The sequence below is a fragment of the Pseudomonas sp. Pseusp18 genome (assembly GCF_059506005.1).
On record NZ_CP169240.1, the window covers coordinates 62,672 to 119,461 of the forward strand.

The following is a 56,790-nucleotide window of genomic DNA, read 5'->3' on the forward strand; positions in this document are numbered from 1 at the left end:
GATTGTGCTGGCCGATACGACGCTGACTGCCGGCGAAACCTCGCTGGTGACCATTACCTTTAGCGAAGCGGTCAGCGGCTTCACCAACGCGGACCTGAGCATCGCCAACGGTACGCTCACGGCGGTGAGCAGCAGCGACGGCGGTATCACCTGGACCGCGACCTTCACCCCGACCGTCGGCGTGAATGATTCAAGCAACGTCATCACCCTGAACAATACCGGGGTCAGCGATCTGGCGGGCAACACCGGCAGCGGCACCACCAACTCCGGTAACTACACCATCGATACGGTGCTGCCGACGGCGACCATCGTGGTGGCCGACAATGCGCTGAAAATCGGTGAAACCTCACTGGTGACGATCACCTTCAGCGAAGCGGTGAGCGGTTTCACCAACGCTGATCTGACCATCGCCAACGGTACGCTCACGGCGGTGAGCAGCAGCGACGGCGGCATTACCTGGACGGCGACCTTCACCCCGACCGCCAGCATCACCGACACGACCAACCTGATCACCCTGGACAACACCGGCGTGCAGGCTGTCGCCAGCGGTAACGTGGGCACTGGCACCACCGATTCCAACAACTATGCCATCGACACCGTGCGCCCGACGGCCACCATCGTGGTCGCGGACTCGGCGTTGAGAATCGGCGAAACCTCGCTGGTGACCATCACCTTCAGCGAAGCGGTGAGCGGTTTCACCAACGCCGACCTGACCATCGCCAACGGTACGCTCACTGCGGTGAGCAGCAGCGACGGCGGCATCACCTGGACGGCAACCTTCACGCCTTCGGCGAGCATCAACGACACCACTAACCTGATCACCCTGGACAACACCGGGATCAGTGACCTGGCGGGCAATGCTGGCAGCGGCACCACCGATTCCAACAACTACGCCATCGACACTGTTCGTCCGACCGCCACGATTGTGCTGGCCGATACGACGCTGACTGCCGGCGAAACCTCGCTGGTGACCATTACCTTCAGCGAAGCGGTCAGCGGCTTCACCAACGCGGACCTGAGCATCGCCAACGGTACGCTCACGGCGGTGAGCAGCAGCGACGGCGGTATCACCTGGACCGCGACCTTCACCCCGACCGTCGGCGTGAATGACTCGAGCAACGTCATCACCCTGAACAACACCGGGGTCAGCGATCTGGCGGGCAACACCGGCAGCGGCACCACCAACTCCGGTAACTACACCATCGATACGGTGCTGCCGACGGCGACCATCGTGGTGGCCGACAATGCGTTGAAAATCGGTGAAACGTCGCTGGTGACGATCACCTTCAGCGAAGCGGTGAGCGGTTTTACCAACGCCGACCTGACGATTGCCAACGGTACGCTCACTGCGGTGAGCAGCAGCGACGGCGGTATCACCTGGATCGCGACCTTCACCCCGACCAGCGCCATCACCGACACCAGCAACGTCATCACCCTGGATAACAGCGGTGTGCAAAACGCCTCGGGCAACGCCGGCAGCGGCACCACCGACTCCAACAACTACGCCATTGATACCGTGCGCCCGACGGCCACCATCGTGGTCGCGGACTCGGCGCTGGCGGTGGGTCAGACATCAGTGGTGACGATCACCTTCTCCGAGGCGGTGACCGGCTTCAGCATCGCCGACCTGACGGTGAGCAACGGTACCCTGAGCAGTCTGAGCACCAGCGATAACATCACCTGGACCGCCACCCTGACGCCGGCGGCGAGCATCACCGATACGACCAACGTGATCACCCTGGACAACACCGGGGTGGCCGATGTGGCTGGCAATACCGGCAGCGGCACTACCGACTCCAACAACTACGCCATCGACAGCCAGCGTCCGACGGCCACCATCGTGTTAAGTGATTCGACCCTGAAACCGGGGGAAACCGCCCTGGTGACCATCACCTTCAGCGAAGCGGTGACGGGTTTCGACAACAGTGACTTGAGCGTCGCCAACGGTACCTTGAGTGCGGTGAGCAGCAGCGACGGCGGCATCACCTGGACCGCGACCTTCACCCCGACTGCCGGGGTTACCGACGCCAGCAACATCATTACCCTGAACAACAGCGGCGTCTCGGACCTGGCCGGCAACACCGGAGCGGGCACCACCAACTCGGCCAACTATGTGGTGGAAACCCAGGTGCCGACCGCCACCATCGTAGTTGCCGACAGTGCCCTCAAGGCCGGTGAAACATCGCTGGTGACCATTACCTTCAGCGAAGCGGTGAGCGGTTTCACCAACGCTGACCTGACGGTTGCCAACGGCACCCTCAGCAATGTTTCGTCCAGCGATGGCGGTGTGACCTGGACCGCGACCTTTACGCCTGCGGCCAGTGTGACGGACACCACTAACCTGATCAGTCTGGACAACAGCGGAGTGACCAACGGGTCGGGCAACAGCGGTGTCGGCGTGACCGATTCCAACAACTACGCCATCGACACCGTGCGCCCGACCGCGACCATTGTGGTCGCGGACAATAAACTGGGGATCGGCGAGACCACCACGGTGACCTTTACCTTCAGCGAAGCGGTGTCCGGTTTCGACCTGTCCGACCTCAGCGTGGCCAATGGCGTGTTGTCCAACCTGGCCAGCAGCGACGGCGGAGTGACCTGGACCGCCACACTCACACCGACCGCAAGCATCAATGATGCGACCAACCTGATCCTGCTCGACACCGGCAATGTGCTCGACGCCGCGGGCAATGCCGGCGCCAGCATCGCCATCTCCAACAACTATGCGCTGGATGCGACCCGCCCGACCGTCAGCATCGTGGTTGCCAACCCGGTGCTGGGGATTGGTCAGACGACGCTGGTGACCTTCACGTTCAGCGAAGCGGTCAGCAACTTCGATTTGTCGGACTTGAGCGTGACCAACGGTGAACTGACCAATCTGGCCAGCAGCGACGGCGGCAAGACCTGGACCGGCACCTTCACGCCCGCCGCGAACATTACCGACCCGAGTAACTTCATTGCGCTGGACACCAGCAATGTGACGGACCTGGCAGGCAACCTGGGCGCCAGCGTCGCGGTATCCAATAACTACACGATCAACACCGTACCGACGCCCCCGCCCTTGGTGTTGACACCGGTGGTCGTGGCCGATCCACCGAACGTGCCATTGCAACCGATCATCTTCACCCCGCCCACTGGCGATCTCGGCTCGCCACTGACCTTTGCCCCGTTGTTTGAACAACGGGTGATGGGCAATGGCATTCGGCCTCTGGGCGACATTTTCATAAACCACGGGGCGCTGACGCCGAGTTTTATTGCCCAGGTATTCACCAGCAGCGACAACGGTGGCGATGGCTCAGGCCACGGCTTCCTCGGCTTTGGCGGGGGCGATGGCGGGGTCTTCGGCAGCAGCACGCTGTCGAGCCTGTTCAATCAGGCCACCAGTAGCGAGGGGGATTCGCTGAATACCTTTGGTAATCAGTCAATCAGAGCGGGGGATGCTTCCCAAGGGCTGCGCGGCGTGTTTGGCGCACCGACTCTTGGCCAGCAATTACAACAGCTCAAAGACACCGAGCAACGGCAGGTCGACAGCCTGGCCGCGGCTTTGCAACAGGTCGGTATCAGTGAAATGCAGGCCTGAAAAAACCATTAAAGCAGTACGGCACTGGGGGCAATACAAGGATGAAAAGAAGTCATAAATTGTTCGGCGCCAGCCTGCTGGCGCTGGCGATCAGCGGATGTGCAGTCACCAGTCAACCGATCGAACGCAGCGTCAGCCAACAGCGCGCCAAAAGCGATCTGCAAAACATGTACAAGGGGCAGGAGCCCCTCAGCGGCCCGCTGACCCTGCACCAGGCCATGGCCCGAGCGGTGAAATACAACCTCGAAGGCCGGCTGAAGATCATGGAAGAAGCCCTGGCCAAGCGCCAACTCGACCTCGCCAGTTTCGACATGCTGCCGCGCATGGCGCTGGATGCCGGTTACGTGGGGCGCAACAACGTCAACGCCTCCAGCAGCCAGAGCGTGCGCACCGGCACCCAGTCTCTGGAACCGTCGACCTCCCAAGACCGCGACCGTGACGTGGCGGACCTGACCATGGTCTGGAACGTGCTCGACTTCGGCGTCAGCTACATCAGCGCCAAGCAGCAGGGTGATCAGCGGCTGATCGTGCAGGAACGTCGGCGCAAGGTGATCAACACCATTGTCCAGGACGTGCGCTCGGCCTATTGGCGAGCCGTGGCCGCCGAGCGTTTGCTCAAGCAAATCGACAGCCTGATGGCCCGGGTCGATACCGCCCGTGAGAATAGCCAGAGCATGAGCCAACAGCGTATCGGCGATCCGATCCAGTCGTTGGCTTATCAGCGCTCGCTGATCGAAGCCACCCGGCAACTGGAAGAGCAACGCCGCGCGCTGTCGCTGGCAAAAACCGAGTTGGCAACCCTGATCAACCTGCCACTGAATACCGAGCTGACGCTGGCGACCCAGGACGATTACGTCATTCCGGAGCTCAAGGTCGACCTCGCCAGCCTGGAGCAGGAAGCCCTGACCAGTCGGCCGGAGTTGCGCGAGCAGGATTACCAGACCCGCATCAGCGCGGCCGAAACCCGCAAAGCCATGCTGCGCCTGTTACCAGGGCTGGAGTTCTCCGCTGGCGGGCATTACGACAGCAACTCGTTTTTGGTGGAACAGAGCTGGGCGGATTACGGGGTGAAAGTCACCTGGAACCTGTTCAATGTGATTTCCGCACCCGCCGCGATCGACGTCGCCAAGGCCGGCGAAGAAGTCGCCACGGCACGCCGTCAGGCGATGTCCATCGCAGTGTTGGCCCAGCTCTACGTGGCCAACGCCAACTACCGCGAAGCACTGCGGCAGTTCCAGACCAATCAGCAGTTGTCGAACATCGACGGGCAAATCATCGGCCAGCTGCGCAACCGCTATCAGGCGGCCGGGCTGGGTGAACTGGATCTGATCCAGGGCGAGCTGAACACGTTGCAGGCCGATCTGCGTCGCGACCTGTCCTACGCTGACCTGCGCAACGCTTACGGGCAAATTTTCGCCAGCGCCGGTCTCGATCCGCTGCCGGACGAGGTGCAATCTACCGAAGTCCAGTCCATCGCCACCGCACTGGCCAATCGCGAAGCGGCATGGGCGGCGGGCGATATCACGGTACCGGTGGCCCATGCCCCGGTCCGCTAACCTGCTGGCGCCGACGGCGAGCATCAGCCGCGCCCAACGGGAGGCCCGCAACGGCCATCGCGGCACGGCGATTCTGCTGACCGGTTTACCGGCCGCGGGCAAGTCGACATTGGCCCAGGCACTGCACGCCGAGCTGTTCGAACATGGCGTGCAGAGTGTGGTGCTCGATGGCGATGGACTGCGGGTCGGGCTCAATCGCGATCTGGGGTTCACCGACAGTGATCGCCTGGAAAACATCCGCCGCGCCAGCGAAGTGGCGGCGCTGTTGGTCGAGAATGGGCAGATTGTCATCCTCGCGATGATCGCGCCCTTGGTGGAGTTGCGCGAACTGTTTGCCCGACGGCTGGGCGAGGATTACCGCGAAGTCTGGTGCAGCGCCTCTTTGACGGTGTGTGAACAGCGTGATCCCAAAGGTCACTACGCCCGGGCTCGACGGGGTGAGTTGGCGGGGTTCACTGGTGTCTCCGCGCCTTACGAGCCACCGCCGTGTGCGTCGCTGGTGCTCGATACGGGCGCGCAATCGGTCGAGGCCTGTCTTGACCGTTTGCTGACTTGGCTCGGCGAATGCGCGGTGCTGCCGAAACGATGAGCCGGCCGGCATTCTCCCGATTGCCGGTGACGGTGGATTTGCCGTTGCTGTTGCAGGCGCTGGCGGCGATCGGTGAGGACAACTGGCACGGTCACTTCAACAGCGCTTACTACACCGGCGACTGGAGCGGCGTGGCGCTGATTTCTGCGGCCGATGCCTTGACCGAGCTGGCACCCGGAAGCGGTGAACCTCGATTGCGCGAACCCTGGCGACAGGATGGTCGATGGCAGCAAGGGCTGCGGGATCTGCCGCTGCAGATCGTCTGCGCGCGCCTGTTGCGACTTGGCCCGGGCGGGCGTATCCATGAGCATCGTGACTATGACCTGGGCGAGCCGGATGCGGACTTGCGTCTGCACATCCCGCTGCTCAGCCCCCCTCAAGTGGACTTCATGCTGGACGGCCAGCGCATGCCGATGGCCGCCGGCGAGTGCTGGTACCTCGACCTGGCGCGACCTCATCGCGTGGACAATCGCGATACCCAGACACGAATTCATCTGGTGCTCGATTGCCGGCCCGGTGCCTGGCTGGAGCAGGCGATTATCGATGGGGTGGCAACCACGCCGTCGCCGCTGGTCGGTCATCAAGCTTTAGAGCAATTCAACGCACTGCTGGCCAGCGATCCGCAGCTGTGCAAGACCTTGCAGGGATTGCGGGACAACGAAGCCTTTGTCGCCCGCACTCTGGTGCTGGCTGCCGAGCATGGTCTTGTGTTCACCCGCGAAGAATTGCGTGCGGCGATGCGCGATGGTCGCCGCCAGTGGACTGAACAATGGAGCGCCTGAACCTCGAAGGCTGGTTGCCAATTCGCGTGTGGCAAGAGGCTGGGCAATGGCAAGTCGATTGGTGCTGGTTCGGTGACACGCGGCTGCATCAGCCGTTTTTTCGTGACGCCGTGGAGGATGCGCTGCGGTTGCCGTTCAATCAGGCATTTCGCCGAAAAACGGCATTGTCGACCCTCGCGGACTGGCGGGCTTGCAGTCCCGGCCTGACGCCGAGCGCCTTTATTTTTCACGCCTCCCGCTGTGGCTCGACCCTGGTCAGTCAGATGCTGGCGCAACTCGACAACCACATTGTCATCAGCGAACCCCCGCCACTGGACGCGTTGCTACGCAGCGATTTGCCTGCCGTCGAGCGCCGTGCGGCGATCAAAGGGTTACTGTCGGCCTACGGGCAATGTCGACGTGGCGTGGAGCAACGGTTGGTGATCAAACTCGACGCCTGGAACATCGGTGAACTGCCGTTACTGCGCGAGTGCTTCCCTGAAACACCGTGGCTGTTTCTTTATCGCGATCCGCTGGAAATTGCTGTCTCGCATCTGCGTCGTCCGGGCGTGCACATGGTGCCGGGGATGATCGGTACCAGTGTGCTGGATGACGAATTTCCATTCAGCGGCCGTGAGGATTACATCGCTCGGCGGTTGGGGCGGTTGCTGGCGTTGGGGTTGGCGCAATGCCAGGTATTTGGCGGCTGGGCGGTGAATTACAGCGAACTGCCGCAGGCGATGGCGGGGCGGTTGGCGGCGTTCTTTGCGTTGGACATCGAGCAGCGCCGGCAGGTGTTTGCGGCAGTGGGGCAACATGCCAAGCAGCCGTCGCAGGTGTTTGTCGGCGACGGCGATGACAAGCGTCGCGAAGCCTCGGCGTTGCTTCGTGAACGGGTGGAACACTGGGCGCGGGAACCGTATGAGGCGTTGGAACAATTGCGCGAAATATAATCTTTTTGTGGCGAGGGAGCTTGCTCCCGCTCGGCTGCGTAGAAGTCGCAGATGTTGGGGCCGCTTCGCGACCCAGCGGGAGCAAGCTCCCTCGCCACAGGTTATCGGTGTATCAGGATTTTGACGACAAATCCGCCATCCCCTTGAGCAATTCGATCGGCAGCGGGAAGACGATGGTCGAACTCTTGTCACCGGCAATCGAACTCAGCGTCTGCATGTAGCGCAACTGCATGGCCCCCGGCTGACGCCCGAGCATTTCGGCAGCCTGCATGAGTTTTTCCGAGGCCTGCAATTCGCCTTCGGCATGGATCACCTTGGCCCGGCGTTCCCGTTCGGCTTCGGCCTGTTTGGCGATGGCGCGGATCATCGATTCGTTGAGGTCCACGTGCTTGATCTCGACAGTGGCCACCTTGATGCCCCAGGCGTCGGTCTGGGCATCGAGCACTTGCTGGATGTCGACGTTCAGCCGTTCCCGTTCGGCCAGCAATTCATCGAGTTCATGTTTACCGAGCACCGCCCGCAACGTGGTCTGGGCCAGTTGGCTGGTGGCCATGAGAAAGTCCTCGACCTGAATGATCGCCCGTTGCGGGTCGAGCACGCGGAAATACAGCACTGCATTGACCTTGACCGAGACGTTGTCGCGGGTGATCACGTCTTGTGGCGGTATGTCGAGCACCACGGTCCGCAGGTCGACACGGACCATTTGTTGAACCGCCGGAATCAGCAGGATCAGACCCGGGCCCTTGACCTGCCAGAAGCGTCCGAGCTGGAACACCACGCCGCGTTCATATTCGCGCAGAATGCGGAAAGTCGACCCCGCCAGTGCAATCAGCAATAACAGCAGCGCGGCAAAACCCAATTGCAGACCCATGACTATTCTCCACCCGGTGCCGCGTCAGTCGCGGCCACTTGCAGCAGTAGACCCTTGCGTGCCACCACCCGGACCTGTTGTCCCGGTTTCAGCGGTGTGGCACTCATGACTTGCCATTGTTCGCCTTGCAGGTGCACCCAGCCGACATAAGCATTGCCAGCCTGCAACGACGTTATCGGCGTCACGCTGCCCAGTAATTCGGCGTCGCCGCTGAAGTTGCGGCGCGGTCGGGTTTTCAAGGCGCGAATCAGCAGGAAAATCAGCAGCAGTGCGCTGATCAGCCCCAGGACGATGATCAAGGGAACAGGCACTTCGGCATCGGTCAGAATCAGTGCGCCGATCACGAACATCACAATGCCGCCAAAACCGACCACGCCGAAATTGGGCAATGCCGCCTCGGCGATCATAAACGCGATGCCAAAGGTGATCAGCCAGATCCCGATGGGATCGGGAACCAGCACTACAACGGTGTCCGCTGCGAAAACCGGTCCGCTCAGGGCCAGCAGCAGCGCAACTACACAGCAACGAATGTTCACTTGACCCTCCGGGAGAGTCATCCGTCCGCGAGCCGTTCGTGGCTCTGTGTACAAGTCTAGTTGAGCCTGTGGCTGTATGAATTTTGACCAGTTGTTGACCGCCTCCGACGGGCGGATTTCCCGCCGGATCCCACCAGCGGGCCTAGACTTTTAATGGAGAGAAAAAATTCTAACCATCGTCCGCCATTCGTTGTTGCGGACACCGAGGTGCATCATGCGTATGGCAAAAACCGTGCAGACCAGCCTGGACAAGGCGCACTGCGAATATGACATCGTTTCCCATCCGCACTCGGCCAGCAGCCTTGAAACGGCGCGGCTTGCAGGCATTCCTGCCGAACGGGTGGCCAAATCGGTGATCCTCGACGATCGCCACGGGCATTACTTGATGGCCGTACTGCCCGCCAGCCGTCACCTGGACCTGAGCAAAGTCCGTGGCAGCAGCGAATGGCAAGTCACCCGGGAAAGCAACCTGCCGCACCTGTTCGACGATTGCGAACGTGGCGCCGTGCCTGCATTGGGCGAATCCTATGGAATGGACATGGTCATTGACCCGATGCTGACCCGGCAGAAAGACATCTACCTCGAAGCCGGCAACCACAACAACCTGGTACACATGAGCGTACCGGAATATCTGAAAATGGTGCCGCATGCCGAGGTCTGCGAGTTGAGTCTGTCGGCGTAACCGCCGTCATCGCGGGCAAGCCCACCTCCACAGGAATTGCAAAAAACCTGTGGGAGCGGGCGTGCCCGCGAATGGCCGCGTCGCGGTCACCCTCATTCAGCCATCACGAAGGAGCCCGACATGGAATCCCCCACCCACAGCCTCCCGGCCCTGTTCAAACAACTCGGCCTGCCTGACGACGCCGAGAGCATCGATAAATTCATCGCCACCCATTCACCGCTAAAACCCGAACTGCACCTGGCGGACGCGTTCTTCTGGAGCGAGAGCCAGGCAGAGTTGCTGCGTGAGGAAATTCTGGATGACGCGGATTGGGCGGAGGTGGTGGATCAGCTGGACGTAATGCTGAGGAAGGGGCGGGGGGTGTAAAAAAATCTGGAGAAAAATGGCGAAATGTAAAAAAAACTGGTGAGTGGTAAAAAAAACTGGGCAGAAACTGAGTTTGTTAGCTTTTTCCGCGTCTGGCCGTTGCTCGCCAATTTGTTTCAAAACTTGACCAACTTTCCCCTCGAATGCCATATTGATAGTTAGCAAACTAACAGTGTGTGCATTCCCTCGTGCCAAAGAACCTCGCCGCTCTCCAGATGAACATCAGCAGCTCCATGGTGGTGGCCGCCAGGCATTGGCGGAAGATCTGCCAGACCACGCTGGTCAACTATGGGATCTCCGAAGCCTGCGCCGCCCCGCTATTGATGATCGGGCGTTTGGGCGAGGGTGTGCGGCAGGTGACGGTCGCGCAGGCGGCCGGGATGGAGAGTCCGTCGCTGGTGCGGTTGCTGGATCAGCTGTGTCATGCCGGTTACGTCTGCCGTACCGAAGACGCTCATGACCGGCGCGCCAAATGCCTGAGCCTGACCGCGACCGGTCGCGAGTTGGTGCAGGCGGTTGAAGCTGAGTTGGTGCGTTTGCGCCAGGAGGTGCTCGAAGGCATCGACCAGAGTGATCTGGAAGCGGCGCTACGGGTACTCAAAGCCTTCGAAGCGGCCAATCATTCGGTGGCCCAGCCTTGAACGGATTTTTCACCGGCGTGCCCCCGGCGCGGGACTGGTTCTACGGTGTGCGTACGTTCGCGGCCTCGATGATCGCGCTGTACATCGCCATGCTCATGCAAATGCCTCGTCCGTATTGGGCGATGGCCACGGTGTACATCGTTTCCAGCCCGTTCCTCGGCCCTACCAGCTCCAAGGCGTTGTATCGCGCGGCGGGTACCTTGCTCGGTGCGGCGGCGGCGGTGTTTTTTGTGCCGATGTTCGTTCAGAGCCCTTATGTGCTGGTGGTGGTCATCGCGCTGTGGACCGGGATTTTGCTGTTCCTGTCCTTGCACCTGCGCACCGCCAACAACTACGCCTTGATGCTCGCCGGTTACACCTTGCCGCTGATCGCCTTGCCGGTGGTGGCTAACCCTTTGGCGGTGTGGGACGTGGCCGAGGCGCGGACCGAAGAGATCTTTCTCGGCATCGCCTGCGCGGCGGTCGTCGGCGCCATGTTCTGGCCACGGCGGCTGGCGCCGGTGTTCAACGACTCGGTGAACAAATGGTTTGCCGATGCTTCAACCTACAGCCTGCGTTTCCTTAGCCGCAATGTGCAGCCGGAGGAAGTCAGCGCCTTGCGTTCATCGATGGTGGCGAACTTCAACAGCCTGGAATTGATGATCGGTCAGCTGCCGCACGAGGGCGCGCGGGCGCAAACGGTGCGCAACACCAAGGAATTGCGCGGTCGGATGATTCATCTGTTGCCGGTGATCGACGCCCTCGACGATGCGCTTTATGCCCTCGAGCGGCGCACGCCGGAGCTTGTGGATAAGTTCGCGCCACTGCTGACCGCGACCACTGAATGGCTCGATCACAAAGACGCTGACCTCGGCCGCTGGCAGGCCCTGAAAAACCTGCTCGAAGCGCTGCAACCGAGTGCCGAGGCGCTGGACGATCGCAAGCAGTTGTTGTTCTCCAACGCCCTGTATCGCCTCGGCGAGTGGATCGACCTGTGGCAAGACTGTCGCAGCCTGCAATACGCCATTCAGTGCGAGAGCCAGGACAGTTGGCGCGCGGTGTATCGGCACTGGCGCCTGGGTCGGCTGTCACCGTTCCTCGACCGTGGCTTGATGCTCTATTCGGCGGCTTCTACGGTCACCGCGATCATCGTCGCCTCGGTGTTGTGGATTCTGCTCGGCTGGACCGACGGCGGCAGCGCGGTGATTCTGGCGGCGGTGGCGTGCAGTTTCTTTGCGTCGATGGACGACCCGGCGCCGCAGATCTACCGGTTCTTTTTCTGGACCGCGATGTCGGTGCTGTTCGCCGGCCTTTATCTGTTTCTGATCCTGCCGAACCTGCATGACTTCCCGATGCTGGTGCTGGCGTTCGCCATACCGTTCGTTTGCGTCGGCACCCTGACAGTGCAGCCGCGTTTTTATCTGGGGATGTTGCTGACCATCGTCAACACCTCGTCCTTCATCAGCATTCAGGGCGCCTACGACGCGGATTTTCTCAGTTTCACCAACTCCAACCTGGCCGGGCCCATGGGGTTACTGTTCGCGTTCATCTGGACCCTGATAGCCCGGCCATTCGGTGCGGAACTGGCGGCCAAGCGCCTGACCCGTTTCAGCTGGCGCGACATCGTCGGCCTGACCGAGCCGGCCACGCTGGCCGAACACCGGCACATGGGCGTGCAGATGCTCGATCGCCTGATGCAGCATTTGCCGCGACTGGCCATGACCGGCCAGGACACTGGCATCGCCCTGCGCGAAGTGCGCGTGGCCCTGAATCTGCTGGACCTGCTCGCCTATTCGCCGCGAGTGCCCGGTGCGCCGCAAGCGCTGCTGCGCCAGGTGGTGGCTGAAGTCGGCGAGTACTTCAAGGCCTGCCTCAAGGCTGGCGAACGCCTGCCGGCACCGAGTCCGTTGCTGATGACCCTCGATCGCACCCGCCGCGCCCTCGGCGGCCAAGGTGATGACGAAACCCGTCTGCATTTGCTGCACGCCTTGAGCGGCCTGCGTCTGGCGCTGTTACCGGGCGTCGAGTTTGTCGGCACGGGCGAACTCGAAGAACCGCTTCCCCATGGCATCGATGGAGCGCCTTTATGATCGGTGATCTGGATATCAGCGGGGTGTTCCTGCCCACGCTGCTGGTGCTGATGGGCATTACCTATGTGTTGTTCCTGTTGGTGCACGGGGTGCTGACGCGCCTGCACTTTTACCGTCTGGTCTGGCACCGGGCATTGTTCAACGTGGCTCTCTACGCTGTGCTGCTCGGCGCCGTGGACTCACTCAGTCGATACCTGATGACATGAAAAAACCTTTATTGACCCTCGGCCGTGTGGTCCTGACGTTGTTGATCGTGACCTTCGCGATTGTCGTGGTCTGGCGCATGGTCATGTATTACATGTTCGCGCCCTGGACCCGGGACGGGCACATCCGTGCCGACATCGTGCAGATTGCCCCGGATGTATCGGGGCTGATCCAGCAAGTGGAGGTGCGCGACAACCAGTGGGTGAAACGCGGCCAGGTGCTGTTCAGCATCGATCAGGACCGCTTCAAGCTGGCCTTGCGCCAAGCCAAAGCGACCGTCGCCGACCGTCAGGAAACCCTGGCCCAGGCCCAGCGCGAGGCCAAGCGTAACCGTGGCTTGGGCAATCTGGTCCCGGCCGAGCAACTGGAAGAAAGCCAGTCCCGGGTGGCGCGCGCCGAAGTGGCGTTGATGGAGGCGCAAGTGACGGTGGACAGCGCCCAGCTCAACCTCGACCGCTCGGTGATCCGCAGCCCGGTGGATGGCTACGTCAACGACCGGGCGCCACGCTCCCAGGAATTCGTCAGCGCCGGGCGCCCGGTGTTGTCGGTGGTCGACAGTAATTCCTTCCACATCGACGGCTATTTCGAAGAAACCAAACTGGACGGCATTCATGTCGGCCAGAGCGTCGACATTCGGGTGATCGGCGACCGTGCGCGCCTGCGCGGGCATGTCGAAAGCATCGTCGCCGGCATCGAAGACCGTGACCGCAGCAGCGGCAGCAACCTGTTGCCCAACGTCAACCCGGCGTTCAGTTGGGTGCGGCTGGCCCAGCGGATTCCGGTGCGAATCGCTTTCGATGAGGTGCCGGAAGATTTCCGCATGATTGCCGGGCGTACGGCCACCGTGTCGATCATCGACGATCAAACCGGGGGGCCGGCGAAATGAGCAGGGCCTCGGGTTTGGCGGTTGCCGGATTGGGCTTGTTGCTGTCGGCCTGTCAGGTGGTGGGGCCGGATTATCACTTGCCGGACGAGGCCGCCGTGCACCGTGAAGACTTTCAGGGCGATCTGGCGGTGAACGGCAAGCATGTCGTTTCGGCACCGGTGCCCGCCGATTGGTGGCAGTTGTATCAGGATCCGCGTCTGGACCAATTGGTGCAGCAGGCCATGGCCTCCAACACCGATTTGCGGGTGGCGGCGGCGAATCTTTCGCGGGCTCGCGCTCAGGTCGACGAAGCGCAGGCGGCGGGCGGTTGGAGCGGCGGTGTGAAGGTCGGCGCCCAGCGTTTGCAGGAGTCCGGCGAAGCGTTCTTGATACCGGAAAAAGTGCCCGTGGCCAACGTCGGCGATATCGGCATCACGACCTCGTATCAGTTCGACTTGTTCGGCACCTTGCAGCGCGGCATCGAAGCGGCCAAGGCCAATGCCGATGCGACTCAGGCGGCAGCGGACACCGCGCGCATCACCCTGGTGGCCGATGTGGTGCGGGCTTACACCCAGGTTTGTGCGGCCAACGAAGAGCGGGAGATCGCGCAGCATTCCCTCGACCTGCAAGCCCAGAGCACCACCCTGACTCAGCGCTTGCGCGATGCCGGGCGCGGCGATGAAACCCAGGTCACCCGTTCGCAAACCCAATTCAAATCCTTGCGCGCCGAATTGCCGCGTTATGAAGCCGCACGTCAGGCCGGGTTGTTCCGCTTGTCGATGCTGCTGGCCAAACCGGTCGAGCAACTGCCGGCGGGCACCAGCGACTGCGCCGAGCTGCCGAAAGTTACCCAATTATTGCCGGTGGGTGACGGCGCCGCGCTGCTCAAACGCCGGCCAGACGTGCGCCAGGCCGAGCGCAAGTTGGCGGCGGCAACCGCCGGCATCGGCATTGCCACCGGTGAGTTGTACCCGGACATCAGCATCGGTGCGACCGTTGGTACGGTCGGGATTCTGGAAAACCTCGGCAAACCGTCGACCAATCGCTGGGGGTTTGGTCCGTTGCTGACCTGGACCGTACCGTCCAACGGCTCCCGCGCGCGCATCCGTGAGGCCGAGTTCGCAACCCAAGGCGCGCTGGCGCATTTCGATGGCGTGGTGCTCAACGCCATCCGCGAGACTCAGACCGGCCTGGCGCAATATTCCGCGCAACTTCAGCGTCGCGATGCGTTGGCGGACGCCGAACAGTCGGCGCAATTGGCGGCAGACCAGACCCACCGCTTCTTCCAGGCCGGTCGCGCGTCGTTCCTGGCGGACTTGCAAGCCACCCGCACCTACACCGATGCACGGGCGCAACTGGCCTCGGCCAACACCCAGGTCGCCATGAGCCAAATCGATTTGTTCCTCGCCTTGGGCGGCGGCTGGGAAAGCGGACGAACGCAAGGCTCACAACCCGGCAAACCCTGAGGCCGTTGCTATGCTTTGATTTGATGGGGTCGCGCGGCGAACCCGTCGATCAAGGCTTGCGTTGGTCATGGGGATCTAATAATGAAAAACCCTTACGCTCCCGGCTTCTGGTGCGCCATTGCGGCATTGGTTTTGCTGTCGGCCACCTATTTCTATGGCGTCATGCTGGCCCACCAGATCGACAAGGCGCTGATCTTCCTCGACAGCGCGGCGGCACTGATCGCCGTGATGGCCATCGTGGTGGTCGCCTGGGCTTCCCTCCAGAACCAGCGCATCAAGAAACGACAACTCGAACAAGGCAAAACCCTGGTACTGATCTGGGACACCAAGGTGGCGTTGCGTCGGGTAGAAACGGTGTTCGACCGATATTTCTGGGGCAGTTACTGGCAACCGGGGCGCACGTTTCAGGAAGTCATGGGCGAACTTACCGGCACGCCACTGGAAAAAAGCCTCGAAACCTTGAAGAAGCAATGCCAGGCGCTGGACAAGCAAGTGGCCGACGAGGGCTGGCACTGGCTCAACAATGCCCGAGAACTCTCCGATGTCGCCAACGCCATGGCCCGCGAACGTTATCAACTGGATTTCTGTGACCCACGCGCGGAGGTGACTGGCGGGGCGGTGATCAATCGGGATTTTGAAGTGCTGGTGTATACGTGGACCGCGCGGCTAAAAAGTTTTGATCATCAGCTTGATGAGATCGAGGTTCAGTATTCGTAAGGTTGTATTGGCAGGGCTGCTCGCGAAGGCGATTGAACGATCGCCGAAACTCTCCCCTGCCAGTTGTCCACAGGCAGCCGCAGCCCATGGACACTCTTTCACCTTTAATCATTGGGCCGCCCTGCGGCGCAAATGCTAATCTCCTCGCCACTTTCAGCGCAGTCGTGACCGCGACCCGTTATGGGTTCAGGGAAGACGACCAGACTTTCAACAATGGACATTGATCGGGTACTTCATGAATAAATCAGCAGGCGTGCTTCTAGGAATTGTCGTGGCCATTGGTGCAATCAGCGCGGGCGGCGCCTGGTACACCGGCAGCAAACTCGATGGGGTGCTGAACAGCTCGATCGCCGACGCCAACAAAGAACTGCAAGCCGCGCTGGCAGGCTCCAACGGCACGGCGTCGCTGGAGCTGGTGTCGCTGGAGCGTCATGTGTTCAGCAGCACCGCGCACTACCGCCTCAAGGGCGAGGGCGAGATGTTTGGTGAAGCGCCGATGGAGATGCTGTTCGTCGACCGCATCGAACACGGCCCGCTGCCGTTCTCGCGCCTGGTATCGTTCAAGTGGTTGCCAGTCCTGGCCACCAGTCACTACGAACTGGAAAAAACCCCGCTGACCGAAAAGTGGTTCGCCGCTGCCAAGGACAAATCCCCGGTCAAGGGTGTGGTCAACATCGGCTACGACAACTCCACCAAGGGCTCGCTCGAATTCCTGCCGCTGGAAGCTGCACTGGACGACAAGTCCAACCTGACGTTCTCCGGGTTGAAACTCGACGTGGCCGCCAGCGCCCAGGCGCAAAAGGTCAAGGCCGACGGGTACATGGACAGCCTGAAGCTGACCACTGTGGCTGAAGACCAGACCCCGGTGCAGGTCGAGCTCAACGGCTTGACCCTGGCCAGTAATCTGAACAAAAGCACCTACGGCTATTACGTCGGTGACAACACCCTCGAGCTGACAAACAGCAAAACCACCTTTGGCCCCAAGCAATCGGTACTCGGTTTCAAGAACTTTGAAATGAAGAATCAGACCGGGGAATCAGGCACCAACGCTTCGGGGCGTGCCGATTACAAGGTCGGTGAAGTGTCCTTGAACGGCAAGGTTATCGGCTCTGCGCAGATGGCCATGAGCCTGAAAAACCTCGACATCCCGTCGACGATGTCGCTGATGCAGATCTACCAGACCAAACTGCAACCGTACGAGCGGGCCGCCGCCGAAGCCACTGCCGCCGGTCTGCCGGCGCCGCAGCTGAACCTGACCCCGGCCGAAGAGGCACAGGTCAAGACCGGTCTGGAGAAACTGCTGGCCGCAGGTCCCCAGGTGGCCCTGGAAAACCTGTCGTTCAACACTAGCAACGGCGAAAGCCGCGCCAACCTGGTGCTGGACCTGACCAAACCGCAATCCATGGACCTGCCGCCGGACCAATTGGTCAAGCAGTTGATCGCGTTGCTGGAACTCAACGTACTGGTGTCCAAGCCAATGCTCATTGATTTGCTCACCGTGCAGTCGCAAATCGACGGCCAGACCGATGCCAAACTCATCGCCGATCAGGCGAGCGCAACCGCCGACATGTTCAGCAGCATGGCGGTCGGTACGCAACTGGCAAAACTGGACGGTAATAACGTCGTCACCAAGTTGCATTACGCCAACAATCAGGTGGACTTCAACGGCCAGAAAATGACCCTCGAAGAGTTTGTCGGTTTTGTGATGAGTAAGCTCGGCGGCACTGGCGACGTCACCATCCAGTAAAACCGCAGGCTTCAGCGCAACGCCCGGCCTCTGCAACACGCAGACGCCGGGCGTTTTGCTGTCTGGGGTTCCTGTGGCGAGGGGGCTTGCCCCCGTTGGGCCGCGAAGCAGCCCCAAAAACTCTGATGCACCAAAGATTTTGTGAGTGCTACGCATTGAAACGGTGCGGTGCGGCGTTCCGACAAGCCCCCTCGCTACAGGTTTCGCACTCTCACGAATCTGAAGAAATATTGTGTCTTGAATTATTGACTACGCTTGCATGCAAGACTGTTTCGATAAAGCTTGGCCGGGTCTTTCGATCCGGCTTTCCGTCACAAGTGGGCAAGGGGCATTGCGACCCGGCTGGCCATGTAAGGATGCTGACGAATGCCGCGTATTGCTGGTCCCTTTATTCACCGTGGGCTGCGCCCCTTGTTTCGCGTTGCGCTGTGCGGCCAATTGTTGTGGCCGGTGCTGGCGCTCGCCGATACCCCTTACGATCAAATGGTTCGCGATGCGCGGGCCGGCAACTACACGCCTGCGCTGACGGTGTTGCGCCAGGTGCCGGTAAGCCAGGCCTCCACTGGCCAGATCAGCGATCACTTGCAGATCGCCAGTTGGGCCGGTCTGGATGCCGAAGTGGTACAGGTCTATGAAACCCAGGGACGTGATCGGGCGTTGCCGGTCCAGGCCCTGACTGCCACCGCGCGGGCCTATCGCAACCTCAAGCGTTGGGACTCGGCGACCCAGGTGTACAACAAGGCCCTGGCCCTTGAACCGCAAAATACCGACCTGCAGCTGGGCCTGGCGATGACCCAGGCCGACGCCGGTAAACCTGACGAGGCGGTTGCCCGCGCCAGGGCGCTGGTGGCGGCGAAACCGGATGATCCTGGCCGCCGTCTGGCTTTGGCCTACGCCTTGACTCGCGCCGGTGCCACTTACGATGCGTTGTTTGAATACGACCAGGCCTTCACCCGCGCCGGCAGCAAACCCGAAGTCGCTCGGGAATACGTGATTGCCCTGCAACGCGCTCGTTTGCCGGAGCCGGCCTTGCGCCTGGCGCGTCAGCGGCCGGGGTTGATTGATCCGGTCACGCAACGCCGTCTCGAAGGTGACCTGGCCGCCGAACGCGTGCGCCTGGCCGAACTCGCCACCCGCAGCGAAAAAGAACGTTATGTGATCGCCGATCGGGCCCTGGCCGATTATGACCAGTTACTGGCGACCTGGGCGCCGGACCCTGCGGCCCACGATGACGTCATCCGCTGGCGAATCGACCGCATGGGCGCCCTCAAGGCCCGAGCGCGCACCGCTGATGTGATCACCGAATACCAGAAGCTGCTCGCCGAAGGCGTGAAGATTCCGACCTATGCCCTGCGTTGGGTGGCGTCGTCCTATCTGGATCAGCGTCAGCCGGAAATCGCCACCGATTTGTATCGCCAGGTGCTGGTAGCGCCGGATGCCGATGTCGGCGACCGCCTGGAAGACAGCACCGCGCTCTATTACGCCCTGCTCGAAAGCGACAAGGCCGATGACGCGCGCAAGGTCGCCGAAGACGTGGCCAAGACCCAGAAACCGCGAATCGAGCTCAAGGGCTTGCCGGTGGGCAACCCCAACGATGAATGGATGGACGCGCAGCAACTCGCCGCCCAGGCCGGCACCTACGGCGCCGATCTGCCGTCGGGCGAGCAGCGTTTACAGACGTTGGTGGATCAGGCGCCGGGCAACATCGGCCTGCGCCTGGCCCAGGCCGATCTGTACCTGGCCCGGGACTGGCCACGACGCGCCGAGAATCAGCTCAAGGAAACCGAGAGCATGGCCCCGCGGGATATCGGGCTGGAAGTCGCTCAGGGCCACACTGCCATGGATCTGCAGGAATGGCGGCAGATGGATGCGCTGACCGACGATGTGGTCGCACGTTTTCCGGACAACCGTCAGGTGCAGCGTTTGCAGCGTCAGCGTGCGGTCCATGACATGGCCGAGCTGCGAGTGCAGGCCTACGGCGGCAAGAGTTATGGCGGCGGCAACGGCGATGTCGGGGCGGTCAACGGCAGCCGCGATTTCGGCATCGAAACCACGCTGTACAGCCCGCCCATCGATGAAGACTGGCGCCTGTTCGCCGGTGCCGGCTACGCCACCGGCGATTTCCAGGAAGGCACCGGCCACCATCGCTTCCAGCGCGTCGGGCTCGAACGTCGGACCCGCGACATGTCCCTGGAAGCGGAAGTCTCCAACCATTCCTACGGCTTTGGCGATAAACAGGGCGCGCGCCTGGCGATTGCCCGAGACATCGACGATCACTGGCAGTACGGCGGCAGCCTCGAATACCTGTCGGCACAAACGCCGTTGCGAGCATTGAACAGCGACATCACGGCCAACGGCGGCAGCGGTTTTATCCGCTGGCGCGCCAATGAAAGCCGTGAGTGGAGACTGGCGGTCAGCCCCTCGCACTTCAGCGACGGCAACAACCGTGTCGAAGCCGTGCTCACCGGTCGCGAGGGCCTTTACCGTGCGCCGGGGTTGCAAGTCGACCTCGGTCTGGAAGTCGGCAGCAGCCATAACTCCAAGTCCGACGACGTGCCGTACTTCAACCCCAAAGCCGACTTCAGCGTGCTGCCGACGGTGAACGTCAATCACGTGCTCTACCACCGCTACGAAACCTCCTGGAGCCAGCAGTTCCAGGCCGGTGCGGGCACCTACAGCCAGCGCGATCACGGCACCGGCGGTATCGCCCTGCTGGGTTACGGCCAGCGCTACAGCTGGAACGACGTGTTCGAGGTGGGCGGCCTGCTGAGCGTGATCAACCGGCCATTTGACGGTGACCGGGAAACCGATCTGCGCCTGCTCGTCGACCTTACTTACCGCTTCTAGAAGAGTTTGAAGATGCCTTTTATTTCGCGTTTCATCCTCCTGCTGGGAGTGCTGTTGATCAGCGCCTGTGCCCAGCAAGCCCCAGCCTTCGCACCGCCGTCCGAACGCCCGGTGTCGGCCAATGAAAAGCCGTGGCCGAAAAACCATGTATTGGGGATCGCGTACCACGATGTCGAAGACCGCGACCCCGATCAGGCGGTGGTGGCCGTGCGCACCGAGCGCCTGATCGAGCAACTGGCATGGTTGCGGGAGAACAACTACCAACCGGTCACCGTTGACCAGATCATCGCCGCTCGCAATGGCGGCCCTGAATTGCCGCCACGGGCGATCCTGCTGAGTTTCGACGACGGTTATTCGAGCTTCTACACCCGCGTGTTGCCGGTGCTGCGTGCCTATAACTGGCACGCCTTGCTGGCGCCGGTCGGGGTGTGGATCGACACGCCGCCGAACCAGCCAGTCGACTTCGCCGGCACACCGCGCAAGCGTTCGGATTTCCTGACCTGGGAGCAGATCCGCGAGATTTCCCGGTCCGGCCTGGTGGAAATCGCCGCCCACACCGACGCCAGCCACAAAGGCGTGTTGGCCAACCCGCAAGGCAACCTGCAACCGGCAGCCGCGACCCGGCGCTATGACGCCGCCACCGGTCGCTATGAAACCGAAGCCCAATTCCAGGCCCGGATGCGCGCCGACGTAGCGGCCATCTCGGAGAAGATCCGCAAGGTCACTGGCTACAAACCGCGAGTCTGGGTCTGGCCGTACGGCGTGGCGGATGGCACCTCGCTGCAAGTGATCAACGACCAGGGTTATCAGATGGCCCTGACCCTGGACGACGGCCTCGATGCCCTCGACAACCTGATGAGCAGCCCGCGCTTTCTGGTGGCCTCGGACCCGGATGGCGAACACTTCGCCAACAGCGTCGTCGCGGTGCAGGCCGAATCGCCGATGCGCGTGGTGCATGTGGACCTGGACAACGTCTACGACCCGGACCCGGCCCAACAGGAAATCAACCTCGGCAAGCTGATCCAGCGCATGGCCGACATGGGCGCCAACACGGTGTTCCTGCAAGCCTTCGCCGACCCCGCGGGCGATGGCCTGGTGCATTCGCTGTACTTCCCCAACCGCCACCTGCCGATGCGTGCCGATATCTTTGACCGTGTGGCCTGGCAGCTGCGCACCCGGGCTCACGTCAAAGTTTTCGCGTGGATGCCGGTGCTGAGTTTTGCCCTGGATTCGAAGCTGCCGCGAGTCACTCGCTGGGACCCGAAAACCGGCACTACGTCGATCGATCCGGACCAGTACAAGCGCTTGTCACCGTTCGATCCGAACGTGCGGCGCGTCATTGGTGAAATCTACGAAGACATGGCACGCCTGACCTCGGTCGACGGCATCCTCTATCACGATGACGCGGTGCTGTCGGACTTCGAAGACGCCGGCCCCGAAGCCCTGAAAATCTATGCCGCCAACGGTCTGCCCGGTTCGATTGCCGCCCTGCGCGAGGATCCGGCCACCCTGCAACGCTGGACGCGTTTCAAGAGCCGCTACCTGATCGATTTCACCCATGAGCTGACCGCCAAGGTTCGCGCCATTCGCGGCCCGCAAGTGAAAACGGCGCGCAATATTTTCGCCGAGCCGATGCTCAACCCCGAGAGCGAAGCCTGGTTCGCGCAGAATCTCGACGACTTCCTGGGCGCCTACAACTGGACGGCACCGATGGCCATGCCACTGATGGAAAAACAGAGCCATCAGCAATCCGGCCCCTGGCTTGAAGCACTGGTGGCGACGGTCAAATCGCGCCCCGGCGCCCTCGACCGCACGGTGTTCGAATTGCAGGCCCGCGACTGGACGAAAAATAAACACGCCGACATCGACGGCGGGCAGCTGGCCGACTGGATGGGCCGCCTCAAGCGTCAGGGCGCCACCAGTTTCGGCTACTACCCAGACAACTTCCTCGAGAACCAGCCGGACCTGAAAGCCGTGCGGCCGGCGCTCTCCAACAAGTGGAATCCATAACATGCTGGACAGACTTCTGGCCCTATTGGTTCTGGCGATCGTCCTGGGGGTTCCCCTCGGGCTGATCTTTCTGGTCACCGGGCAATTCCTGATGGACTTCGTGTTCTTCTACCCACTGTTCATGTCGGGGCTGTGGATCGCCGGCGGCCTGTATTTCTGGTTGCACTGGGAGCGGCACTGGCCGTGGCAGGACGACACCTTGCCGCCACCATTGGCCGGCGAACCGCTGATCTCGATCCTGATCCCTTGCTACAACGAAGGCGACAACGCCGCCGATACCATCCACGCGGCGCTGGCCCAGCATTACCCGAACATCGAAGTGATCGCGATCAACGACGGCTCCAAGGACAACACCGCCGCGGTGCTCGACGCACTGGCGGCGCAGGATCCGCGTTTGCGGGTGCTGCACCTGGCGGAGAACCAGGGCAAGGCCGTGGCCCTGCGCATGGGCGCCATCGCGGCGCGCAGCGAGTACCTGGTGTGCATCGACGGTGACGCGCTGCTGGCGCCGAACACCGCGGCCTATCTGGTGGCGCCGATGCTCGACAACGCGCGACTGGGCGCCGTGACCGGCAACCCGCGAATCCGCACCCGTTCGACCCTGATCGGCCGGGTACAGGTCGGCGAGTTCTCCTCGATCATAGGCCTGATCAAGCGTACCCAGCGGGTGTTCGGGCGGATCTTTACCGTCTCCGGGGTGATCGTCGCCTTCCGTCGTACGGCCCTGAACCGGGTCGGTTACTGGAGCCCGGACATGATCACCGAAGACATCGACATCAGTTGGAAGCTGCAACTGGATCACTGGAGCATTTTCTACGAGCCCCGTGCGTTGTGCTGGATCCTCATGCCGGAAACCCTCGGCGGCCTGTGGAAACAGCGCTTGCGCTGGGCCCAGGGCGGCGCCGAGGTGTTGTTCAAGAACATCCGGGGCATCTGGCAATACCGCCATCGTTACCTCTGGCCGCTGCTGTTCGAATACTGCCTGTCCACCGGTTGGGCCTTCACCTTCCTGTTGTCGGTGATCTTCTGGGCTATCGGCAACTTCGTCGAAATGCCGCCAGCCATTGCCGTCCATCACCTGATGCCACCGGCCTTTACCGGGCTGCTATTGGCGGTGGTTTGCCTGGTGCAATTCGCGGTCAGCATCGTGATCGATCGCCGTTACGAAAAAGGGCTCGGCAGGACCATGTTCTGGGTGGTCTGGTATCCGTTGGTGTTCTGGTTCATCAGCCTGCTCACCACCTTGGTCAGTTTTCCCAAAGTGCTGTTCGGCCAACATCAGAAGCGCGCGCGCTGGGTCAGTCCAGACCGGGGCATCAAGCCGCTGGATGATGATGAAGAGGAGGTCATCAAATGAAAATCATCAGAACCCGGCAGCGGCCCTTTCTGGTCGTGATCGACGTTTTCTTCACCGTGCTGGCCTGGATCGGGCTGCTGTATTTACTGGCGCAGGGATTGTGGCCGCTGATCGATCCCCATAACGGCACGCACATCGATGCATCGCTTTTCGACGCCCTCGGCACGTTGCAGATTTACCTGTGGGTGGCGCTGTTCAACGCGGTGATCCTGATTGGCTGGGCGCGTTATCAACAGCGCAAAAGCAAGAGCTTCGCCCAGCGCCGTTTGCCGGCACCGGTGGTGGACGATCAGGGGCTGAGCAAAAGCTTCAAGCTGACCGGCGACCGGCTGGCGAAACTGCGCGCACCGGGCTCGATGACCATTCATAACGATCAGGAAGGCGATGTCAGTCACGTCGTTACGCACTTCACCCCGGTCGCCCCGTCCCAACTGCCGCCGCCTTTGGCGCCATTGGAGCATCCGCTGGTGATCCGCCTGCCGGCCGAAGATGATGACAACCGCGAGCCGATGAACCACATCTGAGCCTGACAGTTCGGCGAGCATCGCATGGCCCGCTCTTTGTAGGAGCTGCCGAAGGCTGCTCCTACGGTGGATGCGCAGCGCTGAGAGATGCGTCAGGCAAAATCCCGAACCAGGCGCCACGCCTCGTCCATCGACAGCGGTTGTTTCATCCGTTCGGCGAGCATCGCCATGGCCCGTTCCTGATCGCAGGCAACGGCCGCCGCTACCACGCCGTTTTTGGCGAACAGGCCAATAAACGGTGGATGCTCTGGGTCGCCTTTGAATTCAACCTCGTCCCAGGCCTCGGCGTGTCCGAGGTAGTCGTAGTTTTTGCCGAAGTGCCAGGTCCAGAAATACGGCACGTCGAGGTAGCGTTCGTCACCGCCGAGCATATTCGCCGCTGCAATCCGCGCCTGTTGCTGGGCCAGGCGCCAGTGTTCGATCCGTTGGGGCTGGCCATTGAGCGGGAAGGTCGCGATATCGCCGACGGCCCAGAGCCCGTCGGTCACGCGCATGCCGCCGTCGACCTTCAATGACTGATCTTTTTCCTTCGGCAGATCGGTAAACGGGGTGGTCGCCGGGGTGACGCCAATGCCGACCAGCACCAGATCCGCCGGCAAGCGCTGGCCGTTGTCCAGCAGCACCGCTTCGACTTTGCCTGTGCCTTCGATCTTCGCCGCTTCGCCATCGGTATGAAACACCACACCGTTGGCCTCGTGCAGGGCACGAATCGCTTTGCCGACGGCCTCGCCGAATTGCGCCTCGAAAGGGATGGCATGGCGGGTCAGGACGGTAACATCCAGGCCGTACTGACGCAGGGATGAAGCGGATTCCAGACCAATGAAGCTGCCGCCGACAATCACTGCCCTTTGACCCGGTTTTGCGGTGGTCAGAATCTGCTGCGCCTGCGCCTTCGAGCGCAACACGAACACCTGCGGCAGATCGGCGCCTGGCAGCGACAGGGATTTTGGTATGCCACCGGTGGCAATCACCGCGGCGTCATAGCTCAACGATTGGCCATCGGCCAGGCGCAGGGTCCGGTTCGGTGCATCCAGGCCCATCACATCGCTGTTTATCCGTTCAATGCGCTGTTCACGATAAAAGTCCTCATCGCGCAGCGGCGGAACTTCGTCCGGTGGCATTTCCCCGGCAATCACGAATTTGCTCAATGCCGTACGGTCGTATCCGGCTTCGGGCTCACGGTCAATCAGCAACACCCGACCACCGAAACCTTTCTCCCGCAGCGCCGCCGCGCAGGCCGTCCCCGCTGCACCGGCGCCGATGATCGCAAAGGTCCGCTTATCGTCCGCTGGCGGGGTGCTGGGGCTGGGCATCGGCTGGTCGTCGACCCAGACCTCATCGTCGCGCAACTCCAGCGGATAGCGTCGCAGACTGTCCAGGGACGGCGGCTCGCACAACGCGCCGTCTTCGAGCCGGTAAGCCGCCTTGTGCCACGGGCAGATCAGTCGGCCCTCACACAGCGCACCTTTGGCCAAGGGAGCCCCGGCGTGGGGGCATCTGCCCTGATAGGCGCGCAATTGATCGCCGACCCGCAGCAAGACGATTTTCATCTTGTCGATCCGGACCTCAAGGCCACGGTCGAGGGGCACATCGGCGAAACGGGCGACGCGGTGCAGTGCCATGATCGATCTCCGGGCAGGTGTTTCACTTAGGAGTTTGGCGCTTATTCCCAGGTTCAGCCAATTCCCACTGCCACCGCACGAACGGTCCGGCTATAGTTTGCGTGCCGACGACGGCCCCACCCCGCACAAGGTGCTCCGGTATGACCCGATTGACCTCTTTGAACCCTTGGCTGGCGGCCGTTGCAGTCGCCCTTTGCGTGCAGTTGCCGGCGCAGGCCCAGGAGCGTTTCACCCTCAGCATCCCCGGTGTTTCGGACAATCGGCTGTTCACGTCGGCGGAAGCCAGCGATGCCAGCGGTTGCGGCGGCAAGAATCAGTCTCCGGCCCTGAGCTGGAACGCCGGCCCCCCAGGCACCCTCAGCTATGCCATCGTCATGCACGACCCGGACGGCCAGAAAGGCCTGGGCGTCGATCACTGGATTCGTTACGGCATCAAGGCCACGACGCGGCAGATCCCGGCCGGCGTCGGCGCCAAAGCTACCCTTGAAGGTGTGGGTGGCACCAACATCAAAGGCACCACTAACTATGTTGGCCCGTGCCCGCCCATTGGTGACAGCATCCATCACTACGTCATCCAGATCTACGCCCTGGACTTGGCGCCAGAAGCCTTGCCCGCCGGCCTGACCCGCGCGCAGCTGCTGGAGCAGATCAAAGGCCATGTGTTGAAAAACAGCAGCGTGGTGCGGCGTTATCACCGCTGAAGATTTTTTACGTCGGCTTAACCCGAACCCGGCGGGCTGTCCGTCTCAGAGGATGAATGAGTCAATTTCCTCCTGAGGTCAGCCCCCATGTCACTTCCTCTGCATGTCCTCCGCCCGGCCGCCCAGGGTTTCGCCGCCGGGTTACTGCTGGCCGTTGCCGGTTGCGGCGGTTCATCCACACCAGCCTCTGAGACGGGCAACCCGGCAGCGGTTGCGCCCCCGGCTCAAAATGCGCCGAAAACTGAAGCATTGGTGCGCGAGGCGGTCATGGCAGACACCGCGATGGCCAAGCGCAGCGCACGACCTGGCCCGTTGGTCGCTTTCGCGCCAGTGCCAGCCGGTGAAACTTATCCACAGGGCTATCGGGATGAGCAGCGCGAGCAATATCAGGCGCTGGCCGATAACCCGATTCACAGCGTAGCCGAAGCGCCGGTCTCGACTTTCAGCGCCGACGTCGATACCGGCGCGTACGCCAATGTCCGGCGCTTGCTCAATCAGGGGCGTTTGCCTCCGGAAGGGGCGGTGCGGCTGGAAGAGATGGTCAATTACTTCCCCTACGATTACGCCTTGCCCACCGACGGCTCGCCATTCGGCGTGACCACCGAGCTGGCGCCGTCGCCCTGGAACCCGCATACCCGACTGCTGCGCATCGGCATCAAGGCGTCTGATCGCGCGGTGGCGGAACTGGCCCCGGCGAACCTGGTGTTTCTGGTGGACGTGTCCGGCTCCATGGACCGTCGCGAAGGCTTGCCCCTGGTTAAAAGCACCCTGAAATTGCTGGTCGATCAACTGCGCGAGCAGGACCGGGTTTCGCTGGTGGTGTACGCCGGAGAATCCCGCGTGGTGCTGGAGCCGACTTCCGGACGGGAAAAAGCGAAAATTCGTACCGCCATCGATCAATTGACGGCGGGCGGCTCGACCGCCGGTGCGTCGGGTATCGAACTGGCTTATCAAATGGCGCAACAGGCGTTTATCCCCAAAGGCATCAACCGCATCCTGCTGGCCACCGACGGTGACTTCAACGTCGGCATCAGCGACTTTGACAGCCTCAAGCAAATGGCTGTGGATAAACGCAAGACCGGCGTGTCCCTGACCACCCTGGGTTTTGGTGTGGATAACTACAATGAACACCTGATGGAACAACTGGCCGACGCCGGCGACGGTAACTACGCCTACATCGACAACCTGCGCGAAGCGCGCAAAGTGCTGGTGGATCAACTTGGCTCGACCCTCGCAGTTGTGGCGAAAAACGTGAAGCTGCAGGTGGAGTTCAACCCTGCTCAGGTCAGCGAATATCGGCTATTGGGTTATGAGAATCGCGCCTTGAAGCGTGAGGATTTCAGCAATGACAAAGTCGACGCCGGAGAAATCGGCGCAGGGCATACGGTGACGGCGCTGTACGAAATTGTGCCCAAGGGCGAGAAGGGCTGGCTGGAACCGTTGCGCTACGGCAATTCCGGGGCAGAAGTTTCCGCAAAAACCGGAGAATTGGCGATGCTGCGGGTGCGTTATCAGTTGCCGGAAGGTGGGAACAGTCGCTTGATCGAGCGGCCAATAGTGAAGGGGGAGGCCGGCAAACTCTCGGCCGCCAGCGATGACCTACGCTTTGCCGCCGCCGTCGCCGCGTTTTCCCAGCAGCTCAAGGATGGGCGTTACACCGGTAATTTCAGCCTGAAAGACACCGAAGCCCTGGCCCGTGGCGCACGGGGTGATGACCCGTTTGACCTGCGCGGTGAGTTCGTGCAATTGGTGGAATTGGCGCAGAGCCTGCGGGCCTCCACCGCCTCGAATCAACCGCCCAACGACAACCGGATAGAGTGAAAGCTGACATGTCCGATCCAGCAATCAGCTCAACCGCCAGCAGCGACGAATCGCTGCTGGCGCGTTATCGCTCGGGCGACGGGGCTGCGTTCGAAGTTTTGTACGCCCGCCACCGCCAGGGCCTGTATCGATTCCTCCTCGGCCTCAGCGGCAAACCCGAACTGGCTGAAGAGGTGTACCAGGAAACCTGGCTGAGCCTGATCCGCAGCACCAGTCAGCCACAAGGCCGGGCGAACTTTCGTACCTGGCTCTACCAGATTGCCCGCAACCGACTGATCGATCACTGGCGCAAACATGGCATTCACAACCCCTTGCACGACAGCTACGACGAACAGGCCCACGCCCTGATCGACGACTCAGCCGACCCTGAACAACTGCTGAGCCTGAGCCGCGACGGTCAACGCCTCGAAGCCGCCCTGCAAACCCTGCCCGCCGACCAGCGCGAAGTGTTCCTGCTGCGCGCCCACGGCGACCTCGACCTGCCACAGATCGCTACCCTCACCGAAACACCGCTGGAAACCGTGAAAAGCCGCTTGCGCTACGCCCAGCAAAAACTGCGTCGGCTGCTGGCCGAGGAGGTACTGACATGACTGACGCCAAACAAACACCGTCATCGCCCGACGATGAAATGCTCAAGCATTTTCGCGATCACAGCAGCGGCGAACCACCGGCGCATCTCGACGCCTTCATCCTCGCCACCGCCCACCGCGAAGCCCCCAAGCCGAAGCCAAACCTGTGGCAACGCTGGCTCCGTGCCTGCCAACAACCCCGTTGGCAAGTCGCATTCGCAAGCCTGGTCGGCGTCGCGCTGATGCTGGCATTGGTGCAACGCACGCCCGAGCAATTGCCGAATTACGACTTCGCGCCTGCGCCCAAAGCCTCCGCCCCGGCTGCTAAACCGGAAGCCGCTGCCCGCTCCCTGGATGAACCGACCGGCGCCATGTCCGCTCCCGCACCGGCTGCGCCAATGGCGGAGTTTTCTGCACCGATGCAACGAGAGTCGATCAACAGCGAAATGGCCGACGAAGCCAAACTCAGCAAACGCGCCGCCGCGCCGGCCAAGTCACTGGATGATCAATTACGTGAAGTGATGCGCCTGCAAGACGCCGGTCAGACCCAAGCCGCCGAAGCGCTGATGACGACATTACACAAGCGCTTTCCCAAGGAAAACCTGGCGGCCAAACTCAAGGAAATGCAGAAAAAATGAGCTGAACAGCGGTCGACAATTTGGCAACAACACCCGAAAGCGCGCACTATCAGCCTATAGCCGATGCGTTGGAGGATGCCGTGGCCCAAAAAATCGACCGCATCGCCCAAATGCTCAACTGCCCGGTAAAGGGTGAGGAACTGCGGCGAGCGGTGACTGAGAGTCGTAAGGAGTTTCTTCTGGCGAAGCAGGCAGAAGAGGGTCTTGAGGAAGACGTTCTTGATGATGAGTTGATCGAGGACGAAGAAGACGATGATGAATACGACGAGTTTGACTGGACGACAGAATGAAAAAACCGCTTCGGCGGTTTTTTTGTGGGGCAGATGGCCCCGGTCAGTTGCACGTTGACCGTTACTCAGCTAATCGAGCACTATAAGGTACTATTTTTTGTACCTTTGGAGCCGTCATGGAGCAATTACTCGCGAGTCGGTCGGTCAGTATTACCGAACTGAAACGCAGCCCGAGTACCGTGATTGAGCAAGCAGGCTCAGAGCCAGTTGCCGTTCTCAACCACAATCGTCCTGCTGCCTACCTTTTGCCGCACGCCGCTTATCAGCAACTGCTGGATAGATTACGAGCCGCAGAAATACGTGTAGCTATTGCGACCAGCCGCAATGACCCACGTCCGGCCATTGCTGCCGATACAGTTTTTGCCGAGCTTGATGCGCTCATTGATGAGGTCGAAGCAGAGCAGAAGCGCCCATGAGACAACTGCTTTTCTCCGCACTGGCACGAGAGGATCTGCAGCAAATCGCCCGCTACATTGCCCGTGACAACCCGGGTCGAGCTCGGACTTTTGTTGGTGAGTTACGAGTGTGTTGTGCTCGGCTGCTGGATCAGCCTAATCAAGGTATTTCCCGAGATGACTGTGCCAGAGGGCTGCGAATGATTTCCCACGGCCGATATTTGATCTTTTATAGTCTTTTCGAGGGCGATGTTCAGATTGAGCGTGTCCTGCATGCCGCTAGAGACATTGGGCGCTTGTTTGAATCAGCCAGCACTGATCACTGACCCGAATACTAAAAGTGCTGGCCCACAAAAAAGCCCCAGACCCTAAGATCTGAGGCTTTCTCGTTTCTACATATGGTGCACCAGGCGGGATTCGAACCCACGACCCCTGCCTTCGGAGGGCAGTACTCTATCCAGCTGAGCTACTGGTGCAATGCGGGCGCCATGATACTCATATGCGCTGCGGGCGTCCATGCCGCTGAATCGCCTGCGTTTTTCCAAAGCGTAACCTGCGTTTGCTACGTTGATCAGAAAAAATAGGCAAATGCGGCGTTTTCGTTCTTTTTTTCGAACAGCCTATTGTCCTTTACCCCCTTTGATCCTAGGATTCGTTTGAGATTTCAAACGCTCTTGTCTGGGTGCTGAACCGCACGAGTTCGATCAGTGCGCTATTTATGTGCTTCAGCCCGGTGAATGATTTCCCTGACGGCAGCCTATAAGGCGCCTTTCTACAATCATAATTCGCTCCGCGCTGGCCGCGGTGCTGTTAAGGAAAGCCGACATGCAGCTTAAAGACACCCAGTTGTTCCGCCAGCAAGCCTTTATCGATGGAGCTTGGGTCGATGCGGACAACGGTCAGACGATCAAGGTCAACAACCCGGCAACGGGCGAAATTCTGGGCACTGTGCCGAAAATGGGCGCTGCCGAAACCCGCCGTGCAATCGAAGCCGCTGATAAAGCGCTGCCGGCCTGGCGTGCACTGACCGCCAAGGAGCGCGCGAACAAGCTGCGTCGCTGGTTCGAGCTGATCATCGAGAACCAGGACGACCTGGCTCGTCTGATGACCCTGGAACAAGGCAAGCCATTGGCCGAAGCTAAGGGCGAAATCGTTTACGCCGCTTCCTTTATCGAGTGGTTCGCTGAAGAGGCCAAGCGCGTCTACGGTGACGTGATTCCGGGTCACCAGCCAGACAAGCGCCTGATCGTGATCAAGCAGCCGATCGGCGTGACCGCTGCGATTACTCCGTGGAACTTCCCGGCCGCGATGATCACCCGTAAAGCCGGCCCGGCCCTGGCCGCCGGTTGCACCATGGTGCTCAAGCCTGCTTCGCAAACTCCGTTTTCTGCTTTCGCCCTGGCTGAACTGGCTCAGCGTGCCGGTATTCCGAACGGCGTGTTCAGTGTGGTGACCGGCAGCGCTGGCGACATTGGCAGCGAGCTGACCGGCAACCCGATCGTGCGCAAACTGTCGTTCACCGGCTCGACCGAAATCGGTCGTCAGCTGATGACCGAGTGCGCCAAGGACATCAAGAAAGTCTCGCTGGAACTGGGCGGCAACGCGCCGTTCATCGTGTTCGACGACGCGGACCTGGATAAGGCCGTCGAAGGCGCGATCATTTCCAAGTACCGCAACAACGGCCAGACCTGCGTCTGCGCCAACCGTCTGTACATTCAGGATTCGGTGTACGACGCGTTCGCCGAGAAGCTGAAAGTGGCCGTGGCCAAACTCAAGATCGGCAACGGTCTGGAAGACGGCACCACCACTGGCCCGCTGATCGACGAGAAAGCCGTGGCCAAGGTTCAAGAGCACATTGCTGACGCCGTCGGCAAAGGCGCTACCGTGCTGGCGGGCGGCAAGAGCATGCAAGGCAACTTCTTCGAGCCGACCATTCTGACCAACGTGCCGAACAACGCTGCCGTGGCCAAGGAAGAAACCTTCGGTCCATTGGCGCCACTGTTCCGCTTCAAAGACGAAGCCGACGTGATCGCGATGTCCAACGACACCGAGTTCGGCCTGGCCTCGTACTTCTATGCGCGTGACCTGGGCCGTGTGTTCCGTGTGGCTGAAGCCCTGGAATACGGCATGGTCGGCGTCAACACCGGGTTGATCTCCAACGAAGTCGCGCCGTTCGGCGGCATCAAGGCGTCGGGCCTGGGCCGTGAAGGCTCCAAGTACGGCATCGAAGATTACCTGGAAATCAAATACCTCTGCCTGGGTATCTGAGTCCATTGCTTCAAGCGCAAAGGGCACGAGAGCGCTGTCCCTTTGCGCGCTTCAAACGGAATTTTCTCTGTGGCCGGGAACGCTGTGGCAGTCGATCATCGCATGCTGCCGTAGTTGCTTCCCCGCCGCTTAATCCTTGAACCACGCCGACCGATGAGCGGCGAATGAGGAATGTATGAGCAAGACTAACGCTGATTTGATGGCCCGCCGCACCGCTGCTGTACCGCGTGGTGTTGGCCAGATTCACCCGATCTTCGCCGATTCCGCGAAGAACGCCACCGTGACCGACGTTGAAGGTCGTGAGTTCATCGACTTCGCCGGCGGTATCGCCGTGCTGAACACCGGTCACGTGCACCCGAAAATCATCGCCGCCGTTACCGAGCAACTGAACAAGCTGACCCACACCTGCTTCCAGGTTCTGGCCTACGAGCCGTACGTGGAAGTGTGCGAAAAAATCAACGCCAAGGTGCCGGGTGATTTCGCCAAGAAAACCCTGCTGGTGACCACCGGCTCCGAAGCCGTGGAAAACTCCATCAAGATCGCCCGCGCCGCCACTGGCCGTGCCGGCGTGATCGCGTTCACCGGCGCTTACCACGGTCGCACCATGATGACCCTGGGCCTGACCGGTAAAGTCGTGCCTTACTCGGCCGGCATGGGTCTGATGCCAGGCGGCATCTTCCGCGCGCTGTACCCGAACGAGCTGCACGGTGTGAGCATCGACGATTCGATCGCCAGCATCGAACGCATCTTCAAGAACGACGCCGAGCCGCGTGACATCGCTGCCATCATCATCGAGCCGGTGCAGGGCGAAGGCGGTTTCTACGTCGCGCCTAAAGAGTTCATGAAGCGTCTGCGCGCCCTGTGCGACCAGCACGGCATTCTGTTGATCGCCGACGAAGTGCAGACCGGCGCTGGCCGTACCGGCACTTTCTTCGCCATGGAACAGATGGGCGTTGCCGCCGACCTGACCACCTTCGCCAAATCCATCGCTGGCGGCTTCCCGCTGGCCGGTGTGTGCGGCAAGGCTGAATACATGGACGCCATCGCTCCGGGCGGCCTGGGCGGCACTTACGCCGGTAGCCCGATCGCTTGCGCCGCGGCCCTGGCCGTAATGGAAGTGTTTGAAGAAGAGCACCTGCTGGACCGTTGCAAAGCGGTTGGCGAGCGTCTGGTGACTGGCCTGAAAGCTATCCAGGCCAAGTACCCGGTGATCGGCGAAGTCCGCGCCTTGGGCGCAATGATCGCCGTCGAGCTGTTCGAAAACGGCGACAGCCACAAGCCGAATCCGACTGCTGTAGCAGCCGTTGTGGCCAAGGCTCGCGACAAGGGTCTGATTCTGCTGTCGTGCGGCACCTACGGCAACGTTCTGCGCGTGCTGGTACCGCTGACCGCGTCGGACGAGCAACTGGACAAAGGCCTGGCGATCATCGAAGAGTGCTTCGCCGAGCTCTGATCCGTTTGTGAACTGATCGACAAAAAACCCGCTTCGGCGGGTTTTTTTATGCCCCTTGAAACACATCAGGGGCAATTGGGCTGTATCGAATGGCCAGCATTGACTAAGGTGCAAGCATTGCCGTTGGAGTGTGCAGATGACTGCTGTGGTGTTACCCGCTGTACCGCGAGTGCTGATTGCCGAGGCGGACCCTTGGTCCCGTGACCTGCTCAAGCAAGTGTTGTTGAATGTGCGCTGCGACGCGCAGCTGGACCTGTGTGCCGATGGCCAGGAAACCCTGCAGCTGTTGGCGGAAAATCCTTATGACCTGGTGATCGTCGACTGGGAGTTGCCCGGCGTCGATGGCCTGAATGTGTTGCGCAGCGTTCGTCAGCGCAAACGTAATCCACCGTTGCCGTTCATTCTGATGAGCAGCCGCAACGACAGCGCCAGCGTGCGTGAAGCCTTGCCTCTGGCGCCCACGGCGTACCTGACCAAACCCCTGGACATGGAAAACCTGACCCAGCGTCTGCAGGATTTGCTGTTGAACGCCGGTGAAGAGGTGTCTTGCGAGGTGCCGTCATTGGCGCCGGGCATGACTTTGTCGGTGTATCTGGAACGACGGCGTGAACTGGCGGACGGTGCGCCGCTGATGACCGATGTGCAGGTGGCGATCAAACGTAGCCTCAATCCCGATGGCCTCGATCTGGTGCGGCTTGAAGACGAGATCCGCACGGATCCGCAAGTCACCGCCGTGCTGATCGCCGCCGCCAACAGCGCGGCCCAGCATCATGGCGCCGCCGTGCAAACCCTGTCCCAGGCGTTGCATCGCTTGGGGACCGGGCAAAGCATGAACCTGATTCTGGGCCTTGCCCTCAAACGCAGTGCCCGGCTCAGTGATCCGCAACTGGCGGACTATGCCGAGCGCTATTGGGAATTGTCCCTGCACACCGCTGAATACGCGCGAACGCTGGCGCGCTTGCTGGATCTGGATCAGGAGCGCTGTTATTGCGCGGGCATGCTGCATCGCCTCGGCGACCTGGCGTTGCTGCGCTGTTTGCAGGAATGGAAGCAGGCCGGTGGTGAGCTGGATGAATGGGAGGAAGTCGGCGATGCCCTGGCCGAATTCGGCGCGGCCTACGGTTCGGCGCTGCGCACCCGCTGGCGGCTGCCGCTGGAGCTGCGAGAGCTGATTGCGGCGGTTTATCAGCTCGGTGGCGGGGTTTACTCCCGCGAAGCGCTGGTGATGAACATGGCCGCGCAACTGGCGCGCCTGACCGAGCATGAGGGGATCGAGGCGTTGTCCAAGAGCCGCACGGCGCGGTTGCTCAAGATCGGATTGCCGGAGCTGATGCGTTTGCGCAAAAAATAAGCCAGACGCCAATCTTGTAGGAGCGAGGCTCTGTGGCGAGGGGGCTTGTCGGATCGCCGCACCGCCCCGTTGGGCTGCGAAGCAGTCCTGAATTCTGCAACCTCGCTCTGTCAGGAATACCGCGCTCTCTGGTTTCACGGCTGCTGCGCAACCGAACGGGGCGGTGCGGCGATCCGACAAGCCCCCTCGCCACAGGTGGCATCAGCGCCAGACAGTTCTCAGCTGGAGATTATCCGGTTCTTGCCCTGGCGCTTGGCCTGGTACATCGCCGCATCGGCGCGGGCGAACAGGCTGTCGAGGTTTTCATCCTCGGGCGTGAGGCTGGTCAGGCCCTGGCTGACGGTGATGCCGAACGTCTGGTCGTCATGGCTGAAACTCAACCGTTGAATCTCCCGTTGCAGGCGCTCGGCCACTTGCATGGCCATGTCTGGTGCACATCCGGGGAACACCGCGGCGAATTCCTCACCGCCGATCCGCCCGAACAGATCACCACGCCGCAGGGCCGCGCGACCGCTCTCAGCGATGCGTTGCAGCACTTTGTCGCCTTCCGGATGGCCGTAGGTGTCGTTGATCACTTTAAAGTCATCGATGTCCAGCAGCAGGAAGGCCAGCGGCTTGCCTTGCTGGCGTGCCTGCTCGAATTCGTGATTGGCACATTCGAAGAAGTGTCGGCGGTTGCTGCTTTGGGTCAGTACGTCGGTGGTGGCCAGGCGGTGGAGCTCGGTTTCCATCTGCTTCTTTTCGGTGATGTCTTCGGCAATGCCGACGATGATCACTGGCTGGCCCGGTTCGGCCTGGCGGTTGATGAAGCACTTGTCGCTGAGCCAGCGCACTTGGCCGTCGGCGGCGATGATGCGGTACTCGCGGTCTTCAACGGCGCCGTTGACCAGCACTTGCGCCAGGCTGCGCTCGGCGTAGTCCAGATCGTCGGGATAAACGCTGTCGCGCCAGTGGTTGTAGTCGGACAGCAACAGGCCGGCGGGGCGGCCGAAGATTCGGTCATAGGCCGGGCTGACGTAGAGCACCTGACGGGTTTCCCAGTTGAATGCCCAAAGCACGGCGTTGACGCTGACCAGCAGCGAGCTGAACAGCTGTTCGCGTTCGCTCAGGCGCGCCACTTCGCCCTGCGCATGCATCAGCGCCATCAACGTTTGCGCGGCCTCGGGCCACTGTGGAAGGGATGTGTCTTGTAGGTTTTTATTGACCATCGGCACAAGTCTCAAAGGGCGTGCCGCTATTTCGACAGCGGCCAACACAAAGCCCGCCGGGGTGGCGAAGTGTCTTTGAGATAGGAGATTTGGGGCGAAGTTCCCGCCTTTCGTGGCGAGGGAGCTTGCTCCCGCCGGGCGGTATTGGCGACGCGTTTTTTCAGTTAAAACGCGTCGTCAGGTATTGCGGCTGCTGCGCAGCCGAGCGGGAGCAAGCTCCCTCGCCACAGGTGCGCCCCTGATTCAGGGGTCAGGCAGTAGCGGGGCGCAGGGAGTAGGTTTTCAGTTGGTCGGCGAAGTCGCGCAGGGATTGAATCCCGCTGGCTTCGGCCTCGTGTACCCAATCCTTGATGGCGGCCAGCATGTCGTGACCATTTGAGCTGGTCTTGACCCAGATCTGCTGCAGGGCCAGGCGTTTCTCGTAAATTACCTTCAGCGCCTGGCTGTGCTCGAGCATGGTCTGGATGCGCATGTGGTGCTTGTCGTCCAGCAGGCTGGTTTCCCGCGAGAGCAGGCGTTTGGCCCGGTGGAACTGGTGACGGACCGAGTGATCGACCTTTTCCAGCTCTTGCTTGACCAGCGGCGCGATCACCAGCTTGCGGTACTGGGCCATGATCTGGAAGCGGTTGTTGAGGATCGCCATGGCGGTGTCCATGTCCAGGTTGCCTTTGCCTTCGACACGGTGGGCGATCGGCGCAACCCGCTGGACCTTGGCCAGGCGCAGGAAGCTGAAGACCTGGATCCAGGCCCAGCCGAGGTCGAATTCCCACTTCTTCACCGACAGTTTGGCCGAGTTAGGGTAGGTGTGATGGTTGTTATGCAGTTCTTCGCCGCCGATCAGGATGCCCCAGGGCACCAGATTGGTCGCCGCATCACGGCATTCGAAGTTGCGGTAGCCGATGGCATGGCCCAGGCCATTGACCACGCCGGCAGCCCAGACCGGGATCCACATCATCTGGATGGCCCAGATGGTGATGCCGATGGTGCCGAACAGCAGCAGGTCGATGACGCCCATGATCGCCACGCCTAGCAGCGGGAAGCGGCTGTAGAGGTTGCGCTCGATCCAGTCTTCGGGGCAGTTCTTGCCGTAGATGCGCAGGGTCTCGGGGTTTTCCGCTTCGGCGCGGTACAGCTCGGCGCCTTTGCGCAGAACGGTGGACAAGCCCTTGATGACCGGGCTGTGCGGGTCATCGACGGTTTCGCATTTGGCGTGATGCTTGCGGTGGATAGCGGTCCACTCGCGGGTGTTCTGCGCCGTGGTCAACCACAGCCAGAAGCGGAAGAAATGTTTCAGGCCGGCATTGAGCTCAAGCGAGCGATGGGCTGAATAGCGATGCAGATAGACCGTGACTCCGACGATCGTGACGTGGGTCATCAGCAGGGTGACTGCCACCAGTGACCAGGGCGATAAGCCAAGAAAACCTTCGTACCACATAGCCTATAGGACCCTCGATAAAGAAAAAGACAGCCGTCGCATTATCACTTAGCCCACAGATAAAACCAGTCGCCCTTTCAGATAAGAGTGGCCGGATGTTTCTTTAATCTATAATTCCACCCTGTTTTGTAGGGACATGGACGCTCGAATGTCAGCCACATATCGCGATGCCTTGCGTGCAGCGCTGCTCTATCTGGTGCTTTCTGTAGTCTGGCTGCAGTTTAGTGGCTATTTATTGAACAGTTTCTTCGATAACTCCACCGACCTGCTGCGCTGGCAACTGATCAACGGTTATGCCTGGGTGGCCTTCAGTGCCGGGCTGATTTTCATCGCGCGCGCACGTTTGTTTCGCTGCCTGGGCGTCGGCGCCAAATTGCGGGAACGTAATGCCGACCGGGAGCGTTTGCGACAGGCGGCTGCGGTGTTCGATTGCACCCGCGAAGGGGTACTGGTCACCAATAGCAAAGGGCTGATCGTCCATGTTAACCGGGCGTTCATGGAAATCACCGGCTACCAGTGTGAGGAAGTGCTGGGTCAGCGACCGAGCATGTTCAAGTCGGGCCATCACCCGCCGGGTTTCTACCAGGCGATGTTCGCGACACTCGACAGCCTCGGCGAGTGGAGCGGGGAAATCTGGAACCGTCGCAAAAGCGGTGAGATTTACCCGCAATGGCAGACGATCCGCCTGGTTCATGACGATCAGGGGCGGCTCAGCCAGTACGTTGCGGTGTTTTCCGACATCAGCGCGATCAAGAACTCCGAGCATGAACTGACGCACCTGGCCCACCACGACCCGCTGACCGATCTGCCCAATCGCCTGCTGTTTACCGACCGTGCCGGGCAGGCAGTGGCCTCGGCGCAGGCACATAAGCGCGGTTGTGCGTTGCTGATGATCGACCTGGATCACTTCAAATTGATCAACGACAGCCTCGGTCACAGTGTCGGTGATCAATTGCTCAAGGGCGTAGCTGAGCGTCTGAACACCTTGTTCGGCCCGGGCATCACCCTGGCGCGGCTCAGTGGCGACGAATTTGCCCTATTGGCTGAAAATTGCCCGCAACCGGGGCACGCCGCGGCACTGGCTCAGCGGGTCATCGATGGCCTCAAGGAGCCGTTTCAGATCGACGGGCATTCGTTGTTCATCAACGCCAGTGTCGGCATCAGCCTGTTCCCCAGCGATGCCTTGAGCGCCGAGCAACTGTTGCGCAATGCCGACTCGGCATTGTTCAAGGCCAAGAGCGCCGGTCGCGACAGCTATGCCCTCTACACCGAAGAGCTGACTGCGCATGCCCAGCAACGCGTCGAGATTGCATTCGAATTGCGCCGAGCGCTGGAGCAGCAAGAGTTGCGGGTTTACTACCAGCCCGTGCATGACCTCAAAAGCAGTCGCCTGATTGGCGTCGAGGCACTGGTGCGCTGGGAGCATCCGCAACGCGGGTTGGTGTCACCGGCTGAATTCATCCCCATTGCCGAGCGCACCGGGTTGATTGCCGAGATCGATGCCTGGGTCATGCGCCAGGCCTGTCGGCAGATGTGTCAGTGGCAAGCGGCGGGCGTGGAGTTGTCGTTTGTCGCGGTGAACGTTTCTTCGCGCCTGTTCGCCCGCCGCGAGCTGTATCAGCAGGTGGCTCAGGTGCTGCACGAAACCGGACTGGATCCGGTGTATCTGGAGCTGGAAGTCACCGAAAGCGCGGTGATGGAGGATCCGGAAGTGGCGCTGGAGCAGATGCATCGCTTGCGTGAGTTAGGCGTGCGGCTGGCCATCGATGACTTCGGCACGGGGTATTCGTCGTTGCTGCGACTCAAGCGTTTACCGGTGCAAAAACTCAAGATCGATCAGGGGTTCGTCGCAGGCTTGCCGGGTGATGAGGATGACGCGGCAATCGCTCGGGTGATCATTGCGCTGGCGCAAAGCATGGGAATGCAGGTGCATGCCGAGGGGATCGAGCAAGTCGAGCAGGCGGCTTTCCTGCTCGGGCACGATTGCGATCTGGGGCAGGGGTACTGGTTTGGGCGGCCAATGTCGGCGGTTTCATTGGATTGGGCCAAGGCGCCAGTAATTTCCTGAAAGCGCAAAGATCGCAGCCTTCGGCAGCTCCTACAGGGGATCGACGTACACCCGTAGGAGCTGCCGAAGGCTGCGATCCTTTGATCTTAAAGTCACTAACACTCAGCAACCCCTTGCTCCGTCAGATAATGCCTTAAGGTTATATAAACATTCTTAAATAGTATTTTTAAGAATATCTGCGCCTATCTACTATTGCTCTCACGCCGTACGCAGTGCCCGCCACTGCCAGGCATATCTCATTAAAGGAGCAGCACCATGAGCGCATCCCTACGCAGTGTTGACGGGCAGGACGAAGCCACTATTTTGCGTGAAATCCAGAGCGCCTTGCGCGATCTGCGCTTTGGCGCGGTGGAAATCACCGTGCACAACGCCCAGGTGGTACAGATCGAACGCAAAGAGAAATTCCGTTTGCAGCATCCGGCTAATAAACCGAGCTAAAAGATCGCAGGCAACCCGTTCCAGACCATAAGAAAAAGCCACCACACCAAGAATTCCAGGAGCTTTCACCATGTCGTCGATTCGCCATTTTGCTTTGGCCGCCCTGGCCAGTGCCCTTTTTGCTGGTTCCGCGGTTGCCAAGGATTACGAATTGCTCAACGTGTCGTACGACCCGACACGCGAGCTGTATCAGGACTACAACGCCGAGTTCATCAACTTCTGGAAGAAAGACCACGCTGGCGACAACGTGAAGATCCAGCAGTCCCACGGTGGCTCAGGCAAGCAGGGCCGGGCGGTGATCGACGGTCTGCGGGCCGACGTGGTGACCCTGGCCCTGGCCGGTGACATCGACGAAATCGCCAAGCTCGGCAAGAGCCTGCCGGCTGACTGGCAGAAGCGTCTGCCGCAAGCGAGCACGCCTTACACCTCGACCATCGTGTTCCTGGTGCGCAAGGGCAACCCGAAAGGCATCAAGGACTGGGGCGACCTGACCAAAAACGGCGTGGAAGTCATCACCCCGAACCCGAAAACCTCCGGCGGTGCACGCTGGAACTTCCTCGCGGCCTGGGCCTATGGCCTGAAAGCCAATGGCGGTAACGAAGCCAAGGCCAAAGAGTATGTGCAGACCCTGTTCAAACACGTGCCTGTGCTGGATACCGGCGCTCGCGGTTCGACCATCACTTTCGTCAACAACGGTCAGGGCGACGTGTTGCTGGCCTGGGAAAACGAAGCCTTCCTGGCCTTGAAAGAAGACGGCGGCTCCGACAAGTTCGACATCGTTGTGCCTTCGCTGTCGATCCTTGCCGAACCACCGGTGGCTGTGGTCGACAAGAACGCCGAGAAAAAGGGCAACACCGAGATCGCCGAAGCGTACCTCAAGCACCTGTACAGCCCGGCCGGCCAGGAAATCGCGGCGAAAAACTTCTATCGTCCACGTGACAAGGACGTAGCTGCCAAGTACGCCAAGCAGTTCCCGACCCTGGAGCTGGTTTCCATCGACAAGGACTTCGGCGGCTGGAAAACCGCGCAACCGAAATTCTTCAATGACGGTGGCGTGTTCGACCAGATCTACCAGGCGCAGTAACCTGAAATAGATCAGCCAACGGGCCCCGATTTCATCGTCGGGGCTTAGCGCGTTCTCAACCAAGGACTTTTATGTCGCGTCGTATCTCCCCCGTCATACCCGGCTTCGGGCTGACGCTGGGCTACACCTTGGTGTACCTCAGCCTGATTGTGCTCATTCCACTGGCGGCGATGTTCGTGCATGCCGCTCAACTGACCTGGGACCAGTTCTGGGCAATCATCTCGGCACCTCGGGTGCTGGCCGCGTTGAAGCTGAGCTTCGGCACCGCGTTGTACGCCGCGATCATCAACGGCGTGATCGGCACGCTGCTGGCCTGGGTGCTGGTGCGCTACACCTTCCCGGGGCGCAAAGTCATCGATGCGATGATCGATCTGCCCTTCGCATTGCCCACTGCCGTGGCCGGTATCGCGTTGACCGCGCTGTACACCCCCACCGGCCTGGTGGGTCAGTTCGCGGCGGACCTGGGTTTCAAGATCGCGTATACCCCCCTCGGCATCACCCTGGCGCTGACTTTTGTAACACTTCCATTCGTAGTACGTACGGTACAGCCTGTACTGGCCGATATCCCCCGTGAAGTGGAAGAGGCGGCGGCGTGCCTGGGGGCAAAACCGTTGCAGGTTTTCCGCCATATTCTGGTGCCGGCGCTGCTCCCAGCCTGGCTGACCGGTTTCGCCTTGGCCTTTGCCCGCGGGGTCGGCGAGTACGGTTCGGTGATTTTCATCGCCGGCAACATGCCGATGAAAACCGAGATCCTGCCGCTGCTGATCATGGTCAAACTCGACCAGTACGATTACACCGGCGCCACCTCCATTGGTGTACTGATGCTGGTGGTTTCCTTTGTCCTGTTGCTGCTGATCAACTTGTTGCAGCGGCGCATCGAAACCCCATAAGGAGGCGCGAAAAATGTCCCAATCGTCTATTGCAGCGGCCTCCTCGAACGCCGCCCGCCGTGGCAGTGCCGCTTCGCGGCGAATCCTCATCGGCCTCGGCTGGCTGATTTTTGCGCTGTTTCTGTTGTTGCCGCTGTTCATCGTGGTGTCCCAAGGCCTGAAGCTGGGCCTGGGGGCGTTCTTCACCGCGATCTTTGAACCGGACGCGTTGTCGGCCCTGAAACTCACGGTGATTGCAGTGCTGATTTCGGTGCCGCTGAACCTGGTGTTCGGTGTCAGCGCCGCATGGTGCGTGAGCAAATACTCGTTCCGCGGCAAGAGCATGCTGGTGACCCTGATCGACTTGCCGTTCTCGGTGTCGCCGGTGATCGCAGGTCTGGTCTACGTGTTGATGTTCGGCGCCCAAGGCTTGTTCGGCCCGTGGTTGCAGGATCACGACATCCAGATCGTCTTCGCCTTGCCGGGCATTGTGCTGGCGACGATTTTCGTCACCGTGCCGTTCGTGGCCCGTGAGCTGATCCCGCTGATGCAGGAACAAGGCACCCAGGAAGAAGAGGCCGCGCGCCTGCTCGGCGCCAATGGCTGGCAGATGTTCTGGCACGTCACTGTGCCCAATATCAAATGGGGCCTGATCTACGGCGTGGTGCTCTGCACGGCGCGGGCGATGGGTGAGTTCGGTGCGGTGTCGGTGGTTTCCGGGCACATTCGCGGGGTGACCAACACCTTGCCGCTGCACGTCGAGATCCTCTACAACGAATACAACCACGTGGCCGCGTTCGCCGTGGCGAGCCTGTTGCTGATCCTGGCGCTCTTCATCCTGCTGCTCAAGCAGTGGAGCGAAAACCGTATTAACCGCCTGCGCGCCAGCGCCGCGGAGGAATAAGTCATGTCGATCGAAGTGCGTAACGTCAGCAAGAACTTCCACGCGTTCAAGGCGCTGGACAACATCAGCCTAGACATTCAAAGCGGCGAGCTGGTGGCGCTGCTCGGTCCCTCGGGTTGCGGTAAAACCACGCTGCTGAGGATCATCGCCGGCCTGGAAACCCCGGATCAGGGCAACATCGTGTTCCACGGCGAAGACGTTTCCGGCCACGACGTGCGTGATCGCAACGTCGGTTTCGTGTTCCAGCACTACGCCCTGTTCCGCCACATGACGGTGTTCGACAACGTTGCGTTCGGCCTGCGCATGAAGCCGAAAAACCAGCGCCCGAACGAAAGCCAGATCGCGGTGAAAGTCCACGAACTGCTGAACATGGTGCAACTGGACTGGTTGGCCGATCGCTACCCGGAACAACTCTCCGGCGGCCAGCGTCAGCGCATCGCGTTGGCCCGCGCCTTGGCGGTGGAGCCGAAAGTGCTGCTGCTCGACGAGCCTTTTGGTGCACTCGATGCCAAGGTCCGTAAAGAACTGCGTCGCTGGCTCGCGCGGCTGCACGAAGACATCAACCTGACTTCGGTATTCGTGACCCACGACCAGGAAGAGGCGATGGAAGTTGCCGACCGGATCGTGGTGATGAACAAGGGGGTGATCGAGCAGATCGGTTCACCGGGCGACGTCTACGAAAATCCGGCCAGCGATTTCGTCTATCACTTCCTCGGCGATTCGAACCGTCTCCATTTGGGCGAAGACCGGCACGTACTGTTCCGTCCACACGAAGTGTCGCTGTCGCGGCATGAACTGGAAGACCATCACGCCGCTGAAGTGCGGGATATTCGCCCGCTGGGCGCCACCACGCGGGTGACGCTGAAGGTCGAAGGCCAGAGCGAGTTGATTGAAGCGGAAGTGGTGAAGGATCACGACAGCCTGGTTGGATTGGCGAAGGGTGAGACGCTGTTCTTCAAACCCAAGGTCTGGCAGAAAGTCGCCAACATTTAAGATCAAAAGATCGCAGGCTGCGCCAGCTCCTACAGTGGATTTGGGTTGAACACACATTTGTGGCCAACCCAAAGTCCTTGCTCGCGATGGCGTCCCCAAGAACATCCCGCCCAATCTGTAATAACACCAACCGACCTTGCTTCGATCGGTTCTACCCCCGTGACTTCTTTGCCTAAAACCCTACCTAGACTCTGACTTGCCAGGAGGCAGTGAGAGTCCATGACGGACCGGTGTTATCTCCTGGCGCCCTGATGCCAAGGAGATAAAACATGAGAATGGAAGTCAGTCGGCATGGCCCGTTTGGCTGTGCCTTGTTGAGCGTTTTGCTGGGCTCGTCCGCCAGCGCCGCCCCCTCGCTGTCGCCACAGATACCCTTTGATGTCACGGTTACCCAACCGGTTTCTCTGCCCAGCCTGCAGGCCGATTTCGATGACTTGTCGTGGCAGACCTTCATCGCTCTGAGCTGGCCGGCGCTGGACAATGGCGATCCAAATACCGGCACCCCCATCGGTAAGCAGGATGGGGCCACGGTGTGGGAAAGCTGGAAAGAGAGCTACCAGATCTTCCGGGCCAAGGGACAGACACCGCTGCCCTGGGATGCCCCGGCAACCCTCCCCGAAGTGTGCAAGTCACTCAAGCCTGGCCGCTTGTTACAACAGATGGGCAAGGTGCCCGATGTGCTGGATGAGTTTATCCAGCCTTTCGAGAGTGGCCCGCTGGTGGATCAGAACGGCGTCTATACGCGCAACGAAATCGTGGTCAACCAATCGATGTTCGACGGGATCGTCAACAACGGGCTGTACAGCATCGAAGGCCAGCAGAAGTTTTTCGCCGCGAGCCCGAGCAACGCCGTGGCTTTCAGCTGTGGCTCGGCTGAGACGAAGCAGGTCGGTGCGGTGATGGTGAAGGCGTCGTGGAAAGTGCTGGGCCCCAATGACCGCAGGCAGGATTTCCACACCGTCGATGCGCTGGTCTATACGCCGGGCAACAACGACCCAAGTCATGGGCCGATTGTCGAGGAGTCGTGTGTGTCCGAGCCGGTCGGGCTGGTGGGGTTGCACATCGTTCATAAGACCGCCAATGCGGCGCAGTGGGTCTGGTCAACCTTTGAACATGTGAAAAACGTACCGGAGAAATCCACGCCTCCTGAGCAGCGGGTGGGCCCGTACCTGTTCTACAACGTCAACAGCAAGAGCGACGTCAACCAGCCTCCGCCACGGCCGTGGAACCCGGCAGTCAAGGCGACGCCCTCGCAGATCGAGCGTGACGCGCCGCTGACCGACGCCACCAAAAACCTGAACACCACGTACCAGGCCCTGCTGCGAACGGTCAATCCGCAGAGTGTCTGGGCGAACTATCAATTGATCAGCACCCAGTGGCCGTCTGCCCCTCCACAGCCCAATTGCCAGATATCGGCGACCAACCCACTGGGCAGTCCCGCGCCCTTGTTCCTGGCCAACGCCACGCTGGAAACCTATATCCAGGGCACCGTACCCCAGGCGTCTTCCAGTTGCATGGCGTGCCACGGTAATGCGGCCACCCATGTCACCGAATCCCCGCGCACCAGCTTCGCGGATTTCACCTACCTGCTTGAACGCGCACAGTCCACGGGTGGACAAGGAGTCAGCCATGAGCAGTGATCTGCAAAACTTCATTGGCCTTTCATCGGCCCTCACCGGCATTCCCGCTGATCGACTGGCGCCGGCCATCGACCAGGTGGGCTTGCCGCCGATCTTTCTCGAGTTCATCACGCCGCGCATCACCCCTGATGTGCTCAACGCCTTGCTGACTCAGTACGCCACGATGGCGGCGGACCTTGAGCCTCCGGACCGGATCGCCCAGGCGGTACTGATGGATGGGGCGCAACCGGCGACCACGCAAACCGCCCGAGCAGCGCGTTCGATCATGAAGCTGTGGTTGTTGGGTGTCTGGTATCAGCCCTATGCCACCGGGAGCTACAAATCGACCGACTCGATGGTGGTGTCCGATCAGGCCTACATCAACAGCTGGGCCTGGAAAATTGCCCAGGCCCATCCCATGGGCTACAGCGAGATGTTTTTCGGCTATTGGAACACCACGCCGCCGAGCCTTGAGGATTACACCGGAGTACCCGCCAGCGGACAGCAAGGAGCCTTGTCATGAGTACCGAACAAGCGGACGTAGTGATCGTTGGCGCGGGGCTGGCCGGCAGCATCATCGCTTATCAACTGGGCATGGCCGGGGTGGATGTGCTGGTGCTCGAATCAGGCCCGGAAATCCCGGCCAACCGTGCTCAATACCTGGAGCGTTTCTATACGGCCACGCTGAAAACCCCCGAAGCCCCTTACCCACCGGTGACGAGCCTGGACACGCCCCGTGATCCGGCCGACGAGAACGCCCCGCGTGCGACCATCGCCGATTTGATCCTGGGCTGGGACAAGCCGGCGATCAGCTATCTGGTACAGAAAGGCCCGATGCCCTTCACCAGCACCTATGAACGGGTCGGCGGCGGCACCACCTGGCATTGGGTCGGGACATGTCTGCGCATGGTGCCGAACGATTTTCGCCTGAAATCAAAATACGGCGTCGGGGTGGACTGGCCTATCGGCTACGACGATCTGCAAAGTGCCTACTGCCGGGCCGAGGCGGAAATCGGCGTGGCGGCCAATGTCGCCGACCAGGCCTATCTGGGCATGACCTTTCCCGAAGGTTATTCATTCCCGATGCATAGCATTCCGTTGTCGCTGGTCGATGGCAGTTTTGTCACGGCCGTGACGGGGCAGACGTTTGACGGCTTGCCGCTGGTGGTCAGCCCGACGCCCGCCGGACGTAATTCCCAACCTTACGCGGGGCGCCGGGTGTGTGCCGGCAACACCAACTGCACACCGATCTGCCCGATCCAGGCCAAGTACGATGCGACAGTGACAATGAACAAAGCCCTGGCCACCGGCAAGGTCAAGGTGTTGTACCGAACCGTGGCCAGCAAAGTGACTGTCGGGGCGGACAGCAATATCAACGGCATCGAATTCATTCAGTATCAGCTTGGCGACGGCCCGGTCACTGGAACCGGCGTCGCTATCGGGCAGCGTTATGTGATCGCCGCCCATGCCATCGAGACACCCAAGCTATTACTGAATTCCACGAGTCCGGCCTGGCCCAAAGGTGTGGCCAACAGCAGTGGGCAGGTGGGACGCAGCCTGGCCGATCACCCGATCTACCTGGCATGGGGGCTGATGCCTGAAGGCAAGGCGGTTTTTCCGTACCGGGGTCCTCTGTCCACGGCGGGCATCGAGAGTTTGCGTGACGGTGACTTTCGCAAATCTCGAGCGGCGTGGCGCATCGAAATCGGTAACGAGGGCTGGAACTGGCCGGCCACCGATCCTTACACCACCGTGGCTGACTTCATCGACGGGGCGAATCACAGTCAAACCAACCCGCTACCGCCGGCCTTGAAACCACAGCAAGTGCTCTATGGGACAGCGTTGGTTCAAAAGCTCAACGACTTGTTCATCCGTCAGTTCCGGATCGCGTTTCTGGTGGAGCAGGTCGAGGACGATCCCGATCACCCCACGTGTTACATCGTGCCGTCGACCGAGTACAAGGACCGGCTCGGCATTCCCCGGCCGGAAATTCACTATGACCTGTCCAAATACACCAAGGAGGGCTTCAAGCAGGCGAAGAAGTTGGCGACTCACATCATCACCGAACTGCTCGGCGCGGTGGAGCTGACGACACCTCTCACGCCCGGGACGTTCACCTACGACAATGAGCCTTACAGTTTCCAGGGCGCCGGGCACCTGATGGGGACCTATCGCATGGGCGATGATCCAACCAAATCGGTCGTCGACAAATACCAGCGCAGTTGGGACCACAAGAACCTGTTCCTGGTGGGCGATGGTGTCTTCCCCAGCACCGGCACTTCGAACCCGAGCCTGACGATTGCCGCGTTGTCGTTCCAGGCCGGGGATACGCTGGCCAACGACCTGAAGGCTGCGACGGTGGAGGTTCTGGCCAATCTGCCCTGGCAGGGCACCGGTGTACAGATCAACGGTCTGGTGCCGCGTCTGGCTCGTTGTGTCCTTGGCTTATGGTGCGCCAGTCCGGCGGGTGGCTGGGTGGATGGAAAGGGCAATCCAGACTACATCGCCAAGTTCGGCTATACGCTGATGGGGGCCGCCGAAGGTGCTTTGATCGGCCGTGTTGGTGACTTTGGCATTCCCTTCCTGATCGGTGATCTGGCGCAGATTCCGGCCGGCCAGCAAGGCGAGCTGCAGTTGTGTATCAATGATGACCTGCTAGGCCTCTACGGTGCGGGTTTGAAGGACAACCTCGGTGCACTGACGGTTCGGGTCGAGTTCGGCACGCTGTGAAACCTGGAGCGGTAACGGCATCAATCCGTTACCGCTCTTTTTCTCAGGCGGCGGAGCGTTGATTGCGCAAGGCCACTGGCCCGGCGCGTTCTTCGATGGCCCGTTTCAGCTCACCCCGAAGCCCCAGCAGGAAGCCTGCTTCCACCACTACAAACAACGGCCCGACAATCAACCCCGTCACATCATCGACAAACGCCGGTTTGCGCCCCTCGTAATGATGACCGACAAACTGAATCGCCCAGCCCACCACAAACATCCCGATGCCGGCGCCAAGCCAGGCAAATGTGCTTTGCTGCGCAAGCACATGCCCCAGCCAGACCGACAGGCCCAGCAATACCGTCATCAGCACTCCCAGCCGCAGTTCCAGGCGCAGGTAAAACCACGCCGACACCAGTGACACCAGCACTGCCGGTGACAGCCAGCCCCCGGCCCATTGCGGACGCGACAGCAACACCGCGACCGCCACGACGATCAGGGGGATGCCCACGAAGTGGCTGGCGATATTGCGCGGATCACGGTGGTAAGCGGCGTATTGACTGAGATGGTCAACGAGGCTTTTCATTGTTATTCCTCCTGTAGGGTGATTGATGATGCCCCGGGTTCATCTCTCGCTCTGTCAGCCAGGCGACAATCTCCAGGAGTTTTCATGGACATGCAGGTTTGGCGTTCGCGCCTGGATACGGGGCAATGGTTCAGTCATTTACCTGTTTCCTTACAGGATAGTCTGCTGACAATCGCCCGGGTTCGGCGCCTATTGCCGGGGCAACTGCTGTTCAAACGCGGTGATCCCCCGTGCGGGTTGTATGCGGTGCTTGAAGGTTCGGTGCGCATTGGCGCGGTGAGCGAGCAGGGCAAGGAGGCGCTGCTGAGTCTGGTGGAACCGCCGCACTGGTTCGGCGAAATCTGCCTGTTCGATGGTCAGCCGCGAACCCATGATGCCTACGCCGTGGGCCAGTGCATTCTGTTGCACATCCCGCAAACGGCGCTGCTGGCATTACTAGATGAACACCCGGTGTACTGGCGACAACTGGCGTTGTTGATGAGCCACAAACTGCGCCTGACCTTTATCAACCTCGAACAGCTGAGCCTGATGCCGGCCCCAGCACGCCTGGCCCATCGCTTGCTGATGATCGCCGAGGGCTATGGTGAAATCGACCTGCCGCGCCGCGTTCTGCAACTGCCGCAGGAGCAACTGGCGTCGATGCTGTCGTTGTCGCGCCAGACCACCAACCAGATCCTCAAGGACTTGCAGGGGCAGGGGATTCTCGGTCTGAGTTATGGTGAGATTGAGATTTTGGATTTGGAGAAGCTACGGGCTACCTATCAGATATGACAGTAGATAGCTGGAGGTCAGAGGTATAAAAAGAAGATTGTCGAAGACGACAACCAAAGGAGATGGGCACTATGAGCAATATTAACCAAGGCAAAGCAGCTGGTGGTGTAGATCGCACTGAGCTTCCGACCAACAAAAACATTGCTCCACCTGTCGTTGATACTCCGACAAAAAATGATAATGTCAGAAACCCGGTAAAATTCTCCGGAACCGCTCTTCCGGGATGGCAGGTAGTAGTCGTTAAGGTCCCCATTGATGGTACCGAACTCACGTCGGTGGATGCCGGAGTTGATGGTAAATGGTCCAACGACGTTGCTCTTGAGATAGGCAATTACTCAGCCGTTGCATTTCAAACGATGGGCCGAGAAAGATCGCCATTTACGGATATTTTTGATTTCAAGGTAAGCGACGGTCAGTAAGTCCCTTGTTAACTCGTCCCATCAAGCCGTGACCTGTCGAAAATGAATGGGCGCGGCTTTTACCTCCTTCAATAGAACCACACTCGACAGAACCCCTCAGCCGGAAAAATAAGTTTGTCATGGGCAACTCACTCGAAGGGGCTTAGCCTGTAAGGCTGAATAATCGAGGTGTGCCATGCGTGTGCTGTTAGTGGAAGATGAGCCCGAGACCGCCAGCCTCCTGGCCAAAGGCCTGAGCGAAGCGAGTTATGCGGTGGATGTAGCGCTCAATGGCATGGACGGCCGACGCTTTATCGAATCTGGCGAATATGAATTGATCATCCTCGACGTGATGCTGCCGGGGCTCAACGGCTGGCAGTTGCTGCAGCAGATCCGCAAGCTCGGCGATACGCCGGTGCTGTTGCTCACCACCACGGACGGCATCGAGGACCGGCTGCGCGGGTTGGAGCTGCATGAGGATGATTACCTGCTCAAGCCGTTTACCGTCAGCGAGCTGGTGAAGCGGGTGCGCAAGCTGTTGCGGCGAGATCGGCGGCGGTAGCGGTTTCAGTGGTGTTTGAAAAATTGCTATCGCTGGCCGGAAATCTCAACGCAACTTGCGAATCTATTACCGCAACCCATCCCGAAACTGCCCCGGCGTCATTCCGGTCCAGCGCTTGAACGCGCGGCTGAAGCTGCTGGTGTCGGCGAATCCCAATAGGTAACTGACCTCGCTCAACGAGCATTGCGGGTCGCGCAGGTGCAGCAGCGCCAGGTTTTCCCGACTTTCGTTGAGCAGCGTATCGAACCGACAACCTTCGTCCGCCAGGTGCCGTTGCAGGCTGCGCAAGCTCAAGTGCAGTGCCTCGGCGATGCGATCGGCCGACGGTTCGCCTTCGGGTAGTTGCTCTTCGATGGCGTCGCGAACCTTGCGCTCCCAGGTCAGGGGCTTGAGTTGCGCCAGGGTGCGTTTGAGCACGGTTTCGTTGTGTTCGGCCAGTTCCGGGTTGGCGTCGTCCAGGTGGCTGTCGAAATCCACCAGGGCGAATTCCAGTCGGTCTTCCTCGGCGGCGAAATACACCGGCGAACGGAACACTTTGTGCCATTGATGCGGGTCGGCAGGTTCCGGACGGCGCAGATAAACCGCCAGCGGCGCGTAGTCACGGCCCAGCCGGTTTCGGCAGGTGCGCACGTAAATCGCCGCGAAGGCGTCAATGGCTTCGAAGGCTGGCGCGGGGTTGCCCTGGGGGATTTTCAGGCGGAAGCGATAACGATCCTCGGCGCGGGTCAGTTCCAGGTCCAGCGCATCGCTGACCACCTGGTGATAACGCACGATGCGCTCGAACACTTCCCGCAGGCTGCCGCTGGCCACCAACGCATACCCGAGCGCATGAAACGTGGTCGGGCTGACAAACCGCGACACCCGCAAGCCAATCGCCGGGTCGCCACTGACCTGCACCGCGATTTCCCACAGGCGCGTGGTGCCGGACAACGGGTAACGGGCGTTCGGGTCGTCCATCAACTGCGGATCGAGCCCCGCCTGTCGGCACAGGGCGGTGCTGTCGAGGCCCAGCGCATCGAGCTGCTTGCGCAGGGCGCGGGTCCAGCTGGCGAGGGAGGTCGGTTCAGTCATGTCGATTGGCGCGTCCGGTCAACAGGTTGGCGTTCACGGCTACCGCTGTGTGAAGCATCACAGGGCAGGATGCGAACATCAATAACCAGAGGATGGAAGCATGGACGGTACTTCTGCAAGTCCCCAGCGACTGAATGCAGCACAACGATCAGCGCATATTCGCCAGGTGGTATTGGCCAAGGGCGTCGAGTTGCGTCGGCGCTACCCGATTCTCAACCATCAGGACGCCTTGGGTGCGGGCATCCTGGCCTTCGCCCTGGCCGGGATGATCGGTTCGGCAGTGCTCTATATCAACGGATACATGGCCTGGTGGGCATGCCTGTTGCTCAACGCGTTTTTCGCTTCGTTGACCCATGAACTTGAGCATGACCTGATTCACAGCATGTATTTTCGCAAACAGCGGGTGCCGCATAACCTGATGATGGGCCTGGTATGGCTGGCGCGGCCGAGCACCATCAACCCGTGGATTCGCCGCCATTTGCACCTCAACCACCACAAGGTGTCCGGCACCGAAGCCGATATGGAAGAGCGGGCGATCACCAACGGTGAGCGCTGGGGTTTTGCGCGGCTGTTGATGGTTGGCGACAACGTGATGTCGGCGTTTATCCGCATGCTGCGGGCCAAGACCTGGGCGCACAAGTTCAGCATCCTCAAGCGCTCCCTGAAAGTTTACGCACCGCTGGCGCTGATGCATTGGGGGGCGTGGTATGTGTTCCTCGGTTTTCACGCCGTCAACGGCATCGCGCATCTGTTGGCTGTGCCCATCGAATGGTCGGCGACGACATTGGCGGTGATGCAAGTGATCGACATCGCTGTCGTGGTGATCATCGGTCCGAACGTGTTGCGCACGTTCTGCCTGCACTTTGTCAGCTCGAACATGCACTACTACGGTGACGTCGAGCCGGGGAATGTGATTGAGCAGACTCAGGTCTTGAACGCTTGGTGGCTGTGGCCGTTGCAGGCGTTCTGCTTCAACTTTGGCAGCAGCCACGGGATCCATCATTTTGTGGTGAAGGAACCGTTTTACATCCGCCAGATGACCGTTCCGGTGGCGCATGAGGTAATGCGCGAAATGGGGGTTCGGTTCAATGATTTCGGGACGTTTGCACGGGCGAACCGATTTGCGCACAAGGCGACCACAGAACCCCGTCAGGTGCATGCCGCCCAGGTTTGAGCAAGGCACCCGGAAACTCAAAGGCGAAAAACGCTCGTCATCAATTTGACCCAAAGGGACGCTACGTTGTGACGCAAGCAGCGAGGGGTCGACGATTGTCGAAGATGATTTGTATATGCTATTTAGGCCTAATAAAGTAATTAAATATTCCTTTATTGGATAACCGATTTCGCCAATCATCGGCTTCAGGATTGTTGATCAGCGCAAACAGATTTTGAGTTTCCGGGGCCGTCTCCTTGGCAGGGTGCGGCCCCTTTTTTATTTCGGGCAAACGCATATTCGATATTGGTCTTAATAAATAGCTTCTTATTCCTTAACGAATATAACTCTCCTCCCTATACTCGATCAGGAACAGACACGCAGCAGGAGAGCTCCCCCATGCGCAACGAATCAATTCGCTACCTGATTGTGCCGGGCTGGCAAGGATCGCCAGAAGATCATTGGCAAACCCATTGGCAGAACAGTCTGCCGAACAGCGCGCGGGTGGAGCAGGCTGATTGGCTGACGCCTCGTCGCGAAGACTGGGTCGCGGCGTTGGCCGAGGCGATTGCCGCCGACAGCACGCCGGTGATCCTGATCGCCCATAGCCTGGGTTGCATCACCGTCGCCCATTGGGCGGCCACCGCTCCGGTGCAATTTTTACGTCAAGTGCGCGGCGCCTTGCTGGTTGCGCCGGCGGATGTCGAACGCCCGGCCTGTGCACCGGCCCTGCGCAACTTCGCGCCGATCCCGACCCATTTATTGCCGTTCCCGAGCCAGGTCGTCAGCTCTGACAACGACGCCGCCGTGAGCGCGCCACGTGCGCTTGAACTGGCGCGTCAGTGGGGCGCCGAGGCGGGGATTTTATCGGGGGCCGGGCACATCAACGTGAAGTCCGGTCACCGGCGCTGGGAGCAGGGTTTTGCGTACCTCTATCGGCTGCAAAACCGCATGGAACAGCACGCCCTGCGCCGCGCTTGAACCTCATTCTTTTTCTTTAAAAATCGCCCCCGTCTCCCGGCGGTTTTGGGCGGGAGTCTGCCATGAGTTTGCATGAAACTTTCGGTCAGCCATTGCTGACCTTTCCCGATGCGGAGAAAAGCCCGCTGAGCATCCGCGCCAAGGCGCTGGTGTTTGTCGATCCGCGTTCCCGGCAATTGCGCCACGAGCTGGAACAACTGGCGCCACGTTCGATCTCGGTGTTGATTCGCGGTGAAACCGGCAGCGGTAAAGAACTGCTGGCGCGGCACATCCATCGCGCCAGTGATCGTGGCGGGTTGTTCGTCTCAGTCAATTGCGGCGCGATCAGCCCGACTTACGCCGACGCTGAACTGTTCGGCTATGCCGCCGGCAGTTACAGCGGTTCGGCCAGCAGTCGTGCCGGCTGGTTCGGCTCGGCCAACGGCGGCACCTTGTACCTGGACGAGATCGGCGACCTGCCGCTGCCGATCCAGATCAAGTTGCTCGCAGCCCTGGAAAACCACGAAGTTACCCGCGTCGGGGCGCACCACCCGAGCCCGGTGGACGTGCGTTTGGTGGCGGCCACCAGCATCGATCTGGCGCAAGCGGTGGCTGCCGGAAAATTCCATGAGCGGCTTTATCACTACCTCAGCGAAGGCCAGCTCGAACTGCCGGCCTTGCGTGAGCGGGTGGGCGATATTTTGTCGCTGGCCGAATACTTCCTCGGCATCTACAGCCAACGCCTCGACCTGCCGGTGCCACTGATCAGCGAAGCCGCGCAGCATCTGCTGGAGCAACACAGTTGGCCGGGCAACACCCGAGAGCTGGAGAACGTCATTCACTTTGCGCTGCTGGTGAGTACCGGCGACGAGATTTTGCCGGAGCATTTGAATCTGCCCGAGGCGTCTGCATCGTTGCTACAGATCGAGCAGCAACTGAAAAAAATCCTCGGCAGCGGCTCCGCTACCGAGAAAGCGGCCTTGAAACAACTGCTTAAAGACACTGGGCTTTCGTAGGAGCCGGCGCAGCCTGCGATCTTTTGATCTTGATCTTCGGTGGCTTTGAAATCGCCAAAATCAAAAGATCGCAGCCTTCGGCAGCTCCTACATCGGGTGCGGCACCTGTATGAACAAAATGGAATATGAAAGTGAATAAAAGATATTGTTCGGGAATAAAAAATCCCGGTATTGTCCGCGTCACGCCAGCGATAGCACTTCACTGGCACCTAAACATTTAGCCGTCGTCGATGACGACCGTGATTTTCGATAAGGACACTGCATGAAAAAGGTTCTGTTGTTCACCGCATTGGCGGCTGCCCTGACCGCGGGCCTGGCCCAGGCTGGCGAGAAACTGGTGGTTGCGGCGACGCCGATTCCACATGCCGAGATTCTTGAACTGATCAAGCCAACCCTCGCCAAAGAAGGCGTGGACCTGGAGATCAAAGTCTTCACCGACTACGTTCAGCCGAACGTGCAGGTCGACCAGAAGCGTCTGGACGCCAACTACTTCCAGACCCTGCCGTACCTGAAAAGCTTCAACGAAGGCAAAGGCACGAACCTGGTGACTGTGATCGGTGTGCACGTCGAACCGTTCGGCGGCTACTCGAAGAAAGTCAAAACCCTGGCTGAGCTGAAGGACGGCGCAACCATCGCCATCCCGAACGAAGGCAGCAACAGCGGCCGTGCCCTGATCCTGCTGCAGAAGGCTGGCCTGATCGAGTTGAAAGACCCGAAAAACGCTTTGGCCACCCCGAAAGACATCGCCAAGAACCCGCACAATTTCAAGTTCAAGGAACTGGAATCGGCCATGCTGCCGCGTGTTCTGGACCAGGTCGACCTGGACATGATCAACACCAACTACGCGCTGGACGCCGGCCTGAACCCGGCTAAAGACGCGCTGGTGATCGAAGGTGCCGATTCACCTTACGTGAACTTCCTGGTGGCACGTCCGGACAACAAGGACAGCGTTGCCATCCAGAAACTGGCCAAGGCCCTGACCAGCCCGGAAGTGAAGGCGTTCATCGACAAGAAATACAGCGGCGCCGTACTGCCGGCGTTCTGATTCACTGCAGTCTCGAACCCCTTCAAGGTTTCAAACGCCGACGGCTACTACAGCGTCGGCGTTTTTTATTGCGCCAAGATCAAAAGATCGCAGCCTCGTTTCACTCGACAGCTCCTGCATTGAAATGCGTATCCCCTGTAGGAGCTGTCGAGTGAAACGAGGCTGCGATCTTTTGCTTTAAGATTTCAGGCCACCCGCGCCTTCAACGCCTTGCGCAACGCCACCAGCAATTTCACGATGTCCTGCGGATCCAGCCGCTGTGGCACGTTTACGTTAGCCATGTTCTCTTCCTTGTGATGGTTCGGCCGGGGGAGTCTGACCAAAAGCTGTACGTCCTTGGAGGGGTATTTTGAAAAAAAGATCCTTCCTACAGCGCAAAGGAAAATAGCCGTCTCCCGCTGCCGTCGCAAATCCGCAGAATAGTTTTTTGCGTGATATCAATATGCTTTAACGGT

Annotated in this window: 51 protein-coding genes and 1 tRNA gene (1 of these 52 running past the window's edge); 44 read left to right on the plus strand and 8 right to left on the minus strand. The window is 60.5% G+C overall.

The window, feature by feature from the left end; genetic code table 11:
- The 5 genes in view from ACEN9A_RS00170 to ACEN9A_RS00190 are tightly spaced (at most 41 nt apart) and all read left to right on the plus strand, a layout consistent with a single transcriptional unit that may run on beyond the window.
- A protein-coding gene (locus ACEN9A_RS00170; RefSeq protein ID WP_258671871.1) for an Ig-like domain-containing protein crosses the window boundary here: on the plus strand, positions 1–3,580 show its end. It extends 4,286 nt beyond the left edge of the window; 3,580 of the gene's 7,866 nt are visible here — the last part of the coding sequence; the start codon falls outside the window, past its left edge; the stop codon is at positions 3,578–3,580.
- A 41-nt stretch (positions 3,581–3,621) separates the two neighbouring features.
- Complete coding sequence (locus ACEN9A_RS00175; protein WP_258671873.1) at positions 3,622–5,136, plus strand: TolC family protein; 1,515 nt, start codon at positions 3,622–3,624, stop codon at positions 5,134–5,136.
- Complete coding sequence (cysC, locus tag ACEN9A_RS00180) at positions 5,120–5,725, plus strand: adenylyl-sulfate kinase (RefSeq protein WP_018929393.1); 606 nt, start codon at positions 5,120–5,122, stop codon at positions 5,723–5,725. The genes ACEN9A_RS00175 and cysC overlap by 17 nt, the downstream gene beginning before the upstream one ends.
- Positions 5,722–6,507, plus strand: a complete 786-nt coding sequence (locus ACEN9A_RS00185; RefSeq protein ID WP_258671875.1) for an aspartyl/asparaginyl beta-hydroxylase domain-containing protein — start codon at positions 5,722–5,724, stop codon at positions 6,505–6,507. Before cysC ends, ACEN9A_RS00185 begins: the two co-directional genes overlap by 4 nt.
- Positions 6,495–7,439: a sulfotransferase family protein gene (locus ACEN9A_RS00190; RefSeq protein WP_258671876.1), complete on the plus strand. Its 945-nt coding sequence runs from the start codon at positions 6,495–6,497 to the stop codon at positions 7,437–7,439. Before ACEN9A_RS00185 ends, ACEN9A_RS00190 begins: the two co-directional genes overlap by 13 nt.
- A gap of 112 nt (positions 7,440–7,551) precedes the next feature.
- Here the strand turns inward: ACEN9A_RS00190 and ACEN9A_RS00195 are convergent, their stop codons facing one another.
- Together ACEN9A_RS00195 and ACEN9A_RS00200 are read right to left on the minus strand one after the other, a co-directional pair.
- A complete protein-coding gene (locus tag ACEN9A_RS00195) occupies positions 7,552–8,310 on the minus strand; it encodes a slipin family protein (RefSeq protein ID WP_019651568.1) in 759 nt (252 codons plus the stop codon).
- 2 nt (positions 8,311–8,312) lie between these two features.
- A complete protein-coding gene (locus ACEN9A_RS00200; RefSeq protein WP_019651567.1) occupies positions 8,313–8,846 on the minus strand; it encodes an NfeD family protein in 534 nt (177 codons plus the stop codon).
- Positions 8,847–9,060: 214 nt separating this feature from the next.
- Between ACEN9A_RS00200 and ACEN9A_RS00205 the strand changes: the two genes are divergently transcribed.
- The 13 genes from ACEN9A_RS00205 (at position 9,061) to pgaD (ending at position 24,341) form a co-directional block, all read left to right on the plus strand.
- Positions 9,061–9,528: an aminoacyl-tRNA deacylase gene (locus ACEN9A_RS00205; protein WP_007940998.1), complete on the plus strand. Its 468-nt coding sequence runs from the start codon at positions 9,061–9,063 to the stop codon at positions 9,526–9,528.
- Between the two features lie 120 nt (positions 9,529–9,648).
- Positions 9,649–9,894, plus strand: coding sequence for a DUF2789 domain-containing protein (locus tag ACEN9A_RS00210; protein ID WP_007940999.1), 246 nt, complete (start codon positions 9,649–9,651; stop codon positions 9,892–9,894).
- A gap of 215 nt (positions 9,895–10,109) precedes the next feature.
- A complete protein-coding gene (locus ACEN9A_RS00215) occupies positions 10,110–10,535 on the plus strand; it encodes a MarR family winged helix-turn-helix transcriptional regulator (protein ID WP_258671877.1) in 426 nt (141 codons plus the stop codon).
- Complete coding sequence (locus tag ACEN9A_RS00220) at positions 10,532–12,604, plus strand: FUSC family protein (RefSeq protein WP_258671879.1); 2,073 nt, start codon at positions 10,532–10,534, stop codon at positions 12,602–12,604. The genes ACEN9A_RS00215 and ACEN9A_RS00220 overlap by 4 nt, the downstream gene beginning before the upstream one ends.
- Positions 12,601–12,810, plus strand: a complete 210-nt coding sequence (locus tag ACEN9A_RS00225) for a DUF1656 domain-containing protein (protein WP_018929385.1) — start codon at positions 12,601–12,603, stop codon at positions 12,808–12,810. Before ACEN9A_RS00220 ends, ACEN9A_RS00225 begins: the two co-directional genes overlap by 4 nt.
- Positions 12,807–13,694: an efflux RND transporter periplasmic adaptor subunit gene (locus ACEN9A_RS00230; RefSeq protein ID WP_258671881.1), complete on the plus strand. Its 888-nt coding sequence runs from the start codon at positions 12,807–12,809 to the stop codon at positions 13,692–13,694. The genes ACEN9A_RS00225 and ACEN9A_RS00230 overlap by 4 nt, the downstream gene beginning before the upstream one ends.
- A complete protein-coding gene (locus ACEN9A_RS00235; RefSeq protein WP_258671883.1) occupies positions 13,691–15,139 on the plus strand; it encodes an efflux transporter outer membrane subunit in 1,449 nt (482 codons plus the stop codon). The genes ACEN9A_RS00230 and ACEN9A_RS00235 overlap by 4 nt, the downstream gene beginning before the upstream one ends.
- A gap of 81 nt (positions 15,140–15,220) precedes the next feature.
- On the plus strand, positions 15,221–15,856 hold the full coding sequence (locus tag ACEN9A_RS00240) for a hypothetical protein (protein ID WP_019651562.1): 636 nt from the start codon (positions 15,221–15,223) through the stop codon (positions 15,854–15,856).
- Positions 15,857–16,091: 235 nt separating this feature from the next.
- On the plus strand, positions 16,092–17,603 hold the full coding sequence (locus ACEN9A_RS00245; RefSeq protein WP_026331889.1) for a YdgA family protein: 1,512 nt from the start codon (positions 16,092–16,094) through the stop codon (positions 17,601–17,603).
- A 366-nt stretch (positions 17,604–17,969) separates the two neighbouring features.
- Positions 17,970–20,450 (plus strand): poly-beta-1,6 N-acetyl-D-glucosamine export porin PgaA, encoded by a 2,481-nt coding sequence (gene pgaA, locus ACEN9A_RS00250; protein ID WP_258671885.1) that lies wholly within the window; start codon positions 17,970–17,972, stop codon positions 20,448–20,450.
- 12 nt (positions 20,451–20,462) lie between these two features.
- A complete protein-coding gene (gene pgaB / locus ACEN9A_RS00255; RefSeq protein WP_258671886.1) occupies positions 20,463–22,460 on the plus strand; it encodes a poly-beta-1,6-N-acetyl-D-glucosamine N-deacetylase PgaB in 1,998 nt (665 codons plus the stop codon).
- A 1-nt stretch (position 22,461) separates the two neighbouring features.
- Positions 22,462–23,817, plus strand: a complete 1,356-nt coding sequence (gene pgaC, locus ACEN9A_RS00260) for a poly-beta-1,6-N-acetyl-D-glucosamine synthase (RefSeq protein ID WP_019651559.1) — start codon at positions 22,462–22,464, stop codon at positions 23,815–23,817.
- On the plus strand, positions 23,814–24,341 hold the full coding sequence (gene pgaD, locus ACEN9A_RS00265) for a poly-beta-1,6-N-acetyl-D-glucosamine biosynthesis protein PgaD (RefSeq protein ID WP_258671887.1): 528 nt from the start codon (positions 23,814–23,816) through the stop codon (positions 24,339–24,341). Before pgaC ends, pgaD begins: the two co-directional genes overlap by 4 nt.
- A 92-nt stretch (positions 24,342–24,433) precedes the next feature.
- On the opposite strand, the gene ACEN9A_RS00270 is transcribed toward pgaD, so the two are convergent.
- Positions 24,434–25,963 (minus strand): FAD-dependent oxidoreductase, encoded by a 1,530-nt coding sequence (locus ACEN9A_RS00270; protein ID WP_258671888.1) that lies wholly within the window; start codon positions 25,961–25,963, stop codon positions 24,434–24,436.
- 140 nt (positions 25,964–26,103) lie between these two features.
- Here ACEN9A_RS00270 and ACEN9A_RS00275 point away from each other — a divergent pair, with 140 nt between their 5' ends.
- The 7 genes from ACEN9A_RS00275 (at position 26,104) to ACEN9A_RS00305 (ending at position 30,703) form a co-directional block, all read left to right on the plus strand.
- On the plus strand, positions 26,104–26,664 hold the full coding sequence (locus ACEN9A_RS00275) for a YbhB/YbcL family Raf kinase inhibitor-like protein (RefSeq protein WP_258671889.1): 561 nt from the start codon (positions 26,104–26,106) through the stop codon (positions 26,662–26,664).
- 87 nt (positions 26,665–26,751) lie between these two features.
- The gene (locus ACEN9A_RS00280; RefSeq protein ID WP_413387606.1) at positions 26,752–28,485 is read left to right on the plus strand and encodes a YfbK domain-containing protein; all 1,734 of its coding nucleotides are present in this window, start codon (positions 26,752–26,754) and stop codon (positions 28,483–28,485) included.
- 8 nt (positions 28,486–28,493) lie between these two features.
- Positions 28,494–29,075: an RNA polymerase sigma factor gene (locus ACEN9A_RS00285; protein WP_019651554.1), complete on the plus strand. Its 582-nt coding sequence runs from the start codon at positions 28,494–28,496 to the stop codon at positions 29,073–29,075.
- Complete coding sequence (locus ACEN9A_RS00290) at positions 29,072–29,692, plus strand: hypothetical protein (protein ID WP_258671893.1); 621 nt, start codon at positions 29,072–29,074, stop codon at positions 29,690–29,692. The genes ACEN9A_RS00285 and ACEN9A_RS00290 overlap by 4 nt, the downstream gene beginning before the upstream one ends.
- Before the next feature lie 20 nt (positions 29,693–29,712).
- Positions 29,713–29,982: a hypothetical protein gene (locus ACEN9A_RS00295; protein ID WP_258671894.1), complete on the plus strand. Its 270-nt coding sequence runs from the start codon at positions 29,713–29,715 to the stop codon at positions 29,980–29,982.
- Positions 29,983–30,098: 116 nt separating this feature from the next.
- Positions 30,099–30,398, plus strand: coding sequence for a type II toxin-antitoxin system prevent-host-death family antitoxin (locus tag ACEN9A_RS00300; protein ID WP_258671895.1), 300 nt, complete (start codon positions 30,099–30,101; stop codon positions 30,396–30,398).
- Positions 30,395–30,703 carry a type II toxin-antitoxin system RelE/ParE family toxin gene (locus tag ACEN9A_RS00305; RefSeq protein ID WP_258671897.1) on the plus strand — a complete coding sequence of 103 codons (309 nt, stop codon included), beginning with the start codon at positions 30,395–30,397 and terminating at the stop codon, positions 30,701–30,703. Before ACEN9A_RS00300 ends, ACEN9A_RS00305 begins: the two co-directional genes overlap by 4 nt.
- Before the next feature lie 73 nt (positions 30,704–30,776).
- On the opposite strand, the gene ACEN9A_RS00310 is transcribed toward ACEN9A_RS00305, so the two are convergent.
- A tRNA-Arg gene (locus ACEN9A_RS00310) sits at positions 30,777–30,853 on the minus strand.
- Positions 30,854–31,202: 349 nt separating this feature from the next.
- Between ACEN9A_RS00310 and gabD the strand changes: the two genes are divergently transcribed.
- From gabD to ACEN9A_RS00325, 3 genes are all read left to right on the plus strand, one after another.
- A complete protein-coding gene (gene gabD / locus ACEN9A_RS00315; RefSeq protein ID WP_019581696.1) occupies positions 31,203–32,645 on the plus strand; it encodes an NADP-dependent succinate-semialdehyde dehydrogenase in 1,443 nt (480 codons plus the stop codon).
- A 175-nt stretch (positions 32,646–32,820) separates the two neighbouring features.
- Complete coding sequence (gabT, locus tag ACEN9A_RS00320; RefSeq protein ID WP_258671898.1) at positions 32,821–34,098, plus strand: 4-aminobutyrate--2-oxoglutarate transaminase; 1,278 nt, start codon at positions 32,821–32,823, stop codon at positions 34,096–34,098.
- Between the two features lie 136 nt (positions 34,099–34,234).
- Positions 34,235–35,449, plus strand: coding sequence for a response regulator (locus ACEN9A_RS00325; protein ID WP_019651548.1), 1,215 nt, complete (start codon positions 34,235–34,237; stop codon positions 35,447–35,449).
- Positions 35,450–35,667: 218 nt separating this feature from the next.
- On the opposite strand, the gene ACEN9A_RS00330 is transcribed toward ACEN9A_RS00325, so the two are convergent.
- On the minus strand, positions 35,668–36,657 hold the full coding sequence (locus tag ACEN9A_RS00330) for a GGDEF domain-containing protein (protein WP_019651547.1): 990 nt from the start codon (positions 36,655–36,657) through the stop codon (positions 35,668–35,670).
- A gap of 250 nt (positions 36,658–36,907) precedes the next feature.
- Complete coding sequence (gene desA / locus ACEN9A_RS00335; protein ID WP_019651546.1) at positions 36,908–38,092, minus strand: delta-9 fatty acid desaturase DesA; 1,185 nt, start codon at positions 38,090–38,092, stop codon at positions 36,908–36,910.
- A gap of 148 nt (positions 38,093–38,240) precedes the next feature.
- Between desA and dibA the strand changes: the two genes are divergently transcribed.
- The 9 genes from dibA to ACEN9A_RS00380 all read left to right on the plus strand — a co-directional run bounded on the left by dibA (position 38,241) and on the right by ACEN9A_RS00380 (position 48,797).
- Positions 38,241–40,160 carry a phosphodiesterase DibA gene (gene dibA, locus ACEN9A_RS00340; protein WP_258671901.1) on the plus strand — a complete coding sequence of 640 codons (1,920 nt, stop codon included), beginning with the start codon at positions 38,241–38,243 and terminating at the stop codon, positions 40,158–40,160.
- 255 nt (positions 40,161–40,415) lie between these two features.
- Positions 40,416–40,598: a sulfur starvation response protein OscA gene (gene oscA / locus ACEN9A_RS00345; protein ID WP_019651544.1), complete on the plus strand. Its 183-nt coding sequence runs from the start codon at positions 40,416–40,418 to the stop codon at positions 40,596–40,598.
- A gap of 70 nt (positions 40,599–40,668) precedes the next feature.
- Positions 40,669–41,682, plus strand: a complete 1,014-nt coding sequence (locus ACEN9A_RS00350; RefSeq protein WP_258671903.1) for a sulfate ABC transporter substrate-binding protein — start codon at positions 40,669–40,671, stop codon at positions 41,680–41,682.
- Positions 41,683–41,753: 71 nt separating this feature from the next.
- Complete coding sequence (cysT, locus tag ACEN9A_RS00355) at positions 41,754–42,572, plus strand: sulfate ABC transporter permease subunit CysT (RefSeq protein ID WP_258671906.1); 819 nt, start codon at positions 41,754–41,756, stop codon at positions 42,570–42,572.
- 13 nt (positions 42,573–42,585) lie between these two features.
- Positions 42,586–43,455 (plus strand): sulfate ABC transporter permease subunit CysW, encoded by an 870-nt coding sequence (gene cysW / locus ACEN9A_RS00360; RefSeq protein ID WP_007941037.1) that lies wholly within the window; start codon positions 42,586–42,588, stop codon positions 43,453–43,455.
- Between the two features lie 3 nt (positions 43,456–43,458).
- Positions 43,459–44,448 (plus strand): sulfate/molybdate ABC transporter ATP-binding protein, encoded by a 990-nt coding sequence (locus tag ACEN9A_RS00365; protein ID WP_007899637.1) that lies wholly within the window; start codon positions 43,459–43,461, stop codon positions 44,446–44,448.
- Between the two features lie 269 nt (positions 44,449–44,717).
- On the plus strand, positions 44,718–46,088 hold the full coding sequence (locus ACEN9A_RS00370; RefSeq protein ID WP_408981101.1) for a cytochrome C: 1,371 nt from the start codon (positions 44,718–44,720) through the stop codon (positions 46,086–46,088).
- The gene (locus ACEN9A_RS00375; RefSeq protein ID WP_019581704.1) at positions 46,078–46,590 is read left to right on the plus strand and encodes a hypothetical protein; all 513 of its coding nucleotides are present in this window, start codon (positions 46,078–46,080) and stop codon (positions 46,588–46,590) included. Before ACEN9A_RS00370 ends, ACEN9A_RS00375 begins: the two co-directional genes overlap by 11 nt.
- Positions 46,587–48,797: a GMC family oxidoreductase gene (locus ACEN9A_RS00380; protein ID WP_258671909.1), complete on the plus strand. Its 2,211-nt coding sequence runs from the start codon at positions 46,587–46,589 to the stop codon at positions 48,795–48,797. Before ACEN9A_RS00375 ends, ACEN9A_RS00380 begins: the two co-directional genes overlap by 4 nt.
- 43 nt (positions 48,798–48,840) lie before the next feature.
- Here ACEN9A_RS00380 and ACEN9A_RS00385 read toward each other — a convergent pair whose 3' ends face one another.
- Positions 48,841–49,359 carry an Mpo1 family 2-hydroxy fatty acid dioxygenase gene (locus tag ACEN9A_RS00385; RefSeq protein WP_258671911.1) on the minus strand — a complete coding sequence of 173 codons (519 nt, stop codon included), beginning with the start codon at positions 49,357–49,359 and terminating at the stop codon, positions 48,841–48,843.
- An 84-nt stretch (positions 49,360–49,443) separates the two neighbouring features.
- Here ACEN9A_RS00385 and ACEN9A_RS00390 point away from each other — a divergent pair, with 84 nt between their 5' ends.
- The 3 genes from ACEN9A_RS00390 to ACEN9A_RS00400 all read left to right on the plus strand — a co-directional run bounded on the left by ACEN9A_RS00390 (position 49,444) and on the right by ACEN9A_RS00400 (position 51,090).
- On the plus strand, positions 49,444–50,130 hold the full coding sequence (locus ACEN9A_RS00390) for a Crp/Fnr family transcriptional regulator (protein WP_258671913.1): 687 nt from the start codon (positions 49,444–49,446) through the stop codon (positions 50,128–50,130).
- 71 nt (positions 50,131–50,201) lie between these two features.
- The gene (locus tag ACEN9A_RS00395; protein WP_258671915.1) at positions 50,202–50,549 is read left to right on the plus strand and encodes an Ig-like domain-containing protein; all 348 of its coding nucleotides are present in this window, start codon (positions 50,202–50,204) and stop codon (positions 50,547–50,549) included.
- Between the two features lie 175 nt (positions 50,550–50,724).
- Entirely contained in the window at positions 50,725–51,090 is a 366-nt protein-coding gene (locus ACEN9A_RS00400; protein ID WP_258671916.1) for a response regulator, read from the plus strand.
- 66 nt (positions 51,091–51,156) lie between these two features.
- On the opposite strand, the gene ACEN9A_RS00405 is transcribed toward ACEN9A_RS00400, so the two are convergent.
- Positions 51,157–52,161 (minus strand): AraC family transcriptional regulator, encoded by a 1,005-nt coding sequence (locus ACEN9A_RS00405; RefSeq protein ID WP_019581709.1) that lies wholly within the window; start codon positions 52,159–52,161, stop codon positions 51,157–51,159.
- A 100-nt stretch (positions 52,162–52,261) separates the two neighbouring features.
- Between ACEN9A_RS00405 and ACEN9A_RS00410 the strand changes: the two genes are divergently transcribed.
- The 4 genes from ACEN9A_RS00410 to ACEN9A_RS00425 all read left to right on the plus strand — a co-directional run bounded on the left by ACEN9A_RS00410 (position 52,262) and on the right by ACEN9A_RS00425 (position 56,335).
- Complete coding sequence (locus tag ACEN9A_RS00410; protein WP_258671919.1) at positions 52,262–53,335, plus strand: fatty acid desaturase; 1,074 nt, start codon at positions 52,262–52,264, stop codon at positions 53,333–53,335.
- Positions 53,336–53,713: 378 nt separating this feature from the next.
- Positions 53,714–54,295, plus strand: coding sequence for an alpha/beta hydrolase (locus tag ACEN9A_RS00415; RefSeq protein WP_019651533.1), 582 nt, complete (start codon positions 53,714–53,716; stop codon positions 54,293–54,295).
- Positions 54,296–54,357: 62 nt separating this feature from the next.
- Entirely contained in the window at positions 54,358–55,290 is a 933-nt protein-coding gene (locus ACEN9A_RS00420) for a sigma 54-interacting transcriptional regulator (RefSeq protein WP_258671921.1), read from the plus strand.
- 262 nt (positions 55,291–55,552) lie between these two features.
- A complete protein-coding gene (locus tag ACEN9A_RS00425) occupies positions 55,553–56,335 on the plus strand; it encodes a MetQ/NlpA family ABC transporter substrate-binding protein (RefSeq protein ID WP_007941045.1) in 783 nt (260 codons plus the stop codon).
- Positions 56,336–56,790: the final 455 nt, after the last annotated feature.

Excerpts from the sequence above, each read along its gene's own strand:
- ACEN9A_RS00405 (WP_019581709.1), bottom strand. The coding sequence starts at position 52,161 with ATGACTGAACCGACCTCCCTCGCCAGCTGGACCCGCGCCCTGCGCAAG.
- ACEN9A_RS00305 (WP_258671897.1), top strand. The coding sequence starts at position 30,395 with ATGAGACAACTGCTTTTCTCCGCACTGGCACGAGAGGATCTGCAGCAA.
- ACEN9A_RS00415 (WP_019651533.1), top strand. The coding sequence starts at position 53,714 with ATGCGCAACGAATCAATTCGCTACCTGATTGTGCCGGGCTGGCAAGGA.
- ACEN9A_RS00350 (WP_258671903.1), top strand. The coding sequence starts at position 40,669 with ATGTCGTCGATTCGCCATTTTGCTTTGGCCGCCCTGGCCAGTGCCCTT.
- pgaC (WP_019651559.1), top strand. The coding sequence starts at position 22,462 with ATGCTGGACAGACTTCTGGCCCTATTGGTTCTGGCGATCGTCCTGGGG.
- ACEN9A_RS00425 (WP_007941045.1), top strand. The coding sequence starts at position 55,553 with ATGAAAAAGGTTCTGTTGTTCACCGCATTGGCGGCTGCCCTGACCGCG.
- cysW (WP_007941037.1), top strand. The coding sequence starts at position 42,586 with ATGTCCCAATCGTCTATTGCAGCGGCCTCCTCGAACGCCGCCCGCCGT.
- ACEN9A_RS00290 (WP_258671893.1), top strand. The coding sequence starts at position 29,072 with ATGACTGACGCCAAACAAACACCGTCATCGCCCGACGATGAAATGCTC.
- cysT (WP_258671906.1), top strand. The coding sequence starts at position 41,754 with ATGTCGCGTCGTATCTCCCCCGTCATACCCGGCTTCGGGCTGACGCTG.
- ACEN9A_RS00365 (WP_007899637.1), top strand. The coding sequence starts at position 43,459 with ATGTCGATCGAAGTGCGTAACGTCAGCAAGAACTTCCACGCGTTCAAG.
- ACEN9A_RS00175 (WP_258671873.1), top strand. The coding sequence starts at position 3,622 with ATGAAAAGAAGTCATAAATTGTTCGGCGCCAGCCTGCTGGCGCTGGCG.
- ACEN9A_RS00420 (WP_258671921.1), top strand. The coding sequence starts at position 54,358 with ATGAGTTTGCATGAAACTTTCGGTCAGCCATTGCTGACCTTTCCCGAT.
- ACEN9A_RS00240 (WP_019651562.1), top strand. The coding sequence starts at position 15,221 with ATGAAAAACCCTTACGCTCCCGGCTTCTGGTGCGCCATTGCGGCATTG.
- oscA (WP_019651544.1), top strand. The coding sequence starts at position 40,416 with ATGAGCGCATCCCTACGCAGTGTTGACGGGCAGGACGAAGCCACTATT.
- ACEN9A_RS00395 (WP_258671915.1), top strand. The coding sequence starts at position 50,202 with ATGAGCAATATTAACCAAGGCAAAGCAGCTGGTGGTGTAGATCGCACT.
- ACEN9A_RS00410 (WP_258671919.1), top strand. The coding sequence starts at position 52,262 with ATGGACGGTACTTCTGCAAGTCCCCAGCGACTGAATGCAGCACAACGA.
- ACEN9A_RS00300 (WP_258671895.1), top strand. The coding sequence starts at position 30,099 with ATGGAGCAATTACTCGCGAGTCGGTCGGTCAGTATTACCGAACTGAAA.
- ACEN9A_RS00380 (WP_258671909.1), top strand. The coding sequence starts at position 46,587 with ATGAGTACCGAACAAGCGGACGTAGTGATCGTTGGCGCGGGGCTGGCC.
- ACEN9A_RS00325 (WP_019651548.1), top strand. The coding sequence starts at position 34,235 with ATGACTGCTGTGGTGTTACCCGCTGTACCGCGAGTGCTGATTGCCGAG.
- ACEN9A_RS00270 (WP_258671888.1), bottom strand. The coding sequence starts at position 25,963 with ATGGCACTGCACCGCGTCGCCCGTTTCGCCGATGTGCCCCTCGACCGT.
- pgaB (WP_258671886.1), top strand. The coding sequence starts at position 20,463 with ATGCCTTTTATTTCGCGTTTCATCCTCCTGCTGGGAGTGCTGTTGATC.
- ACEN9A_RS00215 (WP_258671877.1), top strand. The coding sequence starts at position 10,110 with ATGAACATCAGCAGCTCCATGGTGGTGGCCGCCAGGCATTGGCGGAAG.
- ACEN9A_RS00195 (WP_019651568.1), bottom strand. The coding sequence starts at position 8,310 with ATGGGTCTGCAATTGGGTTTTGCCGCGCTGCTGTTATTGCTGATTGCA.
- ACEN9A_RS00185 (WP_258671875.1), top strand. The coding sequence starts at position 5,722 with ATGAGCCGGCCGGCATTCTCCCGATTGCCGGTGACGGTGGATTTGCCG.
- desA (WP_019651546.1), bottom strand. The coding sequence starts at position 38,092 with ATGTGGTACGAAGGTTTTCTTGGCTTATCGCCCTGGTCACTGGTGGCA.
- cysC (WP_018929393.1), top strand. The coding sequence starts at position 5,120 with ATGCCCCGGTCCGCTAACCTGCTGGCGCCGACGGCGAGCATCAGCCGC.
- ACEN9A_RS00370 (WP_408981101.1), top strand. The coding sequence starts at position 44,718 with ATGAGAATGGAAGTCAGTCGGCATGGCCCGTTTGGCTGTGCCTTGTTG.
- ACEN9A_RS00385 (WP_258671911.1), bottom strand. The coding sequence starts at position 49,359 with ATGAAAAGCCTCGTTGACCATCTCAGTCAATACGCCGCTTACCACCGT.
- ACEN9A_RS00235 (WP_258671883.1), top strand. The coding sequence starts at position 13,691 with ATGAGCAGGGCCTCGGGTTTGGCGGTTGCCGGATTGGGCTTGTTGCTG.
- pgaA (WP_258671885.1), top strand. The coding sequence starts at position 17,970 with ATGCCGCGTATTGCTGGTCCCTTTATTCACCGTGGGCTGCGCCCCTTG.
- ACEN9A_RS00230 (WP_258671881.1), top strand. The coding sequence starts at position 12,807 with ATGAAAAAACCTTTATTGACCCTCGGCCGTGTGGTCCTGACGTTGTTG.
- ACEN9A_RS00225 (WP_018929385.1), top strand. The coding sequence starts at position 12,601 with ATGATCGGTGATCTGGATATCAGCGGGGTGTTCCTGCCCACGCTGCTG.
- ACEN9A_RS00285 (WP_019651554.1), top strand. The coding sequence starts at position 28,494 with ATGTCCGATCCAGCAATCAGCTCAACCGCCAGCAGCGACGAATCGCTG.
- ACEN9A_RS00375 (WP_019581704.1), top strand. The coding sequence starts at position 46,078 with ATGAGCAGTGATCTGCAAAACTTCATTGGCCTTTCATCGGCCCTCACC.
- ACEN9A_RS00390 (WP_258671913.1), top strand. The coding sequence starts at position 49,444 with ATGGACATGCAGGTTTGGCGTTCGCGCCTGGATACGGGGCAATGGTTC.
- ACEN9A_RS00400 (WP_258671916.1), top strand. The coding sequence starts at position 50,725 with ATGCGTGTGCTGTTAGTGGAAGATGAGCCCGAGACCGCCAGCCTCCTG.
- gabD (WP_019581696.1), top strand. The coding sequence starts at position 31,203 with ATGCAGCTTAAAGACACCCAGTTGTTCCGCCAGCAAGCCTTTATCGAT.
- ACEN9A_RS00190 (WP_258671876.1), top strand. The coding sequence starts at position 6,495 with ATGGAGCGCCTGAACCTCGAAGGCTGGTTGCCAATTCGCGTGTGGCAA.
- pgaD (WP_258671887.1), top strand. The coding sequence starts at position 23,814 with ATGAAAATCATCAGAACCCGGCAGCGGCCCTTTCTGGTCGTGATCGAC.
- ACEN9A_RS00275 (WP_258671889.1), top strand. The coding sequence starts at position 26,104 with ATGACCCGATTGACCTCTTTGAACCCTTGGCTGGCGGCCGTTGCAGTC.
- ACEN9A_RS00280 (WP_413387606.1), top strand. The coding sequence starts at position 26,752 with ATGTCACTTCCTCTGCATGTCCTCCGCCCGGCCGCCCAGGGTTTCGCC.
- ACEN9A_RS00205 (WP_007940998.1), top strand. The coding sequence starts at position 9,061 with ATGCGTATGGCAAAAACCGTGCAGACCAGCCTGGACAAGGCGCACTGC.
- ACEN9A_RS00330 (WP_019651547.1), bottom strand. The coding sequence starts at position 36,657 with ATGGTCAATAAAAACCTACAAGACACATCCCTTCCACAGTGGCCCGAG.
- gabT (WP_258671898.1), top strand. The coding sequence starts at position 32,821 with ATGAGCAAGACTAACGCTGATTTGATGGCCCGCCGCACCGCTGCTGTA.
- dibA (WP_258671901.1), top strand. The coding sequence starts at position 38,241 with ATGTCAGCCACATATCGCGATGCCTTGCGTGCAGCGCTGCTCTATCTG.
- ACEN9A_RS00210 (WP_007940999.1), top strand. The coding sequence starts at position 9,649 with ATGGAATCCCCCACCCACAGCCTCCCGGCCCTGTTCAAACAACTCGGC.
- ACEN9A_RS00245 (WP_026331889.1), top strand. The coding sequence starts at position 16,092 with ATGAATAAATCAGCAGGCGTGCTTCTAGGAATTGTCGTGGCCATTGGT.